48 protein-coding genes, 1 tRNA gene and 2 pseudogenes are annotated in these 55,995 nt (G+C 73.2%); 17 read left to right on the top strand and 34 right to left on the bottom strand.

The window, feature by feature from the left end; genetic code table 11:
- Nucleotides 1–585: tyrosine-type recombinase/integrase (locus LN042_RS29335; protein ID WP_230054435.1), on the top strand; the 585-nt coding region annotated here is incomplete at its 5' end.
- A gap of 95 nt (nt 586–680) precedes the next feature.
- On the opposite strand, the gene LN042_RS29340 is transcribed toward LN042_RS29335, so the two are convergent.
- The 8 genes from LN042_RS29340 to LN042_RS29375 all read right to left on the bottom strand — a co-directional run bounded on the left by LN042_RS29340 (nt 681) and on the right by LN042_RS29375 (nt 8,384).
- Nucleotides 681–754 (bottom strand) — tRNA-Pro (locus tag LN042_RS29340).
- 117 nt (nt 755–871) lie between these two features.
- Nucleotides 872–2,155, bottom strand: coding sequence for an MFS transporter (locus LN042_RS29345; RefSeq protein WP_230054436.1), 1,284 nt, complete (start codon nt 2,153–2,155; stop codon nt 872–874).
- Nucleotides 2,156–2,208: 53 nt separating this feature from the next.
- Nucleotides 2,209–3,042 (bottom strand): DUF1684 domain-containing protein, encoded by an 834-nt coding sequence (locus tag LN042_RS29350; protein ID WP_230054437.1) that lies wholly within the window; start codon nt 3,040–3,042, stop codon nt 2,209–2,211.
- A gap of 419 nt (nt 3,043–3,461) precedes the next feature.
- On the bottom strand, nt 3,462–4,328 hold the full coding sequence (locus LN042_RS29355; RefSeq protein ID WP_230054438.1) for an acyl-CoA thioesterase: 867 nt from the start codon (nt 4,326–4,328) through the stop codon (nt 3,462–3,464).
- A 132-nt stretch (nt 4,329–4,460) separates the two neighbouring features.
- Nucleotides 4,461–5,201, bottom strand: coding sequence for an alpha-ketoglutarate-dependent dioxygenase AlkB family protein (locus LN042_RS29360; protein WP_230054439.1), 741 nt, complete (start codon nt 5,199–5,201; stop codon nt 4,461–4,463).
- A complete protein-coding gene (locus LN042_RS29365; RefSeq protein WP_230054440.1) occupies nt 5,198–6,301 on the bottom strand; it encodes a ribokinase in 1,104 nt (367 codons plus the stop codon). Before LN042_RS29365 ends, LN042_RS29360 begins: the two co-directional genes overlap by 4 nt.
- A gap of 125 nt (nt 6,302–6,426) precedes the next feature.
- A complete protein-coding gene (locus LN042_RS37840; RefSeq protein WP_308191881.1) occupies nt 6,427–6,708 on the bottom strand; it encodes a transglycosylase family protein in 282 nt (93 codons plus the stop codon).
- Between the two features lie 944 nt (nt 6,709–7,652).
- The gene (locus tag LN042_RS29375; RefSeq protein WP_230054441.1) at nt 7,653–8,384 is read right to left on the bottom strand and encodes a LysM peptidoglycan-binding domain-containing protein; all 732 of its coding nucleotides are present in this window, start codon (nt 8,382–8,384) and stop codon (nt 7,653–7,655) included.
- A 596-nt stretch (nt 8,385–8,980) separates the two neighbouring features.
- Between LN042_RS29375 and LN042_RS29380 the strand changes: the two are divergent.
- From LN042_RS29380 to LN042_RS29390, 3 genes and pseudogenes are all read left to right on the top strand, one after another.
- Nucleotides 8,981–9,286, top strand: a pseudogene (locus tag LN042_RS29380) (hypothetical protein); the annotation flags it as partial.
- Nucleotides 9,287–9,415: 129 nt separating this feature from the next.
- On the top strand, nt 9,416–10,192 hold the full coding sequence (locus LN042_RS38310; RefSeq protein ID WP_504871038.1) for a DUF8842 C-terminal domain-containing protein: 777 nt from the start codon (nt 9,416–9,418) through the stop codon (nt 10,190–10,192).
- A gap of 268 nt (nt 10,193–10,460) precedes the next feature.
- Entirely contained in the window at nt 10,461–11,078 is a 618-nt protein-coding gene (locus LN042_RS29390) for a hypothetical protein (protein ID WP_230054480.1), read from the top strand.
- A gap of 128 nt (nt 11,079–11,206) precedes the next feature.
- On the opposite strand, the gene der is transcribed toward LN042_RS29390, so the two are convergent.
- The 3 genes from der to LN042_RS29405 form a co-directional block, all read right to left on the bottom strand.
- A complete protein-coding gene (gene der, locus LN042_RS29395; protein ID WP_230054442.1) occupies nt 11,207–12,652 on the bottom strand; it encodes a ribosome biogenesis GTPase Der in 1,446 nt (481 codons plus the stop codon).
- A 132-nt stretch (nt 12,653–12,784) separates the two neighbouring features.
- The gene (gene cmk, locus LN042_RS29400) at nt 12,785–13,501 is read right to left on the bottom strand and encodes a (d)CMP kinase (RefSeq protein ID WP_230054443.1); all 717 of its coding nucleotides are present in this window, start codon (nt 13,499–13,501) and stop codon (nt 12,785–12,787) included.
- Between the two features lie 437 nt (nt 13,502–13,938).
- Nucleotides 13,939–15,084 carry a prephenate dehydrogenase gene (locus tag LN042_RS29405; protein WP_308191882.1) on the bottom strand — a complete coding sequence of 382 codons (1,146 nt, stop codon included), beginning with the start codon at nt 15,082–15,084 and terminating at the stop codon, nt 13,939–13,941.
- A gap of 143 nt (nt 15,085–15,227) precedes the next feature.
- On the opposite strand from LN042_RS29405, the gene LN042_RS29410 reads away from it, so the two are divergent.
- From LN042_RS29410 to LN042_RS29420, 3 genes are read left to right on the top strand one after another with little or no spacing between them, the layout of a single operon-like run.
- A complete protein-coding gene (locus tag LN042_RS29410; RefSeq protein WP_230054445.1) occupies nt 15,228–17,537 on the top strand; it encodes a DUF4139 domain-containing protein in 2,310 nt (769 codons plus the stop codon).
- 18 nt (nt 17,538–17,555) lie between these two features.
- Nucleotides 17,556–19,181 carry a mucoidy inhibitor MuiA family protein gene (locus LN042_RS29415; protein ID WP_230054472.1) on the top strand — a complete coding sequence of 542 codons (1,626 nt, stop codon included), beginning with the start codon at nt 17,556–17,558 and terminating at the stop codon, nt 19,179–19,181.
- A gap of 15 nt (nt 19,182–19,196) precedes the next feature.
- On the top strand, nt 19,197–19,559 hold the full coding sequence (locus LN042_RS29420) for a DUF952 domain-containing protein (protein WP_230054446.1): 363 nt from the start codon (nt 19,197–19,199) through the stop codon (nt 19,557–19,559).
- A 181-nt stretch (nt 19,560–19,740) separates the two neighbouring features.
- On the opposite strand, the gene LN042_RS29425 is transcribed toward LN042_RS29420, so the two are convergent.
- The 11 genes from LN042_RS29425 to LN042_RS29475 form a co-directional block, all read right to left on the bottom strand.
- A complete protein-coding gene (locus LN042_RS29425) occupies nt 19,741–20,721 on the bottom strand; it encodes a helix-turn-helix domain-containing protein (RefSeq protein WP_230054447.1) in 981 nt (326 codons plus the stop codon).
- A gap of 175 nt (nt 20,722–20,896) precedes the next feature.
- Complete coding sequence (locus tag LN042_RS29430; RefSeq protein ID WP_230054448.1) at nt 20,897–22,096, bottom strand: pseudouridine synthase; 1,200 nt, start codon at nt 22,094–22,096, stop codon at nt 20,897–20,899.
- Between the two features lie 54 nt (nt 22,097–22,150).
- Nucleotides 22,151–22,735 (bottom strand): SMC-Scp complex subunit ScpB, encoded by a 585-nt coding sequence (gene scpB / locus LN042_RS29435; RefSeq protein ID WP_230054473.1) that lies wholly within the window; start codon nt 22,733–22,735, stop codon nt 22,151–22,153.
- A gap of 383 nt (nt 22,736–23,118) precedes the next feature.
- Nucleotides 23,119–24,000, bottom strand: a complete 882-nt coding sequence (locus LN042_RS29440; RefSeq protein ID WP_230054449.1) for a segregation and condensation protein A — start codon at nt 23,998–24,000, stop codon at nt 23,119–23,121.
- 89 nt (nt 24,001–24,089) lie between these two features.
- Complete coding sequence (locus LN042_RS29445; RefSeq protein WP_230054474.1) at nt 24,090–24,665, bottom strand: hypothetical protein; 576 nt, start codon at nt 24,663–24,665, stop codon at nt 24,090–24,092.
- Nucleotides 24,662–25,819 (bottom strand): ParA family protein, encoded by a 1,158-nt coding sequence (locus LN042_RS29450; RefSeq protein WP_372495841.1) that lies wholly within the window; start codon nt 25,817–25,819, stop codon nt 24,662–24,664. The genes LN042_RS29445 and LN042_RS29450 overlap by 4 nt, the downstream gene beginning before the upstream one ends.
- A gap of 285 nt (nt 25,820–26,104) precedes the next feature.
- The gene (ald, locus tag LN042_RS29455; protein ID WP_372495842.1) at nt 26,105–27,223 is read right to left on the bottom strand and encodes an alanine dehydrogenase; all 1,119 of its coding nucleotides are present in this window, start codon (nt 27,221–27,223) and stop codon (nt 26,105–26,107) included.
- 300 nt (nt 27,224–27,523) lie between these two features.
- The gene (locus LN042_RS29460) at nt 27,524–29,338 is read right to left on the bottom strand and encodes a tetratricopeptide repeat protein (protein ID WP_230054451.1); all 1,815 of its coding nucleotides are present in this window, start codon (nt 29,336–29,338) and stop codon (nt 27,524–27,526) included.
- Between the two features lie 291 nt (nt 29,339–29,629).
- Nucleotides 29,630–30,487 (bottom strand): hypothetical protein, encoded by an 858-nt coding sequence (locus tag LN042_RS29465; protein ID WP_230054452.1) that lies wholly within the window; start codon nt 30,485–30,487, stop codon nt 29,630–29,632.
- 383 nt (nt 30,488–30,870) lie between these two features.
- A complete protein-coding gene (locus LN042_RS29470) occupies nt 30,871–31,101 on the bottom strand; it encodes a DUF397 domain-containing protein (RefSeq protein ID WP_230054453.1) in 231 nt (76 codons plus the stop codon).
- Nucleotides 31,098–31,973, bottom strand: a complete 876-nt coding sequence (locus LN042_RS29475) for a helix-turn-helix domain-containing protein (protein WP_230054454.1) — start codon at nt 31,971–31,973, stop codon at nt 31,098–31,100. The genes LN042_RS29470 and LN042_RS29475 overlap by 4 nt, the downstream gene beginning before the upstream one ends.
- 302 nt (nt 31,974–32,275) lie before the next feature.
- On the opposite strand from LN042_RS29475, the gene LN042_RS37460 reads away from it, so the two are divergent.
- The 5 genes from LN042_RS37460 (at nt 32,276) to LN042_RS29500 (ending at nt 36,118) form a co-directional block, all read left to right on the top strand.
- Nucleotides 32,276–32,764: an ATP-binding protein gene (locus LN042_RS37460; RefSeq protein ID WP_230054455.1), complete on the top strand. Its 489-nt coding sequence runs from the start codon at nt 32,276–32,278 to the stop codon at nt 32,762–32,764.
- Between the two features lie 105 nt (nt 32,765–32,869).
- Nucleotides 32,870–33,703, top strand: coding sequence for a DNA glycosylase family protein (locus LN042_RS29485; protein WP_230054456.1), 834 nt, complete (start codon nt 32,870–32,872; stop codon nt 33,701–33,703).
- Nucleotides 33,657–35,165 (top strand): B12-binding domain-containing radical SAM protein, encoded by a 1,509-nt coding sequence (locus LN042_RS29490; RefSeq protein ID WP_230054457.1) that lies wholly within the window; start codon nt 33,657–33,659, stop codon nt 35,163–35,165. The genes LN042_RS29485 and LN042_RS29490 overlap by 47 nt, the downstream gene beginning before the upstream one ends.
- Complete coding sequence (gene tmk / locus LN042_RS29495) at nt 35,162–35,767, top strand: dTMP kinase (protein WP_230054458.1); 606 nt, start codon at nt 35,162–35,164, stop codon at nt 35,765–35,767. The genes LN042_RS29490 and tmk overlap by 4 nt, the downstream gene beginning before the upstream one ends.
- Before the next feature lie 27 nt (nt 35,768–35,794).
- Entirely contained in the window at nt 35,795–36,118 is a 324-nt protein-coding gene (locus tag LN042_RS29500) for a MazG-like family protein (RefSeq protein WP_230054459.1), read from the top strand.
- A gap of 101 nt (nt 36,119–36,219) precedes the next feature.
- Here the strand turns inward: LN042_RS29500 and LN042_RS29505 are convergent, their stop codons facing one another.
- Together LN042_RS29505 and pyrG are read right to left on the bottom strand one after the other, a co-directional pair.
- The gene (locus LN042_RS29505; protein WP_230054460.1) at nt 36,220–36,846 is read right to left on the bottom strand and encodes an NUDIX domain-containing protein; all 627 of its coding nucleotides are present in this window, start codon (nt 36,844–36,846) and stop codon (nt 36,220–36,222) included.
- A gap of 134 nt (nt 36,847–36,980) precedes the next feature.
- The gene (pyrG, locus tag LN042_RS29510) at nt 36,981–38,654 is read right to left on the bottom strand and encodes a CTP synthase (protein WP_249801628.1); all 1,674 of its coding nucleotides are present in this window, start codon (nt 38,652–38,654) and stop codon (nt 36,981–36,983) included.
- A gap of 653 nt (nt 38,655–39,307) precedes the next feature.
- Between pyrG and LN042_RS29515 the strand changes: the two genes are divergently transcribed.
- Entirely contained in the window at nt 39,308–41,275 is a 1,968-nt protein-coding gene (locus tag LN042_RS29515) for a glycoside hydrolase family 15 protein (protein WP_230054461.1), read from the top strand.
- Nucleotides 41,276–41,358: 83 nt separating this feature from the next.
- Here LN042_RS29515 and LN042_RS29520 read toward each other — a convergent pair whose 3' ends face one another.
- The 3 genes from LN042_RS29520 to yczE all read right to left on the bottom strand — a co-directional run bounded on the left by LN042_RS29520 (nt 41,359) and on the right by yczE (nt 45,056).
- Nucleotides 41,359–42,531, bottom strand: a complete 1,173-nt coding sequence (locus tag LN042_RS29520) for a glycosyltransferase family 4 protein (protein ID WP_230054462.1) — start codon at nt 42,529–42,531, stop codon at nt 41,359–41,361.
- 73 nt (nt 42,532–42,604) lie between these two features.
- On the bottom strand, nt 42,605–44,338 hold the full coding sequence (recN, locus tag LN042_RS29525) for a DNA repair protein RecN (RefSeq protein WP_230054477.1): 1,734 nt from the start codon (nt 44,336–44,338) through the stop codon (nt 42,605–42,607).
- 22 nt (nt 44,339–44,360) lie between these two features.
- Nucleotides 44,361–45,056, bottom strand: a complete 696-nt coding sequence (yczE, locus tag LN042_RS29530; protein WP_230054463.1) for a membrane protein YczE — start codon at nt 45,054–45,056, stop codon at nt 44,361–44,363.
- 101 nt (nt 45,057–45,157) lie between these two features.
- On the opposite strand from yczE, the gene yczR reads away from it, so the two are divergent.
- Nucleotides 45,158–46,666: a MocR-like transcription factor YczR gene (gene yczR, locus LN042_RS29535; protein WP_230054464.1), complete on the top strand. Its 1,509-nt coding sequence runs from the start codon at nt 45,158–45,160 to the stop codon at nt 46,664–46,666.
- A 200-nt stretch (nt 46,667–46,866) separates the two neighbouring features.
- Here the strand turns inward: yczR and LN042_RS29540 are convergent, their stop codons facing one another.
- The 4 genes from LN042_RS29540 to LN042_RS29555 all read right to left on the bottom strand — a co-directional run bounded on the left by LN042_RS29540 (nt 46,867) and on the right by LN042_RS29555 (nt 49,874).
- On the bottom strand, nt 46,867–47,769 hold the full coding sequence (locus LN042_RS29540; RefSeq protein WP_230054465.1) for an NAD kinase: 903 nt from the start codon (nt 47,767–47,769) through the stop codon (nt 46,867–46,869).
- 69 nt (nt 47,770–47,838) lie between these two features.
- Nucleotides 47,839–48,645, bottom strand: a complete 807-nt coding sequence (locus LN042_RS29545) for a TlyA family RNA methyltransferase (protein ID WP_230054478.1) — start codon at nt 48,643–48,645, stop codon at nt 47,839–47,841.
- A gap of 13 nt (nt 48,646–48,658) precedes the next feature.
- Nucleotides 48,659–48,982: a hypothetical protein gene (locus LN042_RS29550; protein ID WP_230054466.1), complete on the bottom strand. Its 324-nt coding sequence runs from the start codon at nt 48,980–48,982 to the stop codon at nt 48,659–48,661.
- Nucleotides 48,975–49,874, bottom strand: coding sequence for a hypothetical protein (locus LN042_RS29555; RefSeq protein WP_230054467.1), 900 nt, complete (start codon nt 49,872–49,874; stop codon nt 48,975–48,977). The genes LN042_RS29550 and LN042_RS29555 overlap by 8 nt, the downstream gene beginning before the upstream one ends.
- Nucleotides 49,875–50,011: 137 nt before the next feature.
- On the opposite strand from LN042_RS29555, the gene LN042_RS29560 reads away from it, so the two are divergent.
- The gene (locus LN042_RS29560) at nt 50,012–50,359 is read left to right on the top strand and encodes an SCP2 sterol-binding domain-containing protein (RefSeq protein WP_230054468.1); all 348 of its coding nucleotides are present in this window, start codon (nt 50,012–50,014) and stop codon (nt 50,357–50,359) included.
- A gap of 176 nt (nt 50,360–50,535) precedes the next feature.
- On the opposite strand, the gene LN042_RS29565 is transcribed toward LN042_RS29560, so the two are convergent.
- Together LN042_RS29565 and LN042_RS29570 are read right to left on the bottom strand one after the other, a co-directional pair.
- Nucleotides 50,536–51,567 (bottom strand): HAD-IIA family hydrolase, encoded by a 1,032-nt coding sequence (locus LN042_RS29565; RefSeq protein ID WP_230054469.1) that lies wholly within the window; start codon nt 51,565–51,567, stop codon nt 50,536–50,538.
- Nucleotides 51,564–52,097, bottom strand: a complete 534-nt coding sequence (locus LN042_RS29570) for a tetratricopeptide repeat protein (RefSeq protein WP_230054470.1) — start codon at nt 52,095–52,097, stop codon at nt 51,564–51,566. The genes LN042_RS29565 and LN042_RS29570 overlap by 4 nt, the downstream gene beginning before the upstream one ends.
- 206 nt (nt 52,098–52,303) lie before the next feature.
- On the opposite strand from LN042_RS29570, the gene LN042_RS29575 reads away from it, so the two are divergent.
- A complete protein-coding gene (locus tag LN042_RS29575) occupies nt 52,304–53,683 on the top strand; it encodes a DUF1015 family protein (RefSeq protein WP_230054471.1) in 1,380 nt (459 codons plus the stop codon).
- Nucleotides 53,684–53,766: 83 nt separating this feature from the next.
- Here LN042_RS29575 and LN042_RS29580 read toward each other — a convergent pair whose 3' ends face one another.
- On the bottom strand, nt 53,767–54,627 hold the full coding sequence (locus LN042_RS29580; RefSeq protein ID WP_230054479.1) for a tetratricopeptide repeat protein: 861 nt from the start codon (nt 54,625–54,627) through the stop codon (nt 53,767–53,769).
- A 48-nt stretch (nt 54,628–54,675) separates the two neighbouring features.
- On the opposite strand from LN042_RS29580, the pseudogene LN042_RS38115 reads away from it, so the two are divergent.
- Nucleotides 54,676–55,995, top strand: a pseudogene (locus LN042_RS38115) (hypothetical protein); the annotation flags it as partial.

Consider the following 55,995-nt stretch of genomic DNA (forward strand, 5'->3'; position numbering starts at 1 on the left):
GACCAAGGCGTGCTGTTCGTCCGCTACACCCTCTCCGCCGTCGACAACCGCTACATCCTGACCACCCCCAAGACACAGAGCAGCCTCAGCTGGATCGCCATCAACGACCGCGCCCGCCGCGCCCTCGAAGACCTCGCCGACCACCACTTCCTCGGCCTCGTAATCCCCGCCCACGGCTACGTCTTCCACCACCACGGCCGACCACTCAAACCGAAGCAGGTCCTCGACCACTTCCACCAACTGTGCGAAGAGGCCGGCGTCCCCCGCATCGCCGTCCACGACCTGCGCCACCTCGCCACCACCCTCGCCCTCGACGGCGGCGTCCCCTTCGTGATCGTCTCCAAGACCCTGCGCCACCGCACCCTGTCGACCACCGCGAACATCTACAGCCACCTCACCCGCCAAGCAGCACGCGAAGCCGTCGACGCCATCGCCCGACTCCTCGACAGCGCCGAACTCGCCCTCCACGCAACCCAACGAGCCGACCGGCCACGGAATCTGCTCGCCCAGTTCCGCGACCACCTCACCGGCCGCCAACGCCGAACCCGCCACGAACGCCCAGCTCACGCACCCATTCCGCTGTGACCGGTGCGACCACCATGCGACCACCAGCTGACCAAACGCCAGAAAGGCCGCTCCCGCCAGAAGCGGAAACGGCCTACGACCTGCAGTTTTGCAAGTCGGGACGACAGGATTTGAACCTGCGACCCCTTGACCCCCAGTCAAGTGCGCTACCAAGCTGCGCCACGTCCCGTGGTCTCGCCGCTGATCGAGTGATCAGCTTTGCGACCTTTGCGCCGATCTCTCGGCGACGTGGAAAACAATACAGCACGGCGGGGGGTGCTCGCTGCCAGGCATGGGCGCAGGTCAGTCAGGGGGTGGGGTGGCGGGCGTCGTAGCGGAGGAAGGCGGGGCGGCGGGCGGCGAGGAGGAGGACGCAGGCGACGCAGGCCAGGCCGCCGGTGATCACGGAGATGACCGGCGTGGTCAGGGCGGCGACGGTGCCGGACTCGAAGTCGCCCAGGCGGGGGCCACCGGCGACCACGACGATGAAGATGCCCTGGAGGCGGCCGCGCATCTCGTCGGGAGCGGCCACCTGCATCATGGTGTTGCGGAAGATCATGCTCACGGTGTCCGCGCAGCCCGCGACGGCGAGCAGTAGCAAGCCGAGCCAGAGGTGGCCGCCGGTCAGGCCGAAGCCGGCGATCGACAGGCCCCAGGCGGCTACGGCAGCCAGGACGGCTAGGCCGTGGCGGTGGATGTGGGAGATCCAGCCGGAGAACAGGGCGCCGCTGAGGGCACCGATGGCGGGGGCGGCGACCAGCAGGCCGACGGTGCCGGCGTGACCGCCGTAGCTGGAGGCGGCCAGGGCGGGGAAGAGCGAGCGGGGCAGGCCGAAGATCATCGCAGCGAGGTCGGCCAGGAAGCTGGTGCGCAGGTTGGGCTGCTCGCGCAGGAAGCGCAGGCCCTCCAGGACCGAGGCGCGGGCCCCGGGGGTTCCGGTGGGGTGGAGCGCGGGGAGCCGCCACATCGCGTAGATCACGGCGGCGAAGGCGAGGGTGTCGACCAGGTAGGCGGCCTGGGCACCGTAGGAGGCGATCAACAGGCCGCCGAGCATCGGTCCGACCGTCATGCCGAGGTTCATGCTGACCGTGTTGAGCGCGTTGGCGGCGGGCAGCTGCTCCGGCGGCAGCAGGCGGGGGATCATCGCGGACCGGGCCGGGCTGGAGATGGCGAAGAATCCGCCCTGCAGGGCCACGGCGGCATAGAGCACGCCGACCTGGTGCAGACCCAGCAGCGCCTGGGCGGACAGCACGGCGGAGACGGCGGCGAGTCCCGCCGAGCCGATCAGGCCGAGTTTGCGCCGGTCGACCCGGTCGGCGACGGCCCCGCCGTAGAGGCCGAAGCCCACCAGGGGGATCAGCGAGCAGAGGCCCACCACGCCGGTGGCGAAGGCCGAGCCGGTGAGTGCGTAGACCTGGACGGCGACCGCGACGGCCGTCATCTGCTGGCCGATCGAGGAGACCGACTGGCCGAACCAGACCCGCCGGTAGTCGGGGCTGGAACGCAGCGGGGTCAGGTCGGCGAGAACCCGGCGGCGCGGCGGTGCGGGCGCGGGCTCCAGGGTGGCATTGGTTGGATGATTGGTCGACACAGCGACCTATCGTCGCCCGAGCGACCCACCCTGGAGCAATCGGGGTGCGGGTTTCAGTCCGCGATCTCCAGCTCGATGCCGTCTCGACTGTGCGTGGGACCGCCCCGCAGGACCGACTTCTCGCCGGCGCGGACCGGGATCGGCAACCGATTGCCCGGCGGCGGGAACGGACACATGAAGTGATCGGAGAAGGCGCAGGGCGGCAGGAAGGCGCGGTTCAGGTCGAGCACCGTGCGACCTTCGCGGTCCGGCTCGGGCAGCATGATGAAGCGGAACCGGTAGGTGTCCTCGCCGCTGCTGGCGTCGGCGATCACAGCGGTGAGCTCGGTGCCCTTGCTGCCCGCCCGACTGACCGTCAAGCTGTAGTGCTCACCGCCCAGTTGGAAGGCGATCTGCCCGGCCACGGGCATCGGGCGGTCCCGTCCGTCCACGTGGGGGACGGACAGCGCGCGGTCGCCGCTCTCGTAGGGGGTGAAGACGGCGGGGACCGACCACTCGGGGGCGTACGGGAAGACCGCGATGCCCGCGAAGGTGGTCCGGTTCTCGGCCTCGGGGTCGAAGATCCGGAGGCCGAGCTCGCCATCCCGCTCGATCGGCACCAGCAGCCGGTCACCGTGATGGGCGGTGCCGGCCCTCGGGTGGGTGTCGGGGGGCAGCACCGCGGCGCCGTCCAGCACCGCATCGCCGACCCGGAGGCCGTCCGCGACGGCGGCCACCACCCGCACCCCTTCGGGGGTCACCGACCACTGCCCCGGAAGCCCCGGGATCGCGCCCGGCTCGGCCGTCAGCCAATAGGTGCCGGTCAGTGCGAGCACACCGTGTGGGGCGCTGACGCCGGCGGCACGGGCCTCGGTCCAGTGCTGCCACTCCTCGGCATCGGTGGTCATCGGCTGACTCTCCTCTCCTCGACGTCTCCTCGACACGGACGGTGCCTCAAGCTGGACGGTTTTCTGGATGCAATCGGCTTCCTCGACGGGGTCGGCTCTTCGGCGTGCGGCCGGCGCGGGCGGTATGGGGGGGTGGCGTGGACGGGTTGGGCGGTGTGGGCGGTGTGGGCGGGTTGGGCGGTGTGGGGGTTGGGCGGGGCGGGCAGTGTGGGCGGTGTGGGGGTGGCGTGGCTTGGTGTGGGTCGTGTGGGGGGTGTGGGTGACACGGGCGGTACCGGCGGTACGGGCGGCGTGGGCGGTTATTGGATGCGGGCGGCTCCCGCTACGCGATTGTGGACGAATCCCCGGAAGCCGGACAGCACTGGGCGCCGAGGGGGCGGCATCCGCGCCGCACGTTCACCCGCCAGGGTGGGGCCTGCTCAGCTCTGGTCGACCAGCGGCCGGAACAGGCCCTCCTGCACCACCGAGACCACCAGCCGGCCGTTGCGGTCGAAGATCTCGCCGCGTGCCAGGCCGCGGCCACCGTGCGCGATCGGCGACTCCTGCTGGTAGAGCAGCCACTCGTCGGCGCGGAAAGGGCGGTGGAACCACATCGCATGGTCGAGCGAGGCCATGTCGAAGTTCCGCTGGCCCCAGAGCGGCTCCACGGGGACCCGCACCGAATCCAGCAGCGTCATGTCGCTGGCATAGGTGAGGGCGCAGACGTGGATCAGCGGGTCGTCGGGCAGGGCACCGTTGGTGCGGAGCCAGACGCCACTGCGCGCCTTGACGTCGGCCAGCTCGTCAGGCGTCCAGCGAAGCCGCTCGACATATCGGATGTCGAACGGCTGGCGGCGGCTGATGAAGGGCGGTACCTCGCCGAGGCGGTCGCCGACCTCGTCCAAGGCGCTCGGCAGTTCCTCGGGCGGGGCAACGTCCGGCATCGGCACCTGGTGCTCGATGCCGCCGGGCTCGGGGCGGTGGAAGTCCGCGGTCAGCGCGAAGATGCTGCGGCCCTGCTGGATGCCGAGCACCCGGCGGGTGGTGAACGAACGGCCGTCCCGGATCCGGTCGACTTGGTAGACGATCGGCGCGCCGGGCACGCCGGGGCGCATGAAGTAAGCGTGCAGCGAGTGGACCGGTCGCCCGTCCGACACCGTGCGGCCGGCGGCGACCAGTGCCTGACCGGCCACCTGCCCTCCGAAGGTGCGCTGCAACGACTCCTCGGGGCTGCGCCCGCGGAAGATGTTGAGTTCGATCTGCTCCAGGTCCAGCAGATCGACCAGGTGATCAACAGGCGTTCCCATGGCGCTTCCTCTCCGCACGGGGACGCTGGTGAGGCCCGCGTCGCACCGTTGCCTACTTTCAGAAGTCCATGAGGCACCGCGGAATTCCCGCCCGCCAGGCGGGCCGCGTCTCGCCATTGGCGGCCGGGGCTGTCAATCCGCCAACCCGGTGCATCGCACGGTGATGTTCAGTCTGCCGGCCAGCCCCAGGGCCGGGTCGGCGGTGCCCGGGAGGGTGCGCAGCACGCCGTGGTAGGCGTAGCGGGCGGGACCGCCGAAGACCAGCAGGTCACCGCCGCGCAGTTCCACATCGGTCCACGGCCGCTTGCGGGTACTGCTGTTGCCGAGGCGGAAGACGCAGCTGTCCCCGAGCGAGAGCGAGACCACGGGAGCGTCGGTGCGCTCTTCCAGGTCCTGGTGCAGGCCCATGCGGGCACCCTCACCGTAGTGGTTGACCAGGGCGACGTCCGGCGCGTAGTCGACGGCTCCGGGGATCCCGGTCGCCCGGGGCCCGTACGCCGCGGCCACGGCGCGCCGGGCCAGCGCGCCGAGCGACGCGGGGAACGGCTTGACCGGCGCTCCGTCACCGTCGGCCACGGTGCGCAGGTAGGCGTACGGGAACCAGTGCCGTGGGCAACCCCCGGCGGCCTTGCGTGCGACACCGCAGGTCGGGCAGCGCGGGACCACGGCCCAGTGCCAGCCGAGGCAGACCTGGCGGACCGACATCTCGGCGCCGCCGGGCAGCCGCACCCGCCGAAGTCCGGCCGGCGGCCTCGCCCACTCGCGGCAGGCGGCGACGAGTTCCCGTTGCCGCGTCAGGTCGAGCCAGTCCGGCACCAGCACCGCTCCGGGGGCGAGCTCGCGGCTCGGGCGCGGGAACAGTTCGCCGGTCACGGCCGGTCCGCGGTGTCGAGGGCCGCACGGGTCGGCATGGCGGTGCGCGCGCCGGTCCGGGTGACGCTGAGTGCGGCGGCGCGCGCTGCGAACCTCGCCGCTGCCACCAGGGACCGGCCCTCGGCGAGCGCCACCGCGAGAGCGCCGCAGAAGGTGTCCCCGGCGCCGGTGGTGTCCACGGCCTGCGTGGTCGGCGCCGGGATCAGTTCGATGGCCGAACCTTCGCGGACCAGGGCGCCGGCGGCGCCGAGGGTGACCACCACCCGGTCGCAGGGCAGGGCTGCCGCCTGGCGCACCAACTCGGCAAGGGCGGATCCGGTCGGCGCGCCGCCGGGTCCGGTCACCCGTTCGGTGGGTCCGGTCGGCGTGCCCGCGGGTCCGGTCGCCCGTTCGGCGGATCCGGTCGGCGCACCGGCGGATCCGGTTGCCGAAACCGCGAGGTCGACCGTCGAAGCTGCGGATTCCTTGGAAGTTGCGGATTCCGCCCTCGAAGCTGCGGATTCGGTCCTCGAACTCAAGCTGGCCAGTTCGGTCCGGTTCGGCACCAGGACATCGATCAGGCCCCACAGCTCCTCCGAGAGCCCGTCGCCATCCGGGGCAGGGGCAGGGTTGAGGATGAACGTTCCTCGGGACAGCCTGGCAGCGGTCAGCACGGCGGGCAGTCCGATCTCCAACTGCGCCAGCACCACGGCCGCCCGGGCGAGGGGTTCGCGGGCCGCCATCACCTCGGCCGGTCCGACGGCGGCGTTGGCCCCGGGCGAGACCACGATGCAGTTCTCGGCCGCCGCGTCGACGAGCACGATCGCCTGCCCGGGCGGGCCTGGCACAGAGGCCAGCCGGTCGACGTCCACCCCCTCGGCGGCCAACTCCTCCCGTAGCCGGGCGCTGTCCGCGTCGGTGCCGACCGCGCCGACGAGCGTCACCGAGGCGCCGAGGCGAGCCGCGGCCACCGCCTGGTTCGCCCCCTTGCCCCCGCCGAGGCGCAGCACCGGCCCGCCCCGCACGGTCTCCCCCGGCCTCGGCAGCGCCCCGACCTCGATCACCTGATCGAGGTTGACGCTCCCCACCACCACGACTGCACGATCCACGACATCGGCCACGCCCTCATTGTCGCCCGCACGACCGAGGCCGGCGGGCCACCGCAGCCCCAGCTCCCCGAGACGGCGCCACCGCACCCCAGCTCACCAACACAGCGTCACCGCAGCCCAGCTCACCAAGACCAGCGTCACCGCAGTCCCAGGTCGTGGGCGCAGCCGCCCCACGCGCGCCATCCCTGGCGGTTGCGGATCTCCTGGGCCACCTCGATCTGCTGTTGCCGGGTGGCCAGGTCGGGCCGCGTCGCGTAGCGGAGCCCGCCCGCCGATTGCCAGGTCCGGGGCAGGATCTGCAACCCGCCGTAGTAGCCGTTGCCGGTGGCGGCGCGCCAGTCGCCGCCGCTCTCACACGCGGCCAGCCGGTCCCAGACGGCATCCGCACCCGGCGCGGGTGGATTCGTCTCCCCGGTCACGGGCTTCTCGGTGGGCCCGGGCGCGGGCCGGTCCGAGGGCTCCGGAGCCGGCTGGCGCGTGACGTCCCGGGCGGGCCGGTGGGCGGACCTGGACGCCGAGGGGCTCGCCGTCTCCGGGGTGGGCGGGCCGGCGGATTCCTGCGCAGGCCCTCCGGTTGCCGCGGTGGCGGAGGGGCTCGCGGCCGCGGGGGTGGGCGCACTCGTGGTTCCCGGCACCGGCACGCCGGCCCCCGGGGGAGCGGCCGGCCCAGCAGCGGAGCCGGGTGGCGAGCCGGTGACCGAGCCGGCCGACGGATCACCAGTGTTCGAGCCGGCCGACGGACCAGCGGACGACCCGCCACCGGTGGTCGCACCCGCACTCGCGGTCGCACCTCGCGAAGCGGCAGGGCGCTCAACCCTCGGGCCGGGTCGGCCGGTCAGCCCCGGCCTCGGGGATATCCGCTGCGACCACCGGACGGGGGACTCCCCCGCGCCCGGCGCCTCGTGGGCCACCCCGCGCCCGGCCGGCGCCGATGGCGGGGCCGGCCGCGGGGCGTGCTCAGCGGAAGCCGCCCGCTGGGCGGAGGCGGGGCCCGTGAGGCCGGCCGCCCCGACACTGCAGAGGCAGAGACAGAGACCGGTGACTACGCGTGTTCGATAGCGCACCCTCCGACTCTCACCGCCGCACCACGACCCCGCGAGCCAGGAGCGTCTTTTACTCCTCCGTTAGGCGCACCCGCACCTCGACACGCCGAGTGTTGCCAGAACGTCGAAACGCCGCCCCCGACGAACGGGAGCGGCGGTCCGACGCATCATCAGAACCCGATCAGTTCCGGCTCGGAACTGGGCGGGATCCGACTACAGAACCCAACGAAGTCCTCATGGAACCCGGCTGAATCCGGCTCAGGACCAGCGAGACCAGTTCAGGTCCAGCTGATTCCAGCTCAGGAACCAGTGGCTCCGACTCAGAAGGACAGGACCTGGCCGGGGTAGATCATGTTCGGGTTGGCACCGATGACCGAGAGGTTCTTCTGGTACAGGGTGTGCCAGTCGGTGCCGTGGGCGGCGGCGATGGCGCTCAGGGTGTCGCCGCTCTTGACGGTGTAGCTGCCGCCGTTGTCCGAGGCGGCCTTGTGGCCGTGGTGGCCGTTGTCCGACTCGGGAGCGGCCGGCTTCGCGGGCTTCGGGGCCGGGGCGCTGTTCTGCTTGACCGGAGCCTGCTGCACCGGAGCGGCCGGAGCCGGGGCGCTCTTGGGAGCGGCGGCCGGGGTGGAGGTGTCGACCTGCGCGGGGGCACCGCCGGCGGTCAGGCCCGCCTTGACGGAGCAGACCGGCCAGGCGCCGGGGCCCTGGTCGGCGAGCACCTTCTCGGCGATCGCGATCTGCTGCGCGGGGGTGGCCAGGTTGGCCTGCGAGGCGTACTGGGTGCCGCCGTACGCCGCCCAGGTGGAGGAGGTGAACTGCAGGCCCCCGTAGAAGCCGTTGCCGGTGTTGATGCTCCAGTTGCCGCTGCTCTCGCACTGGGCGACGGCGTTCCAGGTGGTGGTGGAAGCGGCGGAGGCCGTGGTGGCCGTGACGAGGCCCGCCACCGGAAGGGCGGCGACAGCGCCACCCAGGACAGCCAGCCGGGCCCAGTTGCGCTTCTTGTGGGCGGCGTCGGCGGTGGTGGCAGCGGCGTGCTCGTTACGGAAAGACATGGATTCCCTCTCGACAGCCCCGGGCGGGCATGCGGAACCAGGCCCGGTGAGGAGCCCGTTGCGCTGTGTCACGACCTGCGGGCGGCCTGGTACGTGTCCGACGTACGTGCCGCCCCGGCCACTCCGCCACACACCGGCCGGCCTGTACGAGTGGCCGTTCGGCGGGCACCCGACTGCGGGTGCGCTGGGGGTGAACCCGGGTGGTGCTCGTTGCACCGGGGAGAAAGCTAGGTGGGCCGCCAGCACGGAATCAACAAATTCATGACCCGTTCAGGGTTCGACCAGGTCAGGCGGGTGTTACTCGAGGTAACGATCAGAGCTTTCCAAGGTCACCTGTCTGTTTTGTCTAAGTTTGCGAGGCTCAAACCTCTTTCTCACGTGGCATCGGTCACTTCTCAAAACCTGTGACCTCGCGCACATTGTCAACACAACGTAGTCATTCGTAGACCGTAAGCAGTCGCTTCAGTGCCAAATTCCGACACTCGACAGCCCAACCCGTGACTCCGAACACACCGTTCCGTTGGTAATGGCGGCCGGGCCCGCCCGCGCCGCGCCGGGGCGTCCGTACCGCCCAGCCGACTGATCTAGGAGTCCTGTTGCCGCGATTGCTCGATGTCAGCGATGAGGTCCGCGCCGAGATCGGCGATGACGAGGCCGACCGCCTGCTGGGCGGGGCCCACGCGCCCGACACCTACGACTGCACGTCATGTCGCACCCCTGGCGACAGCCTCACCGAGCCGACCAGCACCGTGCTCTTCGTGGGTGAGGAGACGGCGGTGCTGGCCTTCGCCCACGCGCGCTGCATCCCCTCGCAAGTGGTCCCGGTCTCGGAGGCGCAGCTGATCGGCGCCGTGCGCAGCATCAGCCAGACCCAGGGCGGCACTCCCCCGCCACCCGGGAGGGCGACGGATCCGCTGACCGCACCGATGGCCGACCCGGCGAACCCGCTGGCTGCCGGCCGGACGAACCCGCCGGCCACCGACCCGGCGAACCAGGCGAACCAGGCGACGGCCGGCGCGGCGAACCCGATGATGGCCAACCCGACGAGCCCGCCGGCCGATCCGCTGAGCCCGCCACCGATGGACCCGTTCGCCACCCGCCTCACCGACCCGCGACCCGACTCGCTGAGGGGCATGCACACCCCGTCCTTCGCCGACCCGCTGACGGCCCCACTCGGCGATCCGCCGACCGCCCCGCTGGTCGACCCCTTGACCGCCCCCCTGGCCGCCCCCCTGGGCGACGTGCCCCGACCGGCCGGCGCGGCCACCGCGCCGGCCGGTTCGCCCTATCCACCCGGGACACCGACACCCGAGTCGGCCGCCCGGGTGCCCACCCCGGGCGAGCCCGCCGTGCTCGGCGTCACCTGCGGCCTGGTGCTCTGCGGCGACACCGGCCACGCCGCCATCGTGGTCGAACCCACCGGGCCGGTCGGGCGTCCCGGCAGCACCAGCGGCACCGACGAGTTCCTGCCGCTGCTGCTGGACAACGGCTTCCACCGGATCACTGAGGTCAACGAGCCGCCGGCGCGGCTGGACGGCTGGTCGGTGCTGTTCGCGATGGGGCGGCTGCACTCGATCCTGCAGCCCTCGGCGGCGGGCACCAGCGCCTGGTGGCAGGCGCACGCCCCGCTGGTGGTCACCGAGGCCTGGCGCAACGCGGCCAACAGCCAGTCCACTGTGATCATGTACGCGGCGCCGGCCGGCACCATCGGCCGGCAGCCCCGCGAGGACCTGCTGCGCACCGCGCTGGACCGGGCCGCGGTCCGCGGGCTGCTGGTCGCCGCCACCCTCCCGCTGGCCGGCACCTGACCCTCAGCCGACCCGGCGCACAGGTGACCGGCGAGGGCATCAAGTAGGCGCTCCGCATGGAGCGTTGAAGCGCCGCCGGCACCCCGTCCGCCCCCAGCGCGCCGCGCGCCCCGGGTCCGCACCCCGGGGCGCGTGACGCGCGCCCCGGCGCCGATGCCCGGCGACGGACCCGCATCCCCGACTCGACTCGCTCGTTGGGCCCTACGTGTACAGCCACGACGTCACCTCAGCCCTCCGCCACACCACCGCGCTCCGGAGCATCCCGGCGATGAGGCCGTCGTACGACGGGGAGCATCCGGTGGCCCCCGCACCGACTCCGATCTACGACGAGCTCTACTCCGAGTACCGCCGGCTCTTCCGCGCGCTGCCCGGCGACCGCTCGGGCGAGGAGGAGCTGCGCTTCACCGGCTTCGCGAGCCGCACGTACGAGTCCCGCGCCGCCCACTCACCGTCGGGCGCCGCCGAGCAGTACGCCGGCCTGGCTCAGCACCAGGGGTTCCCGGGCTTCGCCGGCCAACTGCCCGGCGCACCGCAGTTCGTACCGGTCCAGCAGCCCTCCGCGGCGCCGAACTCCCCGTCACCGCAGCCGTACCAGCCCCAAGCGTCGGCACATCCGTCGCACCCGTCGCACTCGTCCCCCTCAGCAACCCCATCCCACCCGACCGCACACCAGAACCACCAGAACCACCAGGGCCACCAAACGCACCAGAGCCACCAGGGCCAGCAATCGCACCAGAATCACCAGGGCCAGCACCAGAGCCCCTCCGAGGCCCAACCCACCAGCGGCCAGGGCTGGGTGGCGGCCGGCTACCTCGCACCGGCGGCGGTCGCCACCCCGGGCCGGCACCGCAGCACCCTGCTCTCCCTCCCCCCTGGCCGCAGCTGACCCCGCCGGGCCGTGCGCCCGCCCCCGAGGGTCCCGCCGCACAAACGGAGTGGGCCCGGCGACTCTCCCCAGTCGCCGGGCCCACTCCTTCCCGCAGCCCAGAACCCAAGCTCTGCCTGGGTGCGGGCCTACTTCTTCTTGCGCTTCTCCCGCACCCGCACCGAGATCGAGATCGGCGTGCCCTCGAAGCCGAACTCCTCGCGCAGCCGGCGCTCGATGAAGCGCCGGTAGCCGGCCTCCAGGAAGCCGGAGGCGAAGAGCACGAACCGCGGCGGCTTGGTGCCGGCCTGGGTGCCGAACAGGATGCGCGGCTGCTTGCCGCCCCGGATCGGGTGCGGGTGGGCGGCGACCAGCTCACCGAGGAAGGCGTTCAGCTTGGCGGTCGGGATGCGGGTCTCCCAGCCGGCGAGCGCGGTCTCGATGGCGGGGACCAGCTTCTCCATGTGCCGACCGGTCTTGGCCGAGACGTTGACCCGGGGAGCCCACTGGACCTGGACGAGGTCCTGCTCGATCTCCCGCTCCAGGTAGTAGCGGCGTTCCTCGTCCAGCTGGTCCCACTTGTTGTAGGCGATCACCACGGCGCGGCCGGCTTCGACGGCCATGGAGATGATCCGGGTGTCCTGCTCGGCGAGCGGCTCGCTGGCGTCGATCAGGACGACGGCGACCTCGGCCTTCTCCAGGGCGGCGGAGGTGCGCAGCGAGGCGTAGAAGTCGGCGCCGGCGGTCAGGTGCACCCGACGGCGGATACCGGCGGTGTCGACGAACTTCCAGGTCTTGCCGCCCAGTTCGATCAGCTCGTCGACCGGGTCGCGGGTGGTGCCGGCCAGCTCGTTGACGACCACGCGCTCCTCGCCGGCCACCTTGTTGAGCAGGCTGGACTTGCCGACGTTGGGCCGGCCGATCAGCGCGACCCGGCGCGGGCCGCCGAGGGCGGTGCCGAAGGTCTGCGGCGGCGCCTCGGGCAGCACGGCGAGGACGGCGTCGAGCAGGTCGCCGGAGCCGCGCCCGTGCAGGGCGGAGACGGGGTAGGGCTCGCCGAGGCCGAGCGACCAGAGGTAGGCGGCCTCCGCTTCGGTGGACGGGCCGTCGACCTTGTTGGCGCAGAGCACCACCGGCTTGCCGGAGCGGCGGATCAGCTTGACCAGCGCCTCGTCGGTGTCGGTCGCACCGACCGTGGCGTCCACCACGAAGAGCACGGCGTCGGCGGTCTCGATGCCGAGTTCGGCCTGGGCGGCGACCATGGCGTCGATGCCGAGGACGTCGATCTCCCAGCCGCCGGTGTCGACCACCTTGAAGCGGCGGCCGTTCCAGGTGGCCTCGTACTGGACGCGGTCGCGGGTGACACCCGGGCGGTCCTCGACCACGGCCTCGCGGCGGCCGATGATCCGGTTGACCAGGGTGGACTTGCCGACGTTGGGGCGGCCCACCACGGCCAGCACCGGCAGCGGCAGGTGGGCGCCGGCCTCCAGGTCGAGCTCGCCGTCCTCGAAGCCCTCACCCTCGGCGAGGGCCATGAACTCTGCGTACTCGGCGTCGTCAAGCTCGCCGTGACCGGCGATGTGCTCGTTACTCATTGCTGTCTGTTCCATTTCCCGGTCCGCCCCGTCACCGGGCGCGGGCCGTGCGTACCTGCCCGGGCATGGACGCCGGGCAGCGCGAAAAACCTCAGGGTCAAACACCCAATGGTACGAGAGACGCCCCGGCCGCTAAGCGGCGGTCGCCCCGGCGGCCCGCTGGGCGACCAACTCGACCACGGTGTCGATCACTTGGTCGAGGGTCAACTGGCTGGTGTCGACCAGTACGGCGTCCTCGGCCCGGGTCAGCGGCGAGGTGGTGCGGGACGAGTCGGCGGTGTCGCGGCGGACCAGGTCGGCGGCCATCGCGGTGATCGTCGCCTCGTCCACCCCCTTGGCCCGCAGCTCGGCGGCCCGGCGCTCGGCCCGGGCGTCGGCGGAGGCGGTCAGGAAGACCTTCGCGGTGGCGTCCGGGAAGACCACGGTGCCCATGTCCCGGCCTTCGGCGACGATCCCGCGCGGGGCGAGCTCGGCGCAGTCGCGCTGCAGCTCGACCAGCCGGGTCCGCACCGCCGGCACCGCCGAGACGGCACTCACCCGGGCGGTCACCTCGGGACCGCGGATCGGGCCGGAGACGTCGACGCCGTCGACCGTGATAGTGGGGCCGTCGGCGTCGGTGCCGGAGACGATCACCGGCTTGCCGCAGGCGATCGCGACGGCCTCGGCGTCAGCGGTGTCGACCCCGTTGGTCAGCATCCACCAGGTCATCGCCCGGTACATGGCGCCGGTGTCCAGGAAGCTGAGGCCCAGCCGGGCCGCGACCGCACGGGAGACGGTCGACTTGCCGGAGCCGGAGGGTCCGTCGATGGCGACGACGACCGGGACGTGCGCTCGGCCGGCAGTGTCCACAGGGGAACCTCTCTTCTTGACACCCGGGGAGATACCTCAAGGTTAGACGACCGTGGCCACTCCCTTGGCCGCCAGCCCGGGCGCCCCCTCGGGGCCGCCCGCCCGGGAGCGCCTCGGCCGCAGCTCAGGGCAGCCTCCGGACAGCACGGGCAGTGCCTCGGGACAGCACGGGCAGTGCCCCGGGAGAGCTCAGGCACGTCCCGGGGCGGCCCAGCGCGGCACAGGGCGATCCAGGCACGGCCCGGGGCGGCCCAAGCACGGCACGGGGCGATGAGGCACGGCACGGAGCAGCCCAAGCGCGGCAGGGAGCAGCTCAAGCAGAGCCCGTGGCGGCCCCGCAGCGGCCCATGAGCGGCCCCGCGCCGCCCCGAGCAGCTCGGGCACCGCCCGGGGCGGCGCAGCCGCAGAGCCCAGGGCGGCCCCGGGGCAGTCCGTGATCAGTCCCGCACGTCCCAGCCGCGCTCCACCAGGCTGCTGACCAGCTGGTGCGTGGCCGAGGGCGCGATGGAGAGCTGCACCAGGCCGACCTGTCGGCCGGCCGAGTGGTCGATCGCGACGTCCTCGATGTTCACACCGGCCCGCGCCGCCTCGCGGAACAGCCGCCCGAGCTCGCCCGGCTGGTCGCCGATCGCCACCACCACGGTCTCGTAGCGGGTCGGCGGGGCGCCGTGCTTGCCGGGGATCCGGGCCTGGCCGTTGTTGCCGCGGCGCATCACGCTCTCGATCCCGTCGGTGCCCTCCCGCCTGCGGCTCTCGTCGTCGCCGGCCAGCGAGCGCAGTGCGCTCACGGCGGTGTTCAGGTCGGCGGCCAGCTCCTCCAGGACGTCGGCGACGACGGCGGCGTTGGCGGCGAGGATGTCCAGCCACATCCGCGGGTCGGAGGCGGCGATCCGGGTCACGTCCCGCACGCCCTGGCCGGCCAGCCGGACGGCGGTCTCGTCGGCGTGCTCCAGCCGGGCGGCGACCAGCGAGGAGAACAGCTGGGGTGCGTGCGAGACCAGCGCCACCGCGCGGTCGTGCGCGCTCGCCTCCATCACCACCGGCATGGCACCGCAGAGCGCGACCAGCTCCAGCGCGGCGTTGAGGGTCTCGGTGGTGGTGTCGGCGGTGGGGGTGAGCACCCAGGGGCGGCCCTCGAAGAGGTCGGCCCGGGCGGCCAGCGGGCCGGACCGCTCGCGGCCGGCCATCGGGTGCCCGCCGATGTAGTGGGCGGTGTCGCAGCCCAGCGCGACCGCCTCGTCGCGGGGCCCGCCCTTCACGCTGGCCACGTCGGTGTAGCTGCGGGCCAGGCCGCGCCGCTGGCAGTCCGCGAGCACGGCGCCTACCAGCGCCGGCGGGACCGCCACGATCGCCAGGTCCACCGGTTCCGACGGCTCGTCGGTGGTGCCCGCGCCGAGCGAGGCGGCGGTGTGGGCGGCGTCCGGGTCGGCGTCCTCCAGATAGACCGCTATTCCACGGGCGGTCAGCGCGAGCGCGGCGGACGTGCCGATCAGACCGGTACCGACGACGGCGGCTGTGCGCATGGTGGTTGAGGCTCCTGCACTGCGGGGGACGGACGGCGGACGCCCCCCATCCTCGCGCACGGCCTCGGCAGCCGCTTCCCCAGCCCCACCGCAAGGCCCAGGACAGCGGTCGGCCCCGCAGGACAGCGGTCAGCCGCACAAGGCAGACTGGCCGAGCACCCCCGTGGAACCGACGACCCACAACGTGAAGGAGCGAAGCTCCCGTGCCGATCCCCGCAGCCGACCCGCCACCGGCTGAGCACCCGTCAACCGACTCGCCGTCAGCAGGCTTCCCGCCGGCCGACTCGCCGTCAGCCGACTCGCCGTCGGCCGGTCCGCGCTCGGCCGACCCGCGCACGGCCGATGCCGCGGTCGGGACGCCCACGGTGCTGGACGCGGTGGTGGTCCACGCCTCGGGGGCGCTCTGCACCCGGGTGGCCGCCGTGACGCTGCCCGCCGCCGGGCCGGTCCGGCTGCGGCTGACCGGCCTGCCCGCGGTGCTGGAGCCGGGCACGGTGCGGGCACGGCTGGCGGCCGCACCGGCGGGCTGGCGGATCACCGAGCTGCGGCCGTCGCTGGAGGCGGCGCCGAGCGGGGCGGCGGAGCCCACCGAGCTGACCGAGGGAAGCCTCCCGACCGGAGGCTGGGAGAAGGTCGCGGCGGCCGCCGAGCGGGTGGCGGCGCTGCGGCTGCGCGCGGAGCTGCTGGATGCCCGGATGACGCGGACGGCGGAGCTGCGCGCGGTCCCGCCCGAGCCGGCCACCGACCGGCCCGCCGAGCTGCGCCGGGCCCCGGTGGCGGCGCTGCGCGCGCTGGCCGACTTCGTCGACGGCCGGTTGACCGCGCTGCAACAGGACGCCGAAGAGGTGCGCGAGGAGCTGGAGCGGGCCGAGCGGGAGCACTCCCGGCTGGTCGACGAGCTGGAGCGGGCCTCCTGGGACCGGCCGGGCCACGCGGTGGAGGCCGGCACCGCGGTGCTGGTCACCCTGGCAGCGGACGATCCCGCCCTGCCCCGGCCCACCGACCCGGTCACCGTCGAGGTGGAGTACCGGGTGCCTGGGGCGAGTTGGGTGCCCGCCTACCAGCTGAGCCACCGTCAGGATGAGGCGGTCGGCACGCTGATGCTGCGGGCGGCCGTCGCCCAGCGCACCGGCGAGGACTGGACGGGGGTGCGGCTGGCGCTCTCCACGGCGGATCTGCTGCGCCCGGCCGAGCTGCCCCGGCTGCGGTCGCTTCGGATCGGGCGCCGCCAGCCGGCCCCGGCACCGTCCGGCTGGCGGGAGCCGCCGCGCGGGCTGGACGCACTGTTCGCGGACTACGACCGGGCGCCGGCACCGGGCCGCTACGAGCCGGTGGCGGTGGCGGCCGCGGCCGTCCGCCACACCCCGCACATCGCGGCCGAGGACACCGCCGCCGGTGCCGCTCCGTCGCCGGCGCCCGTGCCGAGCCCGGTCGCCTACGGCGCGCCCCCGCCCGTGGCCCCCGGCGGCTACGGCGCGCCGCCGTCGCTCACCGGGCCGCCCCTGCCCCAGGCCGCACACGCCCCCGGCGCGCCCGTCCCGCAAGCCCCACAGGCCCCCGGCGCCCCTGTCCCGCAGGCCCCCGGCGCGCCCGGCCCGCACCGGATGCGCGCGATGGCCGCACCGGCCCCTGGCGGCGCGGCGCCCGCGCCTCCCCCTCCGCCGCCTCCGCCCGCACCGCCCGCACCGCCCGTGCCGGCCGCCGAATTGCTCGACTACGCGGCCCTCACGCTGGCCGGCCCGGACAGCGCGCCGTCCCGGCGCGGCCGGCTCCAGCCGGATGGCGCCGGCGCCGGCGGATCCGCGGCGGCCCCGCAGGAGCGCACCATCCCGCCGCTGCCCCCGCACACCGTGCCGCCGCGCCGGTCGGCGGGCTCGTTCGACCAGCGCTACGACGCCGCCTCCCGGGTCGTGGTGCCCTCGGACGGCACCTGGCACACGGTCAACCTGACCGAGCTACCGGTGTCGCTGACCGCCGAGTACGTCTGCGTGCCCGCGGTGGACCCGGCCGTCTACGCCACCCTGCTGCTCGGTAACGACACCGCGCACGCCCTGCTGGCGGGCCCGCTGGACGTCACGGTGGACGGCGACTTCCTGCTGACCACCGCGCTGCCCACGCTCGCCCCGGGCGCCCGCCGCCGGATCGGCCTGGGCGTGGCGCAGAGCCTGCGGGCCACCCGCCGCACCGAGACCCAGGAGTCCACGGCCGGGTTGCGCGGCGGCACCACGGTGGTCAGCGAGCGGATCCACATCGAGCTGGCCAACCACCTGTCCCGGCCGGCGGTGGTGGAGGTCCGGGAGCGGATCCCGGTCACTGCCGAGCGCGACATCAGGGTGGACGAGCAGCCCGCCGACCCGGCGTGGCAGCCCTCGGACGATCCGCACCACCCGCGCGGCACCCGCCGCTGGCGGGTCGAGCTGGCGCCGGGTGAGCGCACCCGGCTGACCGGCGGATACGAGATCCGCTTCCCGGCCGGCAGCTCGCTGACCGGCGGCAACCGAAGGAGCGGCTGAGCCGTGACGCAGGACCCGATGACGCTTCCCAGCCCGGCGCCGACTCCGGCGAGCCCGACCCCGCTCCCGGTCACCGCGGTCACCTGCCTGGAGGACCGCGCCCATCTGGAGCGCACCGCACACCTCCGGCTCGCCCCCGGCACCCACCGGCTGCGACTCGGCCCGATCACCCCGCTCGCCGTCGACCACACGGTGCGCGCCGAGCTGAGCAGCCCGGACGCCCAGGTGCTGGACGCCCGGCTGGTGCGCAGCTGGGAGCCGAGCCCGGTGGGACCGGACGACGCCGACTCCCCGCTGCGCAAGCGGCTGCACGAGCTGCGGGCCGGGATCCGGTCCGGCTCGGCCGAGCAGCAGCGGGTGGCGGCCCGGCTGGCGCTGCTCGACCAGCTGTCCGAGGAGCTGCTGCGCGAGGTCGCCGAGGGCACGGGGCTTGGCGAGGCGCAGCCCGACCTGTGGGCGGCCGAGCTGGACAGCCTGGGTGCCGAGCAGGACGAACAGGCCGAGCGGCAACGCCAATTGCTCAGCCGGCTGGCCCGACTGACCGCCCAGGAACGCCAGGTGGCGGCCGCGCTGGAGCAGACCGAGTCACGGCCGCTCGAACTGCACTGCTTCCTGGAGCTGACCGTGCACTCAGCGGCCGAGGCCGCCACCGAAGCGGAGTTGACGGTCCGTCACCTGACGCCCTGTGCGCTGTGGCGGCCGGCCTACCGGGCGGTGTTCGGCGGCGGTCGGCTGCGGCTCGCCTCGGACGCCGTGGTCTGGCAGGCCACCGGTGAGGCTTGGACCGGTGTCCGGCTCACCCTGTCCACTGCCCGTTCCACGCTGGCCGCCGAGCCGCCGGTGCTGCACGAGGACCGGCTGACGCTGCGACCGCTCTCCGCCGAGGAGCGGCGCACCGTGGCCGTGGAGGTGCGGGAGGAGGAGATCGGCACGCTGGGCGCGGCCGGCCCGGAGCCGACCACCGAGCTGCCCGGCGTGGACGACCGCGGGGAGGTCCGGGTGCTCACCGCGCCGGCGCCAGCCTCGGTTCCCGGGGACGGCCGGGCGCACCGGGTGCCACTGGGCTCGTTCACGGCCCCGGCGACGGCCGAGCTGGTGGCCGCGCCGGAGCTGTCACCGCTGGTCAGCGAGGTGGTGTCGGTGCGCAACGAGAGCGGTGGACCGCTGCTGGCCGGGCCGGTGGAGCTGGTCCGCGAGAGCGGCTACCTGGGCCGCGGCGAGCTGCCGTACACGGCGCCGGGGGCGGTGGTCGAGGTGGCGTTCCCCGGATCGGACGAGTACCGGCTGGTGCGCGAGGTGGTCGAGGAGCAGGGCAGCGCGGGCCTGGCGGTCGCGGGGCGGCGCAACACGGTCGTCCGCACGGTACGGGTGCACGTCTCCCGGCCGACGGCACCGGGGGTCACCGGCAAGACGGGGGTCCCCCCGGCCGAAGGCTGGGGGATGGTGACGGTGCGGGAGCGGATTCCGGTGTCGGAGGTGTCGGCGGTCGAGGTGCGGTTGCGCGAGCAGAGTTGTGATCCGCGCCCGGCGGAGCTGGACGCGGAGGGCATCGTGAGCTGGCGGCTGCCACTGGGGCCGAACGCCCGGCGGACCGTCACGCTGGTGTACGAGGTGGCCGCTTCCACCAGAGTCACGGGGCTGTAGGGGTACAAAAGACTCATGATCCTGCATCTCGCGCCCCTGGATGACTGGCTTCGCGATCCCGGTCGGCCGTACAGCGCCACCTCGCTGCTGACCGACGGCTACATCCACTGCTCGCCGGACGAGCCGACGGCGTTGGCGGTGGCGAACGTCTTCTTCGCCGCGACGCCGGACCCGCTGATGGCGCTGCTGATCGAGGAGGATCGGGTGGAGCCGATGATCCGCTGGGAGGCGCCGACCGGCGGCCGTCCCCCGGGCACGGCGCCCGACGTGCTCTTCCCGCACATCTACGGGCGGCTGAACCGCACCGCAGTGGTCGGCCTGGAGAAGCTGGAGCGCGGTCCGGACGGCCGTTGGACCCGCTTCGTGCCCTGGAGCTGAGCCCTGAGCCCAGCCTCGGGGCCGGCCCTCAGGCTCAGCCGTGCGCCCAGCCTCGGGGCCGGCCCTGTGGCTCAGCCCTGTGGCTCAGCCCTGAGACCAGCCCTGGGCTCGACTGAAGGCGAGCCGAGCCTGGAGCCGAGCCCTGAACCGAGCCGCCCACGGCTCGCGGACGCGCCCGGCGCTACAGCCAGCCGCGTTCGCGGGCCGCGAGGCCGGCCTGGAAGCGGGTGCTGGCGCCCAGCTCCCGCATCAGGGCCTGGAGCCGGCGCTGGGTGGTGCGGGCGCTCCAGCCGAGCGAGCGGGCGATCGACTCGTCGGTGAGGCCGGCGGCCAGCAGGCCGACCAGCTTGCGGTGGTCCCCATCCGGGTCGACCACTCCGGCGTCGGCTCCCAGGGTGGCCTGCAGCGGCACCGCCCGCTCCCACTCGGCCTCGAAGAGCCGGTCCAGCGCCTGCAGCAGCGCGGACGGGTGAATCACGTAGGCGGCGTCCAGCACGCTGTCACCGACGCTGATCGGGATGATCGCCATCCGGTCGTCGGACATGATCAGCTTCATCGGGAGGGTGGTGCGGACCCGTGCCTCCTCACCGTCCCGCACGCCGACCAGGATGTCGTCCTCCAGCCGCCCCGGCCACGCGACCGCCTCGCGGTCGTAGATGGCGCGGTAGCGCACGCCCTCGATCAGCTTGCGGCGCTGGTGGACGAGGTTGGCGGCGACGTCCTGCACATAGGGCGGGCAGTCGAAGCCGCGCACCTGCTGCACGCTGGTGTCCTGCAGGTACTCGATGCGCTGGGCGATCGCCTCGGCGCCGGTGAGCACCTCCACCGAGCGGGCCGGGTCGGTGTACCGGGAGGCTTCGCGGAAGGCGTCCATCAGCCGGTGCATCTCGGCCCGGGCGCTGCGCAGCTCGGCCTCGCGGTGGCCGATCAGGGTGCCGATGGCGACGTCGGGGGCGACCGCCAGGTAGTGGTCCCGGTCCACCGGGGCCCGGGTCGCCATGCCCTGCTGGGCGAGGCGGCTGAGCGACTTGCCGCTCTGCTGCACCGTCAGCCCGCAGCGCTCGGCCAGATCCGCGGCGGTGGAGCGGGGCGCCGCCACCAGGGCCGCGTACACCTGGCCGTCGGGTTCGGAGAGCCCGAGAGCGCCGAACGCTTCAGACATGACGACCCCTCCCCCAAGCATGGCGAGTTCACGCCATTCGTTGAGTGCTGATTTCATGGCCATCTTGTGCCACGAGGTGGTTGGTTGACAACCCGACCGCCGCAGCGACCACATGCCGGACAGGACGAAGGGGCCGGGCGGTGTGCCCGGCCCCTTCGGAGGGATTCGCGTGACCCTACAGGCCGACGGCGCGCATCAGCTGGCCGACCTCGGGGTTGGTCAGCCGGCGCAGCCAACCGGACTTCTGGTCGCCCAGCGCGATCGGCCCGAAGTGGGTGCGGACCAGCTTCTCCACCGGGAAGCCGGCCTCGGCCAGCATCCGGCGCACGATGTGCTTGCGGCCCTCGTGCAGGGTGACCTCGACCAGGTAGTTCTTGCCGACGTTGGAGACCACCCGGAAGCCGTCGGCGCGGGCGAAGCCGTCCTCCAGCTCGATGCCGCGGGCCAGCTGCTTGCCCAGGTCGCGCGGGATCGGGCCCTGGATCGCGGCCAGGTAGGTCTTGGTGACGCCGTACCGCGGGTGGGTCAGCCGGTGGGCCAGCTCGCCGTGGTTGGTGAGCAGGATGATGCCCTCGGTCTCGGTGTCCAGGCGGCCGACGTGGAACAGCCGGGTCTCCCGGTTGTTCACGTAGTCGCCCAGGCACTGGCGGCCGTCCGGGTCCTCCATGGTGGAGACCACGCCGGCCGGCTTGTTGAGCGCGAAGAACAGGTAGGACTGGGTGGCCACGGTGAGGCCGTCCACCTTGATCTCGTCGTGCTGCGGGTCGACCCGCTTGCCCTGCTCGGTGACCAGCCGGCCGTTGACCTCGACCCGGCCCTGCGCGATCAGCTCCTCGCAGGCGCGCCGGCTGCCGACGCCGGCCCGGGCCAGCACCTTCTGCAGGCGCTCGCCGGCCTCACCGCCGTCGCCCTGGGCAGCGGCGGACGGCCGCTCGTGGCGGCGCAGCACCGCGTCCTCGATCCGCGCCTGCAGCTCGCGCGAGCGCTGCGGGGCGGGGCGCTGGCCGCCGCCCTTGCCGCCCGGGCGCTGCGCGGGGCCGCGACCGCGGGAGGGGGCGGCGTTCGGTCCGCCGCCGTACTCGGGACGGTCGTAGCGCCGCTCCTCGGGGCGCAGGGGGCGGTCGGAGGAGCGGCGGTCGTCCCGCCGGTCGCCCTGGCGTCCGCCGCCGCCCGCACCACCACGGCCGCCGCTGCTGCCGCCGCGGAAGCCACCGCCGCCGGCACCACTGCTGCCGCCGCGGAAGCCACCGCCGCCACCGCCGCCGCCCCGGGACGCACCGCCCCCGCGCGCGCCGCCGTAGGAGGAGCCGCCCCCGCGACCGCTGCCGCCGCGGCCACCCGCACCGCTGTTCCTGCCGTTACCGCTACTACGCATCAAATGTCCGTACGTCGTTGTTCCGTCGAGAAGTGCAAGTCGTGCCGGCCGACCTCAATGCACTTCCCGTGCGCTCGCGGCGGCCACCGCGTCCGCGATCGCCGTGCCTTCGAGGGACTCCGCTTCCACGTCGTCGACCTCAGGCAGGAAGGGCGCCAGTTCCGGGAGCTCGTCCAGGCCGCGCAGCCCCATCCGTTCCAGGAAGTAGCTTGTCGTCCGATACAGGATCGCACCTGTTTCGGGCTCGGTCCCGGTCTCTTCCACCAGGCCTCGCTGTACCAGGGTACGCATCACGCCGTCACAGTTCACACCGCGTACCGCGGAAACCCGGGATCTGGACACCGGCTGGCGGTAGGCGACCACCGCCAGCGTCTCCAGCGCGGCCTGGGTGAGCCGGGCCTGCTGGCCGTCCAGCACGAAGCGGTCGACCACCGGGGCGCAGGCGGCGCTGCTGTAGTAGCGCCAGCCGCCGGCCACCAGGCGCAGCTCGAAACCGCGGCCCTGGGCGGCGTATTCGGCGGCCAGCTCGCGCAGCGCGGCAGCCACCTCGGCGTGCGGCCGCTGGACGGCATCGGCGAGGCGGGCTTCGGGGATCGGCTCGTCGGCGACCATCAGCACCGCCTCCAGGCCGGGGCGCAGCGCGACCTCAGGAGCCTCCCTGCTCCCCGAAGCCCCGTCGGCCGCAGAAGCCTCCCCGCTCCCCGAAGCCCCGTCGGCCGCAGAAGTCTCCCCGCTCCCCGAAGCCTCGCCAGCCTCAGGAGCCGCAGTGCTCTCCGGCGACCCAGTGGCCCCGGGGCCCCCGGTGGCCCTGGGGATCCCGGTGGCCGCCGCGGCCTCGGGGGCGCCGGCCTGCTCGGGCACGGCGGCCACCGGCTCCGCCACCTCTGCGGGGGTCCGGGCGCCTTGGTCCGGCTCCGCCGAGTAGGCGGGCTCCAGCCACTCGTCGTCGCGCGACTGGCCGGGCAGGCCGAGGCTGCGGCGGATCGGCCGGCCGCCGTCGGCCCCAGGGGGTGGCACGCTGCTCACCGCTGCTCCCTCTCCTTCTCCTCCTCCGGCTCACCGGCGGGCCGGTCGAACTCGTCGGTCACCTCGATCGCCGCGCGGTCCGCCTCGGCCACCCAGTGGACCGTCAGCGAGCCCAGCGGCTCGGCCTGGTCGAAGGCCAGTGCCCGCTCCCGGTAGAGCTCCAGCAGGGCCAGGAACCGGGCCACCACGACCAGCTCGCTGTCGGCGTCGGCCACCAGCTCGGCGAAGACCGCCGAGCCGTGCTCGGCCAGGTAGTCGGCGACCAGCTGGGCTTGCTCGCGCACGCTGACCGGCGGGGTGTGGATGTGGTCCACGTAGACCACCGGCGCGGGCTTGGGCGTCATCGCCCTGGCGGCCAGCTGGGCGAACCGCTCCAGCCCGATGTGGATCACCACCTCGGGCAGCAGCTCGGCGTGGTGCGGCTCCAGGCCGACGGTGCGCGGGCGGCGGCGCCCCTCCTCCGCCCAGCGCTGCTCGAAGACCGCAGCGACCCGCTTGTAGGCCCGGTACTGCAGCAGCCGGGCGAACAGCAGGTCGCGGGCTTCCAGCAGGGCCAGGTCCTCCTCGTCCTCGACCTCGGCGGCGGGCAGCAGCCGGGCCGCCTTGAGGTCGAGCAGGGTGGCCGCGACCACCAGGAACTCGGTGGTCTGGTCCAGGTCCCAGTCCGGCCCCATGGCACGGATGTGCGCCAGGAACTCGTCCGTCACCGTGGAGAGCGCGAGTTCGGTGATGTCCAGCCGGTGCTTGGCGATCAGGCCGAGCAGCAGGTCGAACGGGCCCTCGAAGTTGGCCAGCCTGACGGTGAAGGACTGGTCGCGTGGAGCGCCACGCGGGTGGTCCTGCTCAGGGGCGGTTTCGGGGGCGGTGGTGGTGGCCATGGCGGTCCATCTTCACACGCCGCACGGCCCGCGCCCGGTTGTACGCGCTCAGCGGCCGCACGACGGCCCGCGCCCGGCCCGGGCCCGGCTCAGCGGCCCCGCAGCCGCCGCACCAGGATGCTCGCCTCGCCGCGCTGCTCCAGGTCGGCCAGCACGACGGCGATCGCCTCGCGCACCACCCGGCCGCGGTCCACCGCGAGCCCGTGCTCGCCGCGCAGCACCAGGCGGGCGTGCTCCAGGTCCATCAGCTCTTCGGCGGACACGTAGACGGTGATCTTCTCGTCGTGCCGCTCGCGGCCGCTGGGGCGCCGCGGTGCCCGGCCGCGCGGGCGGCGCCGCAGCGGGTCGGCCTGCTGGTCCTCGGGGCCGGCCGGGGCGGCCGCGGTGCCGCTCTGCGGGGCGACGCGGGGCGCCGGGGCAGGGGCGTTCTCGGCGCTCCGACCGCCGGGCACCCTCCCCCAGCCTTCGGCCGGGGAGGCCCCCACGGCGGGGCCGGTGGCGGGCGCGGCGCCGGTGCTGCCCGAGGGAGCGTCAGCCGAGGCGGCGTCAGGCTGCTGGGCACCGCTGCCGTCCGCCGGTTCGGCGTTCTGACGGCTGGCCAGGGAGGGCGACAGCGCCATCCCCCCGGTGGTGCGGAACAGCTCGTCGGCCCCCGGGAGGCTCACTCGACGGGGCGGCACCGGTCGAGCACCTCCCTGGCGAGCTGGCGGTAGGCGGCGGCACCCACCGAGTTGGTGGCGTAGGTGGTGATCGGCTCGCCGGCCACGGTGGTCTCCGGGAACCTGACGGTGCGTCCGATGACGGTGTGGAAGACGTGCTCGCCGAACGCCTCGACCACTCGGGCCAGCACCTCGCGGCTGTGCACCGTGCGCGAGTCGTACATGGTGGCGAGGATGCCGTCCAGGCGCAGCTCCGGGTTGAGCCGTTCGCAGACCTTCTCGATGGTCTCGGTCAGCAGGGCGACCCCGCGCAGCGCGAAGAACTCGCACTCCAGCGGCACGATCACGCTGTGCGCGGCGGTCAGCGCGTTGACGGTGAGCAGGCCGAGCGAGGGCTGGCAGTCGATGATGACGTAGTCGTAGTCCGGCAGCAGCGGCTTGAGCGCGCGGGCCAGGGCGGACTCCCGGGCCACCTCGCTGACCAGCTGCACCTCGGCGGCCGACAGGTCGATGTTGGAGGGCAGCAGGTCCATGCCGGGCACGGCGGTCTTCAGCAGCACCTCGTCGGCCGTCAGGCCCCGCTCCATGAGCAGGTTGTAGACGGTGACGTCCAGCTCCATCGGGTTGACGCCCAGGCCGACCGAGAGGGCGCCCTGCGGGTCGAAGTCGACCAGCAGCACCCGCCGGCCGTACTCGGCCAGCGCGGCGCCCAGGTTGATGGTGGAGGTGGTCTTGCCGACGCCGCCCTTCTGGTTGCACATCGCGATGATCTTCGCGGGACCGTGCTCGGCGAGCGGGGCGGGGATCGGGAAGTACGGCTGCGGGCGGCCGGTGGGGCCGATCCGCTCACGGCGCTGGCGGGCCGCGTCCGGTGCCAGGGTGGCGGCGTACTCGGGGTCGGGCTCGTACTCGGCGTCCGGGTCGTCGTAGGAACCGTAGGCGAACTCGGCGTAGCCCAGCTGCTGGGCCGACAGGTCCGCCTCGTAGACCGGGGTCTGGGCGGCCGCCTGGCGCGCCTCGAAGGTCCTCACTGCCACCGTGCCGATCTCCTCGGCCCCGACGGTGGAATATCCGGCCCCGGTGTCGTCGGTCGGCTGTCCGGAGACGTGCTCCGCCAGGCCTGGCTGACCACCCCCGGGAGCAAATGTCGACTCATTCACAAGTCGTCTTACCTCCTTGGGCATCCAGGGCATTATGTCGATTCGTCAGCCTGACACCATGCCGACGGTTTGCGACTCTAGGCCGTTCCGGGCGTTCGCAGCAACACAATCCACGGTAGTGGGACCGATGTGTCGGCCGTCCGACCGGGTTCTGTCAAGGGGTGGGTGATCCAGCCCACAGCGGATTGACGCATGGCGAAGCCCCCGACCGGCGGACGCCGGCCAGGGGCTCACGACATGGCTCCGCGGCGCCTGATCGACCTCAGGCCCACGCGTGGTGCGGCGTCAGGCGAGCACGCTCTCCAGGGAGACGGAGGGCAGGCCGAACGCCTCGGCGACCGCCGGGAAGGTGATCTGGCCCTCGTGCACGTTCAGGCCCTTGGCCAGCGCGGCGTCGCGGCGCAGCGCCTCCTTCCAACCGCGGTTGGCCAGCTCGACCACGTACGGCAGGGTGGCGTTGGTGAGCGCGTAGGTGGAGGTGTTCGGCACCGCGCCCGGCATGTTGGCCACGCAGTAGAAGACCGAGTTGTGGACCTGGAAGGTCGGCTCGGCGTGGGTGGTCGGGTGCGAGTCCTCGAAGCAGCCGCCCTGGTCGATCGCGATGTCGACCAGCACCGAGCCCGGCTTCATCTTGGCGACCAGCTCGTTGGTGACCAGCTTGGGGGCCTTGGCACCGGGGATCAGCACGGCGCCGATCACCAGGTCGGCCTCGACGACGGCCTTCTCCAGCTCGAACGAGTTGGACATGATGGCCTTGATCTTGGTGCCGAAGATCTTGTCGGCCTCGCGCAGCTTGTTGATGTCGCGGTCCAGCAGGGTCACCTCGTAGCCCATGCCGATCGCGATGGTGGCCGCGTGCCAGCCGGAGACGCCGCCACCGATCACCACGGCCTTGGCCGGGTGGGTGCCGGGGACGCCGCCCGGCAGCACGCCGCGGCCGCCGACCGGGCGCATCAGGTGGTAGGAACCGACCTGCGGGGCCAGCCGGCCCGCGACCTCGGACATCGGGGCGAGCAGCGGCAGCGCGCCATTGGCCAGCTGGACGGTCTCGTAGGCGATCGCGGTGGTGCCGGAGGCGATCAGCGCGTCGGTGCCGGCCCGGTCGGCGGCCAGGTGCAGGTAGGTGAAGAGGGTCTGACCCTTGCGGAGGCGGTGGTACTCCTCGGCGATCGGCTCCTTGACCTTCAGCAGCAGGTCAGCGGTGGCCCACACCTCGTCGGCGGTGGGGAGGATGGTGGCACCGGCGGCCACGTACTCCTCGTTGGGGATGGAGGAGCCGACGCCGGCGCCGTCCTCGATGAAGACCTCGTGGCCGTTGCGGACCAGCTCATGCACGCCGGCCGGCGTGATGGCCACGCGGTACTCGTGGTTCTTGACCTCGCGGGGGATGCCGACCTTGGTCACGGTTAAACACGTCCCTCTTGCCATGGGGGTCCCTACCGGGGGAAGACCGGAGGGTGGGTGCGCGGGGGGCATGCCTCCGGCATGGGCACGGCCAGGCCAAGACACGCTGCACTGCGCGACTAAGTCGAGTGTAATGAAGCCCAGTGCATCCGTCAGCCTTCCAATGTGACTAAATCTCCCCGGGCCATTGGCAGATTCGTAGGCTTGCCCTAGAAAGATCCTGGCGAATCACGATCTTCCAGGCAAATCTCCCAAACAGTGCACGGGTCACCGCAAGGTTGCCCGGGAGCCACTCGCTGGTCAGCTGCCGTGCAGCTGCTCCAGGGCCGCCGCGACGGCCCTGACACCCCGGTCGTCGCCGAGTCGGCGCAGCAGCGCGAGCGCCGTCCGGTACTCGCGGACCGCCTCGTCCGGTCGGCGCTGGGCGGCGTGCGCCTCGGCGATCCGGACCAGCAGCCGGGCCTGGGCGGCCGGGTCGTCCATGCTCTGGCGCAGTGCGAGGGCCCGGCCGTAGGCGTCGGCGGCCCGGACCGCCTCGCCGAGGGCGCGCCGGCACTCGCCCACCCCCTCCAGGGCCCGGGCGGCCGCCGCGTCGTCGCGCGGCTCCCGGGTGTGGGCGACGGCGCGCTGGTAGAACTCGGCGGCCGGCGCCCAGTGTCCGGCGGCGGCCCGTAGATCGGCGAGGTTGAGCAGGGCGGCGGCGGCCCGGCGCGGTGCGGCCTGGCGTTCGGCCAGCTCCAGGACCAGGTGGTGCAACCGGTAGGCGTCGGCGGGACCGGGTCGGCCGGGGCCGGTGAGCGGGAGGGTGCGCAGCAGGGCGCCGACCAGGCGGGCCACCGAGCCGTCCAGGTCGCCCTGGGCGAGGGCCTGCTCGGCGGTGCGCAGGAGGAGTTCGCGCTCGCCGCCCAGCCAGGCCCGGGCGTGGCCCGCGCTGCGCAGCCGGAGCGGACCGGGCAGCGGATCGGGGGCCGGCACGGCCGGGTCGAGCAGGGCCCGGGCCGAGTCGACCAGCCGGATCAGCCGCTCCAGCAGCCGGGCCCGGGCCAGTTGCAGGGCGGCCGGGCGGTCGTGCCGCTCGCGCAGCGCGACCAGTTCGGCGTGGAACCGGCCGGGCACCCGGTACCGGGGGGTGCCGTCGGCGGTCGGCTCGGCCGGGTCCAGCAGCTCCTGCTCGGCCAGCGCCTGCAGGATCACGACCGCTTCGGGCGCCGGGCAACCGGCCAGCGCGGAGGCGGTGCGCGGGTCGCCGTAGCCGCCGGGTGCCAGCGTGAGCATCCGCAGCAGGCGGGCCTGGGCGACGGGGAGGCTGCGGTAGCGCAGGTGGAGGGCGGCGACCAGGGGGTCCCGTGCCGTTGCTTCGCCGCTGTCCGCTGCTACGGCACGCAGGGCGGCACCCGCCTCGGGCACGGCCACCTTGGGGTTGGCGCGCAGCCAGCCGGCCAGCAGCCTCAGCGGCGCCGGCCGGCCGGCGCAGGTCTCGGCCAGCTCGGCGGCGGCGACCGGATCGCAGCTGATCCGGGTGCCACCGACCAGCGCGGTGAGCAGGTCGACGGCGGCGGACTCGTCGAGGCCGCGCAGGATCACCGGGTCGACGGTGAACTCGTCGGCCAACCCGGTCAGCGGGCGGTCGGCCACCGCGAGCACCAGGCAGCGCGGCTCCTCGGGCAGCAGCGGGCGCAGTTGCTCGGCGTCCGCCACGTCGTCGAGCAGCAGCAGGGTGTCGCGGCCGGTCAGCGCCGCGCGCAGGCGGGCGCAGGCCGGGTGCTCCTGATCCGGGGCCGGCAGCGGGAGCGCTTCGGTCTCCTCGCCCAGCTCGCTGAGCAAGCGCTTGGCTACCGCGCCCGGCGGGTGCGGGGTGCCATCGGGGTCGGACAGCCGGACGGCCAGCAGCTGCCGCCCGCCCGCCGCGGTGGCGGCGAACCGCCGGGCCAGCGACGTCCGCCCCGAGCCGGGCCGCCCGGCCACCAGCAGCACCCGGCAGCCCCCCTCCCGCACGGGACCGCGCAACCGCACGGCGAGCGCGGTCAGCTCCGCCGCCCGTCCGACGAACGGCTCGGGCACCCCGGGCGCGGACGCCGCCGCCCTCCCCCGGCCTTCGGCCGGGGGGACCCCCATGGAAGCGAGCCGCGCACCCATCGTCGCCGTCTCCCTCACCACCAGCGCCACTCCCGACCCGATCGCCCAGCATCCCGTCAGCGAAGCGTAGTTCGCCCCGGCCCCGCTGCCGAGCGAACTCCGATCCCCCCGATCGGCGAATCACCCGGACAGTCGCCCGGCGGGGGGGATCCGCCACCACCCGCGCAGCCCACCGGCCGACGGCCTCCGCGGTGCCGGGCCTGCTCGCGGCAGCGGCCCACCTGATCGCCAGCGGAGCCCGCTGCGCAGCCGCGGCCCCCCGACCTCGCGTCAGCCCAGGGCCTTGGCCCTCCAGTAGGAGAACTCGCCGAGCGGGTCGCCGTCCAGGGACCACGGCCAGGGCGTCACCGTATCGCCGATCAGGCGGAAGGTTTCGGTGCTCTCACGCACCCGGCCGGCCCGGACCAGGGCGAACGCGAGCAGGTTGAGGTCGGCCACGGCGGCCGCGTGCTGCAGCCGGCCGGGATGCGGCCAGTCGGCCAGGGCGGTGGCCAGGGCGGTGGTGCCGCGGTTGTTCGTCCACATGTTGCGGACCAGCAGCGCCTCCACGCCGCCCTTGGCGGTGACCCGGGCGTGCTCCTCGACCAGCGCGGTCAGCTCCACACCGGCAGCCGGTGCGGTCGCCGGCACCGCGGACCGGACGGCGTGCACGAAGTCCGACTGGCTGCTGCGCGAGCCGCACTCCTCCGCGGAGAGGTACCGCAGCATCTGCAGGTGCGCCTCCCGGTGCCAGGGATCGCGGGAGGTCACCTCGTACCACACCGGGAAGACTTCGTGCGTGCCGGCACGGGCCGTCCGCAGGATCCCGAGCAGCACCACCCAGGGAGTGGGGTCCTCCGGTACGGCGTCCGCGGCGCGGTAGCAGTGGTCCGCAGCGGCCTGCAGGTCGGCCATCCTCCCTTCGGCCCGGCCCCGGACCAGCTCGACCCAAGCCTCGAAGATCAGCGCGTCAGCGCTGCGCGGGCGGCGCATCCGCCAGGACCGGGCCAACGCCGAGGGCGCGGCCGCGTCGGCGAGGACGGCGAACCGGTGCGCGCGGCGGTCCCAGTCGTCCCCGGCCTCCTTGAGCAGCCGGTCGACGGTGTCGACCAGGATCTCGTCCTGCCCGGGAAGGCCGGGGGAGCTCACCTGTCGCCGTACTCGACCGAGTTTGACATCGTCGAGCTCGGGCAGCAGCCGCGGGCCGGAAGCGCGAAATCTTCGAAGGATCGACACGCGCCGGAGCCTAGGACCGGGGAAGGCTCCCGGACAGACCTCGAAGGCAATCGTTATCCGATGCCGAACTACCGTCTCGTATGGTGAACGGCGAGGCCCGCCGCACCCTTGACGTGCCGGGCCCGGCCGCCGCACTGCTGCGCCGCGCTGCTCGGCACCGCCGGGCCACCGGACCCGCCGGGCGCCCCCACAGCGAGGATGCCGGTGACCAGGGTGGTTGTGCAGCTCGCCGGCCAGGACCGAGGCCGTCAACTCGTCGAGCTGCCCAAGCGGCGGGAGGTGCCATGGCCTCCGCTCTATAGGAGCCCCCGACGGATGCCCTCCGTGAAGGCCGCCCACTCTTCCTTCGTGAAGCGGAGGTCACTGCGGTCAGGACGCTTCGAGTCAGTGAACGCGACACCGCCGCCCGGGAGGTCGGTGATCTCCACACAGTTGTTGTCATCGGTGCTCAGCGGCGACTTGCGCCGAGGGAGACCTGTCAGGTCCAGTGCGTAGAGGTCTTCCTTGCGATCAGTGGCGGTGCTCAACGGACCATTCCTTCCATGTATTTCCTGATGGTGTCGCGCGACCGATCGGCGGGCAGCGCCGAGGCGACGATCCGGTCGAAGTCCTTCTGGAACCGCTCGCTTGCCTCCTCGCTCTCCAGGTAGCGGCTTTCGCCCGCACTCTCGATGGAGACCAGGGAGGGCCATGGCTTGGGGAAGTGAAGGATCGAGAAGTTCCCTCGCGCACCAGGGTGAGGCCCAGCGTCCAGCGGCATGATCTGCAGGTTGACATTCGCCAGCTCGCTCACGTCCATCAGCCGAAGGCACTGCTCGCGCATCAGAGACGGATGCGGCGAGAACTTCTGGCACAGCAGGGCCTCGTGGATCACGAACCAGTATTCTGCCGGATCCGCCGGCCTCGTCAGATTGGCCTGACGTCCCATCCGAACGTCCACGATCGCCGCGTGCCGCTGTGCGGGGATGTGGATTGCGGTGGCAGCCGTGATCTCCCGCGCGTACGCCCCCGTCTGCAACAGGCCTGGGATCACGGTGGCGTAGTACGCCCGGATCTCGCGTGCGCCAGCCTCGGCATCCATCAGGTCTTCGAGGGACTGCGGGACAACGCCGTCGTACGTACTCCACCAGCCGGTCCTGCCCGCGTTGCGCGCGAGCTCCTCCAAGGCGGCGACGACCTCCGTGTCCGTCACACCGTAATGGCCGAGAAGAGCAGCGACCTCAAGAGCGTTGATCTTGGCCTGCGCGTTCTCGATACGAGAAACCTTCGGTCCGTCCCACTTCGCGCCCATCAGCCCCGCCACCTGATCCAGGCTCAGCTTCGCCTGCAAGCGGTACTTGCGCAGGGCCCTGCCGAGACGCCGACGCCGAACGGTCGGGATGGCACGCACGTTTGGCATAGGTGCAGTCCGTTCCTTACTAGGTGCGGTATCGGTACCGCCAGGTGCAGTTTTGCACCCCCAGGTGCGCAGGTCGATAGAACACGTGTATTTCACCCTGGCAGTTTGGGTTACAAGCTTGTCAGTCTGAGGGTTCAAGGTGCACTCTGATGCCAGTAGAGGTGACGTACCGTCACTTCTTCGTCACTCCTGATGTTTTGCAGCGCCCTGCCGGCGCCTGTCCAGGCCTGTCAGCAGATATCGGCCGCCGCCAAGGTCGGCCGGGCACCTCACAGCACCCCTTGCACATTTTGGGAGCCCCTGTGTCCGAGCTTCACTCCGCCCAACAGTTCCCCAACGGGACCATCGACGACTTCTACCTTCGAGCCGGCGCGGGCGCCGTCCGTCAGGCCCGTGACCGGATCGTGGCCGCAGCCCGTATGCGGGCACTGCCACTGTCGACCGAGGCACTGGCCGACGTGAGGCTCTGCGCCTCCGAGGTCATCACCAACGCCCTGGCGCATGGCGGTGACGAGTGCTGGGTCAGCATCACCTGGACCGGAGGTCGCCTGGGCGTCTGTGTCAGCGACCGTTCAGTGCAACTGCCCGCCGTGCTCCCGGCCTCGACCACCAGCAACTCCGGTCGCGGCCTCGCCCTGGTCAACGCGCTCGCCCACTCGTGGGGCTGGGGAAGGACCCAGTGGGGCAAGACCGTGTACTTCAGCGTCGCGGCCGACACCACGCCGGTCGCCGACCAGCGCTCGGCCCCGGTCACCGAGCAACAGAGTGGCCAACGGCTCCTGACCGCCTGACAGATCAAGGGACCGCCAAACGCGGCGAGTACTGACGAAACGACAAACCGCCCCGCGAGGCCGCCATACCATTCGGGCTCTGCCCCAGAACATCAGGAGAGCACCGTGCCCACATCAGTCCTCGTCGTCGACCACCCCGCTTGGGAGACGGTCGGTGGAACGGCCAGCCGCATCATGCGCTCCCCGACGGGCACCTGGCTCGCCACGTGGGGCAAGACGGGGCTGAGCCTGTCCTGTTTGGACGGGAGCGAGGACACCAAGCCCCAGTCGGACGAGATCACGGCGGCGGAACTACCGGAAGCCACCGACTGCAACCTCGCCGCCGCGTTGGCCGACTTGGGCACCGTGGTCCGGTTGCCGAACCCGTCGCTGTGGGACGCCATCACCACGGCCGTACTGCGACAGGTCGTCCGCGCTGCACAGGCCCGCGCGCTGTACCACCGGTGGTGCGCGGCTTATGGGACCGGTTATGACACCCCTGTCGGACGCCTGGCCGTTGTTCCTGGGCCTGAGTCGGTCCTGGCGCTGTCGGAGGAAGCCTTCAAGGCTGTCGGCGCGGCCTTCCACCGAACCGCGCTCCAGGCCGCAGCGGCCGCCTACCTGGAGGGCAACACCGCGTGGTCCGCGCTCGATCCTGCACACCTGGTGGACGCACTCGACACGATCCCGCGCATCGGCCCGTGGACCGCATCCGCTGCCACGGCCGACTTCACCGGCGACTTCTCCGTCTACCCGCACGGGGACCTCGCCGTCCGCACCTGGGCCAAACGCGCCGCGCCAGACGTCGCCTGGCCCACGACCGACAAGGCGTTCTGCGACGTCTGGACACGGACGGCCGAGAACGCCCGGCAGCTCCACGCCCTGACCCTCCTCACACTTGCTTGGGGGAGCAATGCCAGTTCCGAGCCCCGCGAGGGAGCCGAACACCAACGTCAGTGACCTGATCGTCGGAGCGGACCCGCGCCACTCGCTCGACGCTCTGTTCGTCAATGCGCCGCTGCGGGACTACACCCTGCGGCCCCGCACCAACGACTACACCCTGCCCGTCCTCGGCATGGCCTACATCGCCACCTACGCCCGCCAGACCGGATTCAACGTCGGCTTGCTCGATGCCGAAGCTTACGGGCTGGGCGTCAACACCACCGTCGAGATCATCAACCGAGCAGCCCCGCGCTGGGTCGGCCTGAACCTCCTGGCACCCACCTACCAGCTGTCCGCACGGATCGCCTCCGGCCTCGCCCCCTCGATCCGGCTGGTTGTCGGGGGCCACCACGCCAAGGCCATGCCCCGTGAGGTCCTGAAGGACCCGCGTTTCCACCACGCTCGAGCCCTGATCATCGGTGAAGCCGAACTGCGCGTCGCCGCCTTACTTGAAGACGAGCGCCGCCGAACCGAACTTCCCGGCGTGATGTGGCGGGACCGACTGCTTGGCACCGTTGGCGCCGGCATCGCCGACCGGCAGGCCGCTGGGCGGTGGACCGCTCCGGACCTCGACGCCCTGCCCATGGTGAACAGGGAATTCCTCCCCCAGGACCCCTACACGGCCGAGGACGGCCGCATCGAGGCGAACGTCGTAGGTTCCCGGGGCTGCCCGTATGACTGTGGATTCTGCGGAGCGGCGGTGTCCGCGAACCCGGACATCACGATTCGCACCCGGAAGCCGTCCAGCATCCTGGCGGAGCTGGATCACCTTCACAGCTCGTACGGGGTCACCGCGTTCCGGTTCGTTGATGATCTCTTCCTCGGCGTCGAGCGGTTCATCCGCGAGGCGATGACGGCATTCAGCGCCGAGGCTGTCGGCAGCCGGTACGTCTGGGACGCCACGGGCCGGATCAATGTGCTGCACCGGGCCGACGACAGCCTGCTCGACACGCTGGCGGCCAACGGCCTGCGCGAGGTCGCCCTTGGGATCGAGTCAGGCAGCGACCGCATCCTGGGCGCCATGGACAAGCGGATCACTGCGGCCATGACACTCAGCGTTGCCCGGCGGCTGATGGAGCGTGGGATCAACGTGAAGGGGTACTTCATCCTCGGATACCCGGGGGAACAGCGAGCCGATCTGCGCGCCACCGTGGCCCACATCCACGACCTGTGGGCTCTGGAGGACCGGCTGCCGGGACGGTTCCGCGCCTCCGTGTTCGAGTTCCGTCCCTACCCCGGCAGTCCCGTGTGGGGCCAGCTCGTCCGGGAGGGGCACGACCCGGCCGCGATGATGGACTACGGCGACGTGGACCTCACGGAGCACGGCGCTGACGAGGCGATGCGCGGACGGGACGAGTTCAACTTCTCCGTTGAGATCCAGTTCGGTGAAACCCCACTGGCCGAGATCCGTTCCCACCTGGCCGAGCTGTCACGCCGGCAGTACGACCGCAACGCGGCTACCCGGGAGGCCACCGCGTGACCGGGCTGTTCGTCACCGTGGACGGCCCCGGCGGCATCGGGAAGTCCACACTGGTCCAAGCCGTCTGCGGACAGCTCCGGGCTGCTGGGCGGCGCGTCCACGCCACCGCTGAGCCTTCGACCAGCCCGCTGGGCCGGTTCACCCGCGCCAACGCCGACACGATCACCGGCCACGCGCTGGCCTGCCTGGTTGCCGCCGACCGCTACCAGCACCTGACCAGCGAGATTCTTCCGGCTCTCGCCTCTGGCGCTACCGTGATCTGCGACCGTTACTTGCCGTCCTCTCTGGTTCTCCAGCGGCTCGACGGCGTGCCCTTGGAGTTCATCGTGAACCTGAACGCCGCGGCCGACCTGCCCCACCTAGCGGTGATCCTCACGGCCGACCCGGCAGTGGTGGCCGCCCGCATCGCGTCGCGGGGCGCCCACCACCGCTTCGAACGAGACACGGCCGTCCCTGCGCGGGAGGTCGCGTTGTACGAGCAGGCCACCGTTGTGCTGCGCGAACTACACGTGCCGGTCATGGCCATCGATGTCGGCCATGCCACTCCCACCGAAGCCGCCCGGCAGGTCGTTGAATCCCTGACGGCCCGGTACGCGGCCTGACCCGCACCTCACACCAAGGAACTGCCCATGGAAGAGACGACCTGGAACACGATCGAACGGATCGTCGCCTGGATCGACGAGAGCAGTACCCTCCCGCCGGAGACCGACAAGCTCCTGAGGGTCATGAAGCTCTCCGAGGAGGTCGGCGAGGTCACCCAGGCTCTGATCGGTGTCATGGGGCAGAACCCTCGCAAGGGCCGGACCCACCGGATGGAGGACGTCTACGACGAGCTGAGCGACGTCATCCTCACCGCCATGACTGCCCTGCGCTCCCTCACCCCCGACGCCCGCAAGGTCTTCGAAGCACGCGTCGAGCACATCGCCCAGCGCGCCCTGGCCCCGGCCGGATAACCCAGTCCGGTCAGTGTGCGACAGCACCGCCCCGCCGCTCTGGGTGTGGGGCACGGCGCCCGCCTGCTGTGGGAGGCGGGCGCCGGCACGTTCACCGATCGTCACCCCGCCGGGAACGGCCGGGCCGGCCAGGGCGCGTCGGCCGGGCGGAGGGCTTCCGGGCCGCCCGCGGAAAGGGCGGCCCGCAGGGCGAGGGTGCCGGTGACCAGGGTGGGGTTGTGCAGCTCGCCGGCCAGGACCAGGGCGACCAGCTCGTCCAGCGGCACCCGGGCGGTCTCGATCTCCAGCTCCTCGCCCTGCGCGTCGAACTTCTCGCCCTCGGCCTCGGACAGGTCGGTGGCCAGGAAGATCCGCAGCGCCTCGTCGCTGCCGCCCGGCGAGGTGTAGAAGTCGACCAGCACCCGCCACCGGGCCGCCTTGCAGTACGCCTCCTCGAACAGCTCGCGCTGGGCGGCGTGCAGCGGGTTCTCCCCCGGCACGTCGAGCAGCCCGGCGGGCAGCTCCCAGAGCCGCTGGCGCACCGGGTGCCGGTACTGCCGCACGAGCAGGACCCGCTGCTGGTCGTCGAGGGCGAGCACCGCCACCGAGCCGGGGTGGGTCTGGTAGTCGCGGCGGGCGTGGGAGCCGTCCGGCATCCGCACCTCGTCGCTGCGCACCCCCGTCATCCTGCCCTGGAAGGGCTGTGAGCTGGACCGGACGGCCCATTCCTCCGCGATGTCCTTGATCATGCCGACACTCCCCTTCTCGTCAGTACGACACAAAGGTACGGCACGGCCTCACGGGAAACGGCGGCCACTCGGGGAAGGACCCGAATGGCCGCCGCTGACATCAGTGAGCCGTCCGTCTCACTGCGCGAGTCCTGCTACGCGCCGGTCTTGATCTTGATGGCCGCGGCCACCAGCCCCGCGAAGAGCGGGTGCGGGCGGGTGGGGCGCGACTTCAGCTCCGGGTGGGCCTGGGTGGCGACCAGGTAGGGGTGCACCTCGCGCGGGTACTCGACGTACTCCACCAGGTCGCCCTTCGGGGAGAGGCCCGAGAAGACCAGGCCGGTCTTCTCCAGGTCGGCCCGGTAGGCGTTGTTGACCTCGTAGCGGTGGCGGTGCCGCTCGTCGACGTACTGCTCGCCGCCGTAGACCTCGCGGACGATCGAGCCCTCGGCCAGCTTGGCCGGGTACAGGCCCAGGCGCATGGTGCCGCCCAGGTCGCCCTTGCCGTCGACGATCGCCAGCTGCTCGGCCATGGTGGAGATCACGGGGTGCTTGGCGGCCGGGTCGAACTCGGTGGAGTTGGCCTCCGCCAGCCCGGCCAGGTTGCGCGCCGCCTCGATGACCACGCACTGCAGGCCCAGGCAGAGGCCCAGCAGCGGGATCCGGTTCTCACGGGCGTAGGTGATCGCGCCGACCTTGCCGTTCACACCGCGGTCGCCGAAGCCGCCGGGGATGCAGATCGCGTCCACGTCACCGAGCTGCTCGCGGGCGCCCTCGGGGGTCTCGCACTCGTCCGAGGTGACCCACTTGATCTCGACCCGGGCGTTGTTGGCGAAGCCGCCGGCCCGCAGCGCCTCGGTCACCGACAGGTAGGCGTCCGGCAGGTCGATGTACTTGCCGACCAGCGCCACCTTGACGATGTGCTGCGGCTCGTGGACCCGGCGCAGCAGGTCGTCCCAGGTGGTCCAGTCCACGTCGCGGAACGGCAGGTCGAGCCGGCGCACCACGTAGGCGTCCAGGCCCTCACCGTGCAGCACCTTGGGGATGTCGTAGATCGACTTGGCGTCGATGGCCGCGACCACGGCCTCCTCGTCCACGTCGCACATCAGCGAGATCTTGCGCTTGATCGCCTGCGGCACCTCGCGGTCGGCGCGCAGCACGATGGCGTCCGGCTGGATGCCGATGTTGCGCAGCGCGGCCACCGAGTGCTGGGTGGGCTTGGTCTTCAGCTCGCCGGACGGGCCGATGTAGGGCAGCAGCGACACGTGCACGAAGAAGACGTTGTCCCGGCCGACCTCGTGGCGCACCTGGCGCACGGCCTCCAGGAACGGCAGCGACTCGATGTCGCCGACGGTGCCGCCGACCTCGGTGATCACCACGTCGACGTCCTCGGTCGCCATCCGGCGGATCCGGGACTTGATCTCGTTGGTGATGTGGGGGATCACCTGGACGGTGTCGCCCAGGTACTCGCCGCGGCGCTCCTTGGCGATCACGGTGGAGTAGACCTGGCCGGTGGTCACATTGGCCGAGCCGTGCAGGTTGGTGTCCAGGAACCGCTCGTAGTGGCCGATGTCCAGGTCGGTCTCGGCGCCGTCGTCGGTGACGAACACCTCGCCGTGCTGGAACGGGTTCATGGTGCCCGGGTCGACGTTCAGGTACGGGTCGAGCTTCTGCATCGTCACCCGCAGGCCGCGGGCCTTGAGCAGGGCACCGAGGCTGGAGGCGGTGAGCCCCTTGCCGAGCGAGGAGGCGACACCCCCGGTGACGAAGAGGTGCTTGGTCGTCACGGCGCGGCCGTTGGCCGACTTGCCGGAATGGGGCTGTGCCAAGAGGGGGCTCCCGTGGGTCGCGTGTCGAAGCTGACGCTGGTGGAGTCGACGGACACCTGGACTGATCCTCCGGGGTGAATCCGGGGTCGTCAGTCAGCGGGTCCGGGGCGGTTGATCCCACCAGTCCACGGGGTACCAGGGTATCAGCGCGCTGGACGTCACGCCGTCGCCCGCCTCCCCGCTGACCCGGCCGGGTGAACCTCGGCCACCGCGGGGACCAGTCGGATCACCCCGCGGTGACCCGGAATGATCACCATCGGATGCCCCGTTCAACCGCCGCTCTCACCCGGCCGGGCTACTTTCGCCGACTCGTCCTGTGCAGACGGATGTACCTGATCGTTTCCGGGTGCTGAGGCCCGTGCCGCCGTCGTATCCTGCACGGACGCATCGCCGACAGCAGAGCACGCCGAGGACGCGGGTCCGGACGAGACCCCGCGTTCCCGCTGCGCGACCGGGCTCCCCCCGCTCCACCAGTTCCCCAGCAGTGCCCAGGCCCGGAGCCCGACCGGCTCCGGGCGGCCAGTCCCCGCCCGAACCGCCACCAGCGGCCGGCGGGGGCGCCCGGTCCGGGCCAGCGCCCTCCCCCGGCGCCGCAGGATCCGCTCTCGCCCCGGTCGGCGACCGCCGAGCACTACCGCGAACTGGAGATTCACGTGGCCGGCCGTATCGAGGACTACGCCCTTATCGGGGACATGCAGACCGCCGCCCTGGTCAGCAGAGATGGCGCCGTGGACTGGCTCTGCCTGCCCCGGTTCGACTCCCCCGCCGTCTTCGCCGGCCTGCTGGGCACCGATGAACACGGGTTCTGGCGGATCGGTCCCGCGGAGGCCGCCCCGGTCGCCCCGCCCGTGAACACCGCACCGGCGCCGCGCGCGCCGTTCACCGATTCGAGTGAGCTGCGGACGGTCCCGAGCAGCGCCGCCGCCCCGGCCGTGCCCGCCGACCGCCGCCGCTACCGGGGTGACTCGCTGATCCTGGAGCAGGAGTGGGACATGCCGAAGGGCAGTGTCCGGGTGATCGACTTCATGCCGCCGCGCCACCTCGCGGAGCAGGAGCCGGTGCCGCAGATGATCCGCGTGGTGGAGGGGGTCAGCGGCACGGTGCGGATGCGGTCCGCGCTGCGGATGCGGTTCAGCTACGGCAAGGTCGTCCCCTGGGTCCACCGGGTCGAGCAGCCCGGCGGCGGCCACCGCACGGTCGCCGTGGCCGGCCCGGACTCGGTCTGGCTGGACGGCGCGGCCGAGACCTACGGGCGCAACCTCACCACCTACGCCGACTTCACCATCGCCGCCGGCGAGCGGGTCACCTTCGCGCTCACCTGGCAGCACTCGCACCTGGCCCCGCCGGAGGCGCCCGACCCGGAGGCCTCGCTGGCGCTCACCGAGGAGTTCTGGTCGGACTGGGTCGCCCAGTGCACCTACCAGGGCCCCTACCGGGACGCCGTGGTCCGCTCGCTGATCACCTTGAAGGCGCTCACCTACGCGCCCACCGGCGGCATCGTGGCGGCCCCCACCACCTCGCTGCCCGAGGACATCGGCGGCGAGCGGAACTGGGACTACCGCTACACCTGGCTGCGGGACGCCGCGATCACCCTCTCCTCGCTGCTGCGCACCGGCTACCGCGAGGAGGCCCGGGCCTGGCGCGAGTGGCTGCTCCGCGCGGTCGCCGGCGACCCGGAGAACCTGCAGATCATGTACTCGATCACCGGCCAGCGCGAGCTCACCGAGACCCATCTGGACTGGCTGCCGGGCTACGAGAACTCGGCCCCGGTCCGGGTCGGCAACGGCGCCGCCGACCAGCTCCAACTGGACGTCTACGGCGAGGTCGTGGAGGCCCTCTACCTGGCCCAGATGACCGGCCTGTCCCGCAGCGACCACGCCCACCTGCTGCAGCTGCGGCTGATCGGCTACCTGGAGGAGCACTGGAAGGCCCCGGACGAGGGGATCTGGGAGGTCCGCGGGCCGCGCCGGCACTTCGTCCACTCCAAGGTGATGGCCTGGGTGGCGGTCGACCGCACCATCAAGCTGATCGAGCAGACCGAGACCGAGGGCCCGCTGGAGCGCTGGCGGGCGCTGCGCGACGAGATCCACGCGGACGTCTGCGAGAAGGGCTACGACCCGGAGCGCAACACCTTCACCCAGTACTACGGCGGCACCGAGCTGGATGCCGCGCTGCTGCTGATCCCGCAGGTCGGGTTCCTGCCGCCGGACGACAAGCGGGTGATCGGCACCATCGAGGCGATCCAGCGCGAACTGGCCACCCCGGACGGCTTCGTGCTGCGCTACCCCACGCACGACGAGACGGGTGAGAACGTCGACGGCCTGTCGGGTCACGAGGGCGCGTTCCTGGCCTGCTCGTTCTGGCTGGCCGACGACCTGGCGATGATCGGCCGGGTGGGCGAGGCCCGGGAGCTGTTCGACCGGCTGCTCTCGCTGCGCAACGACCTCGGTCTGCTCGCCGAGGAGTGGGACCCGGTGACCAAGCGCCAGGTGGGGAACTTCCCGCAGGCGTTCAGCCACGTGCCGCTGATCGACACCGCGCTGCGGCTGACCGCGGTCGGCGCCGTCTACCTGGCCCCGCAGACGCAGCCCGCCGGCCGGCCGGTGCGCCAGCCGGTCTGAGCGCCGGCCTGGTCCCGGCCCGCGACCGGGCCGGGACCGAGCCGGAACCGGGCCGGGACCGGGCCAGGATCGGACCGGGACTGTCAGCCGTGCTGCACCAGCTCGTCGTAGGTGCTGAGCACCTGCGCCACGGTGGCGGCCTCGTCGGGCCAGGTGGCGGCCTGCGCCGGCCCGGCGGCGGCGAGCGCCGTGCGGCGGTCGGGGTCGGCGAGCAGCTCCCGGACGGCGGTGCCGAGCGCGGCCGGATCGCCGGCGGGCACCAGCACCGCCGCGTCCCCCACCAGCTCGGGGATCCCGCCGACCGCGGTGGCCACCAGCGGCACCCCGGCGCGCAGCGCCTCCTGGGCGACCGCCGAGCGGGCCTCCCAGCGGCTGCTGATCACCACGGCGTCGGCCGCCGTCAGCAGCTCCGGCACGTCGGTGCGGTGGCCGAGCAGCCGCACCGGGAGCTGCTCGGCGGCGATCCGCTCGCGCAGTTCGGGGGCCTGCGGCCCGTCCCCGGCGAGCAGCACCAGCGGGGTCGGCCCGGCGCCGCCGAGCAGCTCCCGGGAGGCGTCGAGGAGCTGGCCGAACCCCTTGTGCGGCACCAGCCGGCCGATCGCCAGCACCAGTGGCCGGTCGGGCTCGTTCGGACCGAGCAGCATCGCGCGGGCCGCCGTGCGGTCCAGCGTGCCGGGGGCCAGCGGCGGCGCGGCGACCGGGCCGAGCCGGGCGTCCGTCGCGCCCAGCTCGCGGGCCCGGGCCACCAAGTCCGAGGAGGCGCCCAGCACCAGGTCGGCGGCCCGGGCCACCCGCCGCTCCATCAGCCGCTGCAGGCGCCGCTCCAAGCCGGTGGCGAGCAGCGCGTGATGGGACGTCACCACCAGCGGGGTCTCCGGGCGCAGCCCGGGCAGCCGGCCCGCGGTGCGCAGCGCGAGGTCGGAGAGCAGTCCGGCCCGCAGCCCGTGGGCGTGCACCAGGTCTGCGCTGGTGAAGGCGCGGCGCAGCTCGCCGATCGCGGTGGCGTCACTGCGCCAGTCAGAGGTCGCGGTGATCTCCACCGGCTGGAAGACCGCACCGGTGCGGGAGAAGGCGAACAGCGCGTCCGAGTCCGCGGGGGCGCACAGCGTGACCTTCACACCGTGCGCCACCAGCCCCTGGGCCAGTGACCGCACATGGGCGCCGATCCCGCCGCTGCCGGCGGACAGCACCAGCACCACATGCAGCTGGCCGCCGGAAGCGCCGGCCGCGCTGCCCCGGGCGGAGGAATGCTCCACGTCGTCTCGCTCCGACTCGTTAGGGAACTCGCCACCGCAGTGGCCCACTACTGGGGAGAACGATAAACGGTTGTTAACCCTCCCTGGGCGAACGCGCGGTGGCGAGCAGCTCCTCGGCATGCGCACGGCCCAGCTCGGAGTCCTCCAGGCCGGCCAGCATCCGGGAGAGTTCGCGTACCCGCTCTTCGTCGCTGAGGGTCTTGACGCCACTGCGGGTGACGGTGCCGTCGTTGGTCTTCTCCACCACCAGGTGCCGGTCGGCGAAGGCCGCCACCTGCGGCAGGTGGGTGACCACCACCACCTGGGCGGTACGGGCCAGCTTGGCCAGCCGGCGGCCGATCTCCACCGCGGCCTTGCCGCCGACCCCCTGGTCGACCTCGTCGAAGAGGTAGGTCGGCACCGGGTCGGCACCGGCGAAGACCACCTCGACGGCGAGCATCACCCGGGAGAGCTCACCGCCCGAGGCGCCCTTGGCGATCGGCCGGGCCGGCGCGCCCGGGTGCGGGGCCAGCAGCACCTCGACCTCGTCCACGCCGTGCGGGCCGTAGGCGACGGTCCGGCCGTCAAGCTCCAGACCGTCCGGGTCATCCAGTCGAGTGAGGTCGAAGGTCACCCGGGCGTGCGGCATGGCGAGCTCGGTCAGCTCGGCGGAGACCGCGTCCGCGAACCGGCCGGCCGCGGCCTGGCGGGCCGCCGACACCTCGGCGGCCAGGGCGGCCAGTTCGGCCCGCAGGCTGGTCCGCTCGGCCTGGAGCTCCTCGATCCGGTCGTCGTCGCCTTCGAGTTCGGCCAGCCGCAGCGCGCCCTGCTCGGCCCAGGCGACCACCTCGGCAGTGCCTCCCTCGGGTGAGCCGTACTTGCGGATCAGCTGGGCGAGCACCGCCCGGCGCTCCTCGACGGCCGCCAGCCGGGCCGGGTCGGCGTCCAGGTCGTCGGCGTAGAGCGCGAGGTCGCCGGCCACGTCGGCGAGCAGGTAGCCGACCTCGGCCAGCCGGTCGGCGAGGACGGCCAGCCGCTCGTCGTGCCCGCGCACCGCGTCCAGTGCGCGGCGGGCCTGGCCGAGCAGGGTGCCGGCGTCCAGCAGGTCGGGGTCGGCCGGGTCGCCGGCCAGCGCGGCGTGCGCCAGCACGGCGGCCGAGGAGAGCGCGTCGGCGTGGCCGAGCCGCTCGGCCTCGGCCGCCAGCTCGACCTCCTCACCGGCCACCGGTTCGGCGGCGGCGATCTCCTCCAGGCCGAACCGCAGCAGATCGGCCTCCTGGATCCGCTCCCGCGCCTGGGTGGTCAGCTCGGCCAGGGTCTCGGTGACCTCGCGCAACCGCCGGTAGCCGGTCCGGTAGCGGGCCAGCGGCTCGGCCAGCGCCTGGCCGGCGTAGCGGTCCAGGGCGCCGCGCTGGCGGGCCGGGCGGAGCAGCCGCTGCTGGTCGCTCTGGCCGTGCACCGCGATCAGCTCCTCGCCGAGCTCGGCCAGCAGGCCGACCGGCACCGAGCGGCCGCCGACGTGCGCCCGGGAGCGGCCCTCGGCGGAGACGGTACGGCTGATCAGCAGGGCGCCCTCGTCCAGCTCGGCGCCGGCGTCCAGCGCCCGGGCGGCGGCCGCGGAGTCGGCGGGCAGGTCGAGCCGGCCCTCCACCACGGCGCGGTCGGCACCGCCGCGGACCAGGGCCGGGTCGGCCCGGCCGCCGAGCAGCAGGCCCAGGCTGGTCACCACCATGGTCTTGCCCGCGCCGGTCTCGCCCGTCACGACGGTCAGGCCGGGGGCCAGTTCCACCACCGCGTCGTCGATGACGCCCAGATCCCGTATCCGCATCTCGTCCAACACGGAGACGACCTTACGAGACCCCGCCCCCGGCGCGCGACGAAGGACGACCTATGACCGTGAAGTTCATTCGTTCCGGGCGCTCGGCGTCACCACGGGTGCTCGAAGGTGTGAACACCGCGAGGAAGTACTGGGTCAGCGGACCGATCGCCAGCGCGTAGGCGAGCGTCCCCACCCCGGCGTCACCGCCCAGCAGCACCCCGGTGAGCAGCACCGTCAGCTCGACCCCGGTGCGCAGCAGGCGCAGCGAGCGCCCGGTGCGCCGGTGCAGGCCGGTCATCAGCCCGTCGCGCGGGCCCGGGCCGAACCGGGCGCCGATGTACATCCCGCCGGCCGCGCCGTTCAGCACGATGCCGCCGACCATCAGCGCGATCCGCGCCGGCAGGCCGTGCGGGGCGGGCAGCACCGCGTCGGTGGCGTCCATCGCCACCCCGAGGACCAGCACGTTGGCGACCGTGCCTATGCCCGGACGCTGGCGCAGCGGTATCCAGAGCAGCAGCACCACGACGCCGACCAGCAGGACCACGGTGCCGATGGACAGTCCCAGGTGGGCGGCCGCGCCCTGGTGGAAGACGCCCCACGGGGACTGGCCCAGCGAGGAACGGAACGCCATCGCCATGCTGACCCCGTAGAGCACCAACCCGGCCATCAGTTGGGACAGCCGCCGACCGAGGCCGACGGTGTCGCGGGGCAGCACGAGGATCGCCATCTCAACTCCTTGGATCTTGGCCCGGTGCGGGCCGCCCCGCCATCATGAGAAGTCCACCTGCCCTCTTGACAGAGCCAATCCGAGCGAAGTGGACTGCTTGTATGAGTGAATGGCACAGCACCGTCACCCCGGCAGCGCTCGCCCGCCTGCTGCGCACCACCCAGGCGCCGACCGGTCCGAGCCACCCGGTCTACCGGGCGCTGGCCCGCCAGGTGCAGCTGCTGCTCACCGACGGCCGGCTGCCGGTCGGCACCCGGCTGCCCGCCGAACGCGAACTCGCCGCCGCCCTCTCGGTCAGCCGCACCACCATCGCCGCCGCCTACGACGCGCTGCGCGAGGCCGGCTACCTGCACAGCCGCCGCGGTTCCGGCAGCTGGACGGCGCTGCCCGAAGGCAGCCGCCCGCCCGGGGACGCCCTCTTCCCGGTGCCGCCCGAGGGTGCCGGCCAGGTGATCGACCTCGGCGCCGCCACCCCGCCGGCCCCGCAACCACTCTTCACCGAAGCCACCGCCCGGGCCGTCGAGCAGTTGCCCGCCTACGCCCAGGGCCACGGCCACTACCCCACCGGCATCCCGGCGCTGCGCGAGGCGGTGGCCGACCGGTTCACCAGGCGCGGCCTGCCCACCACCCCCGACCAGATCCTGATCACCAGCGGTGCGATGAGCGCCCTGGTGCTACTCTTCGGCACCCTGCTGCGCCCCGGCGAACGGGTCGCGGTGGAGACCCCCAGCTACGCACACGTGCTGCAGGCGCTGCGCAACTGCGGCGCCCGGCTGGTCTCGGTGCCGCAGCGGCGCGACCATCCGCTCACCCTGCCCCGCTGGGACCTGACCGAGTGGCGCCAGGTGATGCGCGGCGCCGCCCCCCGGCTCGCCTACGTCATCCCCGACTTCCACAACCCGACCGGCACCCTGATCGACGAGCAGCAGCGCCGCGACCTGCTCGCCGCCGCCCGCTCCGCCGGCACGCTGGTGCTGGTCGACGAGACCATGGCCGAACTCGCTTGGCGGAAGCAGGCATCGGCGCTACCACGGCCGATGGCCGGGCTGGACAGGGCGGCCCAGGTGATCACCGTGGGCTCGGCCGGCAAGCTGGCCTGGGGCGGGCTGCGGGTCGGCTGGGTGCGGGCGGCTCCCGCGCTGATCCGCCAACTCGCCACCGAGCGGCTGCACCACGACCACGGCACCGCCGTGCTGGAGCAGCTGATCTGCGCCCACCTGATCGGCGAACGGCTGCCCGAGCTGCGCGAGCTGCGCCTCGGCCAGCTGCGGACCGGCGCCGAGGCGCTGCTGCCGGCGCTGCGCGAGCGGCTGCCGCACTGGCGGTTCGCCGAACCGGCCGGCGGGATCACGCTCTGGGTCGACACCGGCGGGCTGTCCGGCACCGCCATCGCCAGGGCCGGCGAGCGCACCGGGGTGCGGGTCGCGCCCGGTGCGCTGTTCGGGCTGGACGGCGCCTTCGAGGGCTTCGTCCGGCTACCGCTGACCGTGCCGCCGGCCGCCGCCGCGGAGACCGTCGAACGGCTCGCCGCCACCGCCGAACTGGCCGCCCAGCAGGACGGCCGCGGCTGGGCCGGCACCCTCGGCAGCGCCGCCGCCCTGGCGGTCTGACGCGGCCGGCGGTTCGGGGCGGCCGGTGGTTGGGGGCGGCCGGCGGTTCGAGGCGGTTCGAGACGGCCTCGTGGTTGGGGGGCGGCCGGGTGGTTGGGGGCGGCCCGGTGTTATGAGGCCGCCCCGGCGCCTTGAGGCTGCCTCGGGCGGTCTGCCGCGGCCTGCGGCGGCCCCGGCGGTCTGAGGCCGCCGTCAGCGGGTCAGTGACTGCCCGTGCGACCCCGCCAACCGGCCACCGGCAGCGCGAACTTGGCCACCAGCCGGTCGGTGAACGGCGCCCGGTGCAGCCGGGCCAACCGCACCGGCACCTGCCCGCGCCGCACCTCCACCCTGGCCCCGGCGGGCAGCTCGAAGGAGCGCCGCCCGTCGCACCAGAGCACGCCGTGCGGGGTCTTCGGCTGCACCTCGACCGCCAGCACCGACCGCGGCGAGGTGACCAGCGGGCGGGCGAACAGCGCGTGCGCGCTGATCGGCACCATCAGCAGCGCCTCCACCTCGGGCCAGACCACCGGGCCGCCGCCGGAGAAGGCGTAGGCGGTGGAGCCGGTGGGTGTGGACAGCACCACGCCGTCGCAGCCGAAATTGGAGACCGGGCGGCCGTCCACCTCGGTGACCACCTCCAGCATCCGCTCCCGGGACGCCTTCTCCACCGAGGCCTCGTTCAGCGCCCAATCCTGGTGCATCACATCACCATTGGTGCGCACCAGGACGTCCAGCGTCATCCGCTCCTCGACCTCGTAGGTGCGGTCCACCACCCGCTCGACCACCACGGCCAGGTCGTCGCGCTCCGCCTCGGCCAGGAAGCCCACCCGGCCCAGGTTGATGCCGAGCATCGGCAGGCCGGTGTCCCGGGCCAGCTCGGCACCGCGCAGCAGGGTGCCGTCCCCACCGGCCACCAGGATCAACTCGCAACCGTCCGCCGCACCGTGGCCGGCCGGCACCGTCTGCACCCCCTCGGGCAGATCGAGGTCGACCGCCTCGGCTTCCAGCAGCCTGATCTTCAGGCCCGCCTTCAGCAGGCCGTGGACCAGCTGCTCGACGCTGCGCAGGGCCGCCTCCCGGCCGGTGTGCGCGATCAGGAAGACCGTACGTTCCTCGCTCAACTGCCCTACCCTCTCCCTACGTCCACCCGAGCACGCCTGCCCTGCGGCAGCCTATCGACGGCCCTCCCGCTAGCGGGGCCCTTCGGCCACCGCCCGGTCGGCCTCGGCCGGATCGAGCTGCGCGGCATCACGGCGCATCCACAGGAAGTACTCGACATTACCCGAAGGACCGGGCAGCGGGCTGGCCGTTACCGCACGAACTCCCCAGCCCAACTCCCAGGCCTGACCGGCTACCTGACGGACCATCTCGGCGCGCAGCTGCGGGCTGCGGACCACGCCGCCGCTGCCCAGGCGCTCCTTGCCGATCTCGAACTGCGGCTTCACCATCAGCACCAGGTCGGCGTCCGGGGCCGCGCAGCTCGACAGCGCGGGCAGCACCAGGCCCAGCGAGATGAACGACAGGTCGCCGACCACCAGGTCGACCGGCTCCCCGCCGATCAGCTCCGGGGTCAGCTCGCGCACATTGGTGCGGTCCATCACGACCACCCGGTCGTCGCTCTGCAGCGACCACGCGAGCTGGCCGTAGCCCACGTCGACCGCCAGTACCTTGGCCGCGCCGGCGCGCAGCAGCACATCGGTGAAGCCGCCGGTGGAGGCTCCCGCGTCCAGCGCCCGGCGGCCCTCGACCACCAGGCCCTGCGGGATGAACGCCTGGAACGCGCCGGCCAGCTTGTGACCGCCCCGGGAGACGTAGTCCGGGTCGTTCTCGTCCTTGGCGACGACCACCGCGGCGGCGGTCTCCACCTGGGTGGCCGGCTTGGTCGCCACCGCGCCGCCCACCGTCACCCGGCCGGCGGCGATCAGCTCGCTGGCGTGCTCGCGCGAACGGGCCAGGTTGCGGCGGACCAGTTCGGCGTCGAGTCGGCGTCGTGCCACTGCCACGGGTGGTTCAGCTCCTAGCGTGTTCGTCCAGCGAAGTGAGGATCGTGTTGAGCCTCTGCTGGACATTTTCGTACACGGCGGGGTGCTCGACCGTCGGCACCCCGTCCAGCCGGGACAGGCCGGCCAGCTCGGCGTCCACCTCGTCGTGGCCGGTGGGGAGCAGCTCGACGCCGAGCGGCTCCGGCTCGGGGGTGCGGAACAGCGGCTCGGGAGGCTCGGGTGGCCCCACGGGCTCGGTGGGCTCGGTGGAGGCGGTGGGCTCGGTGGAGGCGGTGGGCTCGGTGGAGGCGGTGGGCTCTGCGGAGGCGGTGGAGGGCGGCACGTCAGACATCGGTCTCCCCCGTCTCCGGACGCTTCGGGGCAGCCTTCTTGGCCGCGGTCTTCCTGGCCGCGGTCTTCTTCGCGGTGGTCTTCTTGGCAGGGCTCTCCTTGGCCTCCGCCTTCTCGACCGTGGCCTGGTGCACCGTCTCGATGGCCTTCTTCGCCGCCGCCTTCTTGGCGGGACTCTTCTTGGCGGCCGTCTTCTTGGCGGTGACCGGCCGCCCGGCCGCGGTGGCCTTCTTGGTCGCGGTTGCCTTCGCGATGGCCCTCGCGGTGGTGGTCTTCTCGGCCGCGGTCCTCTTCGCCACCGTCCGCTTGGCCGGCGCCGTCCGCTCGAGCGTCTCGGGCGTCTCAGGCGTCCCGGCCGTCCCGACTGCCTCGGCGGTCTCGGTCGTCTCGGCCGCAGGCGTCACCGGGGCCCCCTGGGCGTGCAGCGGCTCCGGCTCCCGCTCGGCACCGCCGGCCTCCCGCTCCCGCTCCTGCTCCGGCGCCCAGTCGTCCGCGAACAGCCCGCCGGCCCGGCCTACGCCGCCCACCGGACCCCGCTCCGACGTCGAGGACGAGGGCGGGGCGGCCGACGGCTCACCGCCCTCCTCCAGGCTGCGCAGCTTGCCCTCCAGGTACTCCAGCACCACGCCGACCTTCACCACCTGGTCCCCGAGCCGGCTGACCCGCTCCACGGCCTTCTCGGCCTCCGTCCGGGCCAGGCCCACCGCCAGGTCGATGCCGCCCCGGGAGGCCGTGACCACCTCCTGGGCCAGCGTGGCCACCGTCCGCTCGGCGGCGACGACGTCGACGCCGGCCCGATCCAGCAGCTCGGTGGCCGTGCCCACCACCCGCTTGCCGGCCTCCTCCGCCAGACCGGCGGCCAACTCCATGTACTGCCGAAGCCCCTGCCGCATCTCCCGCTGCCTCCTCCGCACCGTCGTCGTTCCTGACGCTACCGCCTGATCCCGGTACCGCGCGGCAGCAATCGGCGGCCGACGCCGGGTACCGTGGCCGAACAGAGGCATTCAGGACCCGCAGGGAGAGCAAGACCATGGCCGACGTCGAGGAGTGCCGCGCGGCGCTGGAGCAGTTCGGCCACAACCTGGCCACCGCCGACGGCAAGGTGCGCAGCGCCGCGGCCGTGGACCGCTCGCTGAGCTGCCGGATCACCGACCTGGACCTGACCTTCACCGGCATCCTGCGGGACGGCCGGATCGAGGACATCGCCCAGACTCCCGGCAAGCCCGAGCGCCCGGCGGCGATCCGGCTCACCATGACCAGCGACGACCTGGTGGCCCTGGTCGACGGTGAGCTCAACTTCGCCAAGGCCTGGGCGTCCGGACGGGTCAAGCTGGAGGCCGGCCTGCGCGACCTGCTCCGGCTGCGCACCCTGCTCTGAGCCGATCGGGTTCCGCGCCACCGAGCCGACGGCTCCGGGCCGCCGGCCCGCTCAGACCCCGGATCCACCCAGGAGCGGGGATCCACCCGGGAGCGGGGATCCACCCAGGAGCGCGGATCCACCCAGGAGCGGGGCTCCACCCAGGAGCGGGGCTCCACCCAGGAGCGGGGATCCGCTCACCACCCCAGCTCGGCCAGCGCCTTGCGCCCGTCCACCGGCTCGCCGCCACCGTCCAGCGCCGCCCAGGCCGCCGCGCAGAGCGCCCGCAGGCCGTCGAACCGGTCACCCGCGCTGCTCGCCCCCTCCAGCCGCAGCTCACCGTCCAGCACGCGCGCCCGCACGCCCCGGCAGCCGAAGCCGCCGTCCGGCAGCGCGGTCACCTCGGGATGCGGCTCCAGCAGGCCGCGCAGGTCGGCGGCCAGGTAGGTGGGCCGCTGCCGCACCGGCGCGGTGAGCAGTTGGGCCGGGGTGGTCACCCCGGTGAAGACCAGCAGGCTGTCCACCCCGCCGTTGTGGGCACCCTCGATGTCGGTGTCCAACCGGTCGCCGACCACCAGCGGCCGCTTCGCCCCGGTGCGCAGCACCGTCTCCCGGTGCATCGGCGGCAGCGGCTTGCCCGCCACCTCCGGCTCCGCGCCGGTGGCGGTGCGGACGGCGGCCACCAGCGTGCCGTTGCCCGGCGCGATGCCGCGCGCGGTCGGGATCGACATGTCCAGGTTGGACGCCACCCAGGGCAGCCCGGCAGCCACCGCGTAGGAGGCCTCCGCCAGCCGCGCCCAGCCCACGGACGGGTCGAAGCCCTGCACCACCGCCGCCGGCCCGTCGGCCAGCGACTCGACGGCCACCAGGCCGCGCTCGGCCAGCGCCTCGACCAGCCCGGCACCGCCGATCACCAGCACCTTCGACCCGGCCGGCACCTTCTCGGCGACCAGCCGGGCGGCGGCCTGCGCCGAGTTGATCACGTCGGCGGGCTCGGCCGGCACCCCGAGCGAGGTCAGGTGCTCAGCCACCGCCCGCGGCGGCCGCGAGGCGTTGTTGGTCACGTAGGCGAGCCGCATGCCGCAGGACCGGGCCGCGTCCAGCGCCTCCACCGCATGGTCGATCGCGGCGGCTCCGGCGTAGACCACGCCGTCCAGGTCGAGCAGCGCGGTGTCGTACACCGCGGCCGGCGGCTGAGCGGTGTGACCGGGTATCCGGGCGGTCGTCATGCCTGATCATCCTCGTCGGTCGACTGGTCGGACTGGGGTGGTGCGGGTGGTGCGTAGCCGGGCGCGCCGGGCAGCAGCGGCCCGAAGGCACCGGCCCGGGCCGCGAGGGTCGCCCGGGAGTGCCGCAGCGCCTTGCGGTAGTGCTCGTCCTGCGGCCGCATCGCCACCGCCAGCGCCAGGTGCTCCACGGAGGTCTCGAAGTCGCCCAGTCGCGCGGCCGCGACGCCCCAGCCGAACTGAGCGTAGTCGTCCGAGGGATCGGCCTGCGCCACCACCCGGAAGTTCTCCGCCGCCTCGGCGTACCGGCCGCCGTCGAACTGGGCTCTGGCCAGCGTCTCCCGGATGCTCTTGGACTCGGGCTCGGCGGCCGCGGCCCGCGCCAGCACCTGCTCGGCCGCCGCCGGGTGGCCCTCGGCGAGCAACCGCTGGCCCCGGCGGAACCACTCGTAGACGTCCCCCAGCGGCCGCCCGTCGCCGGCCCCCGGCCCCCCGCCCGCCCCGCCGGCGGCCTGCCCCTGCCCACCACTCATGCTCGGCCTCGCTCCGATCGACGGATTCATCCCCAAGATCTGGGAACAACCTGGTTCCCGGATACCCTTCCCAGATTGACCGTCTCCACCGCACCGCGGAGGGGACGACTCAAGCACGGACATTCACCGGCGGCGCGGCGATCCCGCGCCGGCCGGACGAACTGAATCTCCGCCGGCATCCGCCGGAGACCCTCGGGAGAGAACTGATGAGTGCACCCAGTGCAGGGCACGAGGCCACGGCCTCCACCGGTGGCCCCGGCGACCCCGGGCATGTCGCCACCGCGGGGTTGTCGCTGTCACCGTTCCGTGGGCTGCGTTACGTCCGCGAGCGTGTCGGCGGCCTCTCGGCAGTCACCTCCCCGCCCTACGACGTGGTGGACCCGCACAGCAGGTTGAGCCTGGAGACCGCCGATCCACATAACGTAGTCAGGCTCATCCTGCCGCGCCCAGAACCGGACGACACCGGTGAGCGTCCCGACCGGGACACCCGCTACCGGCACGCCGCCCGGCTGCTCGACTCCTGGTTGCGCGACGGCGTGCTCGCCCCCGACCCCACGCCGGCGCTCTACGTCTACGAGCAGCGCACCGCCCCCGACAGCCCCAGCGGCGAGCTGCTGCAGCGAGGCCTGATCGGCGCGCTCGCGGTCAGCGGCAGCGAGACCGGCGTGGTGCTGCCGCACGAGGACGTGATGCCGCGCCCGGTCGCCGACCGGGTCGGCCTGATGCGCACCACCCGCGCCAACCTGGAGCCGCTGCTGCTCACCTACCGGGGCAAGGGTGGCGCGGCCGCGGTGATCGAGCGCGCAGTGGCGGGCGAGCCCCTGCTCACCACCACCACCTCGGACGGCACCCGGCACCGCCTCTGGGCCGTCACCGAGCCGGCCGAACTGGCCGAGGTCAGCCGCGACCTGGCCACCTGCCGGGCGCTGATCGCCGACGGGCACCACCGCTGGGAGATGTACCTGCGGCTGCAGCGCGAGCACCGGCACCTGCCGTTCAGCCCCTGGGACCGCGGCATGGTGCTGCTGGTGGACACCGCGCGCTACCCGCTGCGGGTGCGGGCCATCCACCGGGTGCTCTACCGGCTGCCGATCGAGGACGCGCTGGCCGCGCTCAAGTCGGAGCAGGACGGTTGGCGGCTGCTGCGGCTCGACGGCCCGCTCAGCGCCGCCCTGGACACCATGGCCCGGGCCAAGGAGGCCGGCCAGAACGCGTTCGTGCTGACCGGGGGCACCGGGGAGTACCACCTGCTCACCGGGCCGGACCAGGCCCTGCTGGACTCCTCGGTCCGCCGGGACCGGCCCGAGGAGTGGCGCCACCTGGATGCCACGGTGCTGCACGCCACGCTGCTGGAGCACGTCTGGCGGGTGCCGGACAGCGCCGAGGAGATCGGCTACCTGCACACCGCGGAGGCCGCCGAGCGCGAGGCCGCCCAGTCCGGCGGCACCGCGGTGCTGCTGCACCCGGTGGCGGAGCGGGTGGTCCGCCGGCTCGCCGAGCAGGGCGTCACCATGCCGCGCAAGTCCACCTCCTTCGGCCCCAAGCCGGCCACCGGGCTGGTGCTGCGCAGCCTCGAACTGGGCTGACGAAGACGGGGTGTGGCCCCCTCGACCGGGCATCCGGTCGAGGGGGCCACACCCGTCAGTGGCGGGTTGCGCGCTGCGGCAGGTCAGCCGCGGTCGCCCTCGTCACGACGGGCGGCGCGGTCGCGCTCGATCTGGTCGGCCTCCTCGGCGGAGGCCTCCTCCAGCTCCAGGTCGTCCTCGTCGTAGTACTCCTCGACGTCCTCGTCCTCCTCGAAGATGACCTTGTCCTGGCCCTCGTCGGTGCGGGTGTCCCGGGAGCCGCGGGCCGCCGCCGGACGCTCGGCCGGCACCTCGGCCTCCTCGGCCTCCGGGTCCAGCGCGTCCACGAACTCCAGACCGTCGATCTCGGCGAGCCGCTCGGAGGCGTTGGTGCTGCCCTCCGGGTCCGCCTCGGCGGCCTTGGCGAACCACTCGCGTGCCTCGTCGGCCCGACCGGCGGCGATCAGCGCATCCGCGTAGGCGTACCGCAGGCGGGCCGTCCACGGCTGGATGGCGCTGGAGGCCAGCTCCGGGCTCTGCAGGGTCACCACGGCGGCGTCGAACTGGCCCATGTCGGTGCGGGCACCGGCCGCGACCAGCCGCATCTCGACCTGGCCGGCCTTGTCCAGCTGCTTCACCTCGGGCTCACCGGCCATCGCCAGCGCCTTCTCCGGGCGGCCGAGACCGCGCTCGCAGTCGGCCATCACCGGCCAGAGGTCGGCACGCCCGGTCATCCGGCGGGCCGCACGGAACTCGGTCAGCGCCTCCAAGTAGCGCTGCGTCATGTACGAGGCGAACCCGGCCGCCTCCCGCACCGACGGCACGCGCGAGGCCAGGCGCAGCGCGACCCGGGAGTACTTGTAGGCCTCCTCCGGCTCGCTGTCGAGCAGACGCGCCACCATGACCAGGTTGCGGGCCACGTCGTCGGCCAGCGTCTTCGGCAGGCTCTTCAGCTCCTGGTGCACGTCGGCGTCCAGCTCGCTGCCGGTGACGTCCTCCGGGATCGGGAGCCGGTGCACCGGCTCCTGGTTGCCGCGCCGGTCCTCGTAGCCACCGCGCTCGCGGTCGCCGCCACGCCGGCCCTCGAACGAGCGGCCGCCGCGGTCACGGTCGCCGTACGGCCGGCCACCGCGCTCGCCACCGGGCCGACCCTCGCGGCGGAAGCCGCCGCGGTCGCCGCCGCGGTCGCCGCCGCGCTCGCGGTCGCGGTCGCCGTACGAGGGGCGCTCCTCACGGCGGTAGCCGCCACGGTCACCGGACGGACGGTCGTCACGGCGGAACCCGCCACGGTCACCGCCGCGCTCGCGGTCGCGGTCGCCGTACGAGGGGCGCTCCTCACGGCGGTAGCCGCCACGGTCACCCGACGGACGGTCGTCACGACGGAAACCACCGCGCTCGCCACCACGGTCGCGGTCGCCGTACGACGGACGCTCCTCACGGCGGAACCCGCCGCGGTCACCGCCGCGCTCGCGGTCGCGGTCACCGTACGAGGGACGCTCCTCACGGCGGAACCCGCCACGGTCACCCGACGGACGGTCGTCACGACGGAAACCACCGCGGTCCCCACCACGGTCGCGGTCGCCGTACGACGGACGCTCCTCACGGCGGTAGCCGCCACGGTCACCGGACGGACGGTCGTCCCGGCGGAACCCGCCACGGTCCCCACCACGGTCGCGGTCACCGTACGAGGGACGCTCCTCACGGCGGAACCCGCCACGGTCACCCGACGGGCGCTCCTCGCGACGGTAGCCGCCACGGTCACCCGACGGGCGGTCATCGCGGCGGAACCCGCCACGGTCCCCACCACGGTCGCGGTCGCCATACGACGGACGCTCCTCGCGACGGTAGCCGCCACGGTCACCGGACGGACGGTCATCGCGACGGTACCCGCCACGGTCCCCACCACGGTCGCGGTCACCGTAAGAGGGCCGGTCGTCGCGGCGGTAGCCGCCACGGTCACCACTGCGGTCACGGTCACGGTCACGGTCGTCGCGGCGCTGGCCACCGTCGCGGTCGTCCCGACGCGGGCCGCGGTCGTTCGACCAGCCGCCACGGGATCGCGGCTCGTAGCCTCGGCCTTCTCCGGATCGACGGTCGGGGCGGTCCTGGGGCGGGTTCATCGCGGTGACTCCTTCTACATCATCAGCTTCGCCGCGATTCGGTTCGCCGAAGCGCCGCACGCGGCTGGGTGCCGGCACAGGCCAAGCACCACTTTCATTGTCAAGCATCGGCTCCGGCCTCGCGCCTGGGAGTGGCGGGCGGAGCGTTTCAGCATCGGTGTTCGGAAAAGCAAAAAGGCCGTGACCCCAGCTCATCGCTGGGGCCACGGCCTA

This window comes from Kitasatospora humi (assembly GCF_020907985.1).
In the GTDB taxonomy this organism is placed as follows: Bacteria; Actinomycetota; Actinomycetes; order Streptomycetales; family Streptomycetaceae; genus Kitasatospora; species Kitasatospora humi.

Coding starts and splice junctions, on each gene's coding strand:
- LN042_RS29350 (WP_230054437.1), bottom strand. CDS start 3,042: ATGACCACCGATGCCGAGGAGTGGCAGCACTGGACCGAGGCCCGTGCC.
- LN042_RS29355 (WP_230054438.1), bottom strand. CDS start 4,328: ATGGGAACGCCTGTTGATCACCTGGTCGATCTGCTGGACCTGGAGCAG.
- LN042_RS29375 (WP_230054441.1), bottom strand. CDS start 8,384: ATGTCTTTCCGTAACGAGCACGCCGCTGCCACCACCGCCGACGCCGCC.
- LN042_RS38310 (WP_504871038.1), top strand. CDS start 9,416: ATGGCCAACCCGACGAGCCCGCCGGCCGATCCGCTGAGCCCGCCACCG.
- LN042_RS29390 (WP_230054480.1), top strand. CDS start 10,461: ATGAGGCCGTCGTACGACGGGGAGCATCCGGTGGCCCCCGCACCGACT.
- der (WP_230054442.1), bottom strand. CDS start 12,652: ATGAGTAACGAGCACATCGCCGGTCACGGCGAGCTTGACGACGCCGAG.
- LN042_RS29415 (WP_230054472.1), top strand. CDS start 17,556: ATGACGCTTCCCAGCCCGGCGCCGACTCCGGCGAGCCCGACCCCGCTC.
- LN042_RS29420 (WP_230054446.1), top strand. CDS start 19,197: ATGATCCTGCATCTCGCGCCCCTGGATGACTGGCTTCGCGATCCCGGT.
- LN042_RS29425 (WP_230054447.1), bottom strand. CDS start 20,721: ATGTCTGAAGCGTTCGGCGCTCTCGGGCTCTCCGAACCCGACGGCCAG.
- LN042_RS29430 (WP_230054448.1), bottom strand. CDS start 22,096: ATGCGTAGTAGCGGTAACGGCAGGAACAGCGGTGCGGGTGGCCGCGGC.
- LN042_RS29440 (WP_230054449.1), bottom strand. CDS start 24,000: ATGGCCACCACCACCGCCCCCGAAACCGCCCCTGAGCAGGACCACCCG.
- LN042_RS29460 (WP_230054451.1), bottom strand. CDS start 29,338: ATGGGGGTCCCCCCGGCCGAAGGCCGGGGGAGGGCGGCGGCGTCCGCG.
- LN042_RS29475 (WP_230054454.1), bottom strand. CDS start 31,973: ATGCCAAACGTGCGTGCCATCCCGACCGTTCGGCGTCGGCGTCTCGGC.
- LN042_RS29490 (WP_230054457.1), top strand. CDS start 33,657: ATGCCAGTTCCGAGCCCCGCGAGGGAGCCGAACACCAACGTCAGTGAC.
- LN042_RS29500 (WP_230054459.1), top strand. CDS start 35,795: ATGGAAGAGACGACCTGGAACACGATCGAACGGATCGTCGCCTGGATC.
- LN042_RS29505 (WP_230054460.1), bottom strand. CDS start 36,846: ATGATCAAGGACATCGCGGAGGAATGGGCCGTCCGGTCCAGCTCACAG.
- recN (WP_230054477.1), bottom strand. CDS start 44,338: ATGCGGATACGGGATCTGGGCGTCATCGACGACGCGGTGGTGGAACTG.
- yczE (WP_230054463.1), bottom strand. CDS start 45,056: ATGGCGATCCTCGTGCTGCCCCGCGACACCGTCGGCCTCGGTCGGCGG.
- yczR (WP_230054464.1), top strand. CDS start 45,158: ATGAGTGAATGGCACAGCACCGTCACCCCGGCAGCGCTCGCCCGCCTG.
- LN042_RS29550 (WP_230054466.1), bottom strand. CDS start 48,982: ATGTCTGACGTGCCGCCCTCCACCGCCTCCGCAGAGCCCACCGCCTCC.
- LN042_RS29555 (WP_230054467.1), bottom strand. CDS start 49,874: ATGCGGCAGGGGCTTCGGCAGTACATGGAGTTGGCCGCCGGTCTGGCG.
- LN042_RS29560 (WP_230054468.1), top strand. CDS start 50,012: ATGGCCGACGTCGAGGAGTGCCGCGCGGCGCTGGAGCAGTTCGGCCAC.
- LN042_RS29565 (WP_230054469.1), bottom strand. CDS start 51,567: ATGACGACCGCCCGGATACCCGGTCACACCGCTCAGCCGCCGGCCGCG.
- LN042_RS29570 (WP_230054470.1), bottom strand. CDS start 52,097: ATGAGTGGTGGGCAGGGGCAGGCCGCCGGCGGGGCGGGCGGGGGGCCG.
- LN042_RS29575 (WP_230054471.1), top strand. CDS start 52,304: ATGAGTGCACCCAGTGCAGGGCACGAGGCCACGGCCTCCACCGGTGGC.